The following is a 57,671-nucleotide window of genomic DNA, read 5'->3' on the forward strand; positions in this document are numbered from 1 at the left end:
ACAAACCGGGTATTGAGATATATTGTTGTACTAACTAAATTTTTCAATACACCAGAATATTAAAGAGAAATCAGAAATGCGAGGTACGGGAAATGGATACACGCCTATTATTATCTTGTCTGAAAGTAAAAAAAATATATGGAAGACTGCCTGAGAAAATTAATAACCTGGAACAGGATTCCCGTAAAGTCAATACAGGTGACTTATTTATATGTACACCTGGTTTCACCGTGGACGGGCATGACTTTTACGAAGAAGCGTTAAGTAACGGTGCATCCATTATCGTTTCGGAAAGACACCTCGAAATGGACCTGAATTCATCTGCGTTAATCGTTGTAAATGACACTAAAAAAGCAATGGCACTGCTTGCCAACAAATTCTACGACTACCCCTCTTCTAAAATGACAGCCTATGGGGTAACCGGCACAAATGGTAAAACCTCGGTTACTACATTAATGCATGCAATGCTACGAAAAGAGGGAAAAACTGCTGCACTGTCCGGTACTAATGGAATTAAAATAAATGATGAAATGTTTCCCAGTGATAACACCACATGTGATATTCTGACAAACCAGCGGGAATTAAAAAAAGCCGTTACCAGTGGGGTTGAAAACATGGTGATGGAAGTTTCTTCCCATGGTATTGAACAGGGCAGGCTGCATGGAATAGATTTTGATGTAGTCACTTTTACAAATCTTTCCCATGAGCACTTGGATTATCACCATACAATGGAAAAGTATGGATATACCAAAGGACTCCTCTTTGCGCAACTTGGAAATAACCTTCAGAATGCAAAAATTGTAGTGCTTAATCGTGATGATCCATGGTATTCAGCCTATAAAGGCATGACTGCATACGAAGTTATTTCATATGGAATTAAAGAAGATGCAAACTTTTTCGCAGAGAATATACTATACAACGAGGATGGAACCCATTACACGCTTCACTCGCCTGAAGGTACATATCAGGTTGAAACGAGCTTGCTCGGTGAATTTAATGTTTATAATTCACTGGCGGCGATAGCCTCTTTATATGCTGATGGCTATTCCGTTTCTGAGCTTGTTACAATTCTTAAAACAGTGGCATTCGTACCCGGCCGTATGGAAAAGGTAGAAATTAATGCACCTGCAACTGTCTATCTTGATTATGCACATACACCGGACGCCATAGAGAAATCGATTCAGTCTGTTCTTCCCTTTAAAAAAAGGAAAATTATTTTTGTTGCTGGGACTGGTGGTGACCGGGATAAGGGAAAACGGCCGTTCATGGCAGAGAAAGCCTCTAAAGCGGATTACGTTATTTTGACAATTAATGACCCGAGATACGAAGATACAGAAGAAATTCTCAGAGCAATGGAAAAAGGAATGCAGCATAATAGCTATGTTCTTATTGCGGATCGAAGAGAAGCAATAAGTCACGCCATTGAATTGGCCGAGCCTGATGATATCGTAATAGTAGCGGGAAAAGGGCCAGAAGATTATCAGATTATTGGCGGAGAAAAACTTCCGCACAATGATATTGAAATAATAAAAGAATCGTCTGCAAAAAAATATGCTGGATTTGTTTCCAATACGGACTAATTCCATTCCTTATTGGATATTTTCCGGATAACTTTCGACGGACAGACACAAAATCCTCACCTCCTTCATACAGATGTTATAAGGGCATTAGCCCTTGCAGCATTTTGAAGGAGGTGTATATATTTGTCGGGTATTTTAAGTGTTCTCGCTTTATTGATTAAAGAGGCGCTTTTTTTTGTCTCCTACGTTAAAAACCACGCCTTCCCTCAGCCACTCCCACCGGAAGATGAAGCGAAATATATTGAAGCCATGCAGGAGGGTGACAAAACAGCCCGAGATAAACTGATCGAACATAATTTAAGGCTTGTTGCGCACATAGTGAAAAAGTTTGAGAATACAGGAGAGGATATGGAGGACCTCATCTCTATCGGGACAATTGGTCTTATTAAAGGAATTGAGAGCTTTTCCACTTCCAAAGGTACTAAACTAGCTACTTATGCAGCCCGGTGTATTGAGAATGAAATTCTGATGCATCTACGGGCGTTGAAGAAGGTAAAAAAAGATGTCTCACTGCATGATCCACTCGGCCAGGATAAAGAGGGGAATGAGATAAGTCTGATTGATATCCTAGAAGCCGAAAATGAAAATATAATTGAATATATTCAACTGAACATGGAAATTGACAAAATGAAACATTACCTCTCGATTCTTGACAGCAGGGAAAAAGAAGTGATTATTTGCCGATACGGGCTTAACAATCAAAATGAAATGACACAACGAGAAATTGCCAAGAAACTGAATATCTCTCGCAGTTATGTTTCTCGTATTGAAAAGCGGGCGTTAATGAAAGTCTTTCACGAATACTACCGGCAGGAACGAAGAGGATAACAAAAATTGATCCCAACATAAAAAAGCGCGGTGAATATCTTCACACGCGCTCATTTTCGTTAATTTTAGCTTTTAGCCGATGTGAGCGGTATAAGAACCAACCGGCAGACAGCACTGCACCCAATGACATCAGCACCAGGAAATTCCCGTCTGAAGACTGGCGTACATACAAGTATATGATTGATCCTAGATAAAGGTAGGATGCAAGAATTAATAGTGTACCAACAAAACGTCGATAGTCTTTTAGTTTAAGTTCTAGATGCTGTTCTTTCAAATTCATTGTTCTTCCCCCCATATACTGCATCATAACATATCAAAGTGCTGTATATGAACGGAAAATGATGGTTAATTAAATTTCCTGGATTATTTTCATAATTAAATCTGCTGCATTTTTGGACGCCTTGTCCAAAAAAGCCTCGAAAGAGATAGACGATTCTTTCCCTGCAATATCCGACAATGCCCGAATAATCACAAAGGGTTTATTATACTGATAGCATACCTGTGCAATCGCCGCTGCCTCCATTTCGGCAGCAATCATGGTCGGAAACTTTCCTCGCACAAAATCCACACGTGCGGGATCAGCCATAAAGGAATCACCTGTTGCTATGATGCCCTCCTGATAGTTCAGGTTCAATGCCTTGATTGCATGTGCAGCTTTAGCAACTAATTCAGTGTCAGCTGCGTACATAGCCGGCATTGACGGTACCTGGCCATATGCGTACTCAAACGCAGTTACATCCACATCATGGTGGACAACCTGGGTGGAGATAACCACATCTCCTACTTCCAGCTCGTTAGAAAACCCACCGGCTGATCCAGTATTGATTATATGTGTAGGTGCAAACCGTTCATGAAGTATGGTTGCAGCTAATGCCGCATTTACTTTGCCGATACCAGACTTCAGAAGTACGACGTTTCGTCCGTGCAGTGTCCCCTGAATCAGCAGACAGTTTGCTACCTCTTCTTCTGAAGTATCTCTCATCTCGTTACGGAGCAAAGCAATTTCCTCATCCATCGCCCCGATAATTCCTATGGTCATCGTATGGTCCCTCCATCTGTTGTCAGTGCCTTATTCGAAACGCCATTCTTGGTCATTCTCTTTCAGTACTTCTACCTTACTAGGTTTCCATCCCTGATTTTCTACCCATGTCATATAGACACGGTAATATTCCGTATTGTCTGCATTGGAAACGGTACTTATAACACTATTATCTCCATTTCGCTGAATCCACCACATAATAAGGCTTTCTTCATCAAGACCTGTAGCCACAGCAGATGCTTTCCGCATTTCAAGTCTGTCTTGTGAGCCCTCATCAAAATTTGTTGTGTGAGGTTCACTCTGTTCTGTCCCCACTGGCTGCCAATCTTTCGTATAAGCTTCAGTTACATTATCGTCGGATGGTTCTACCTGTTCCGTTCCGGATTGGGCATCAGATTCATTGTCTTGCGTATTATTTTCTTCCGTATCGGATTCACCAGTGGAGTCATCTTGCGCATTGTTTTCATCGGTCTCTTCTTCATCAGTGTTACCAGCCTCGTCATCACCAGAATTACCAGCTTGTCCATCCTGACCAGTAGTCTGGCCAGCTTTTTCGTCGGTCGGCTGTTCGGCTGATTCATCTCCGCCGAATACCATTACACCGATAAGCACTACCAGCAGAATACTTCCAAGAATCAGTAAAACAGATAGAGACTTGGTATTTTTTCTTCGTTTTTCAAATTTATCTACCCGTGAATTATTGGTAAAATCAGACACTATCGTTCCCTCCTATACTATACTCTCTTATAGTATCATATTTTTACTTTAAATTAATATGTCTACCTGAGAATAGCCAAATCATCCTAGAATTAAGAGCGTACATGCCGATTCTTATGTATGAATAGCAAAAAAGTAATATGATCCTTTCACAGAACGGCTTGCCACAGGGCGCGACGTGCGGTGGACTGTGGTGATAAAGGCTTTAAGATAAACATGATGGAAGTAGTTGTTGAAATCACCGCATTAATACATAAAAAAACGGAATGACAGCGCATCCCGTTTTACATAGGTCTAATTAACATTTACTATTTTAACTTTTATTTCGCCGCCTGGGGTAACGACCATTACTTCTTCACCAATCTGATGGCCCATAAGACTTTTGGCCATCGGCGAGTCATTTGAAATCTTTCCTTCAAATGGATCGGCCTCTGCACTTCCCACGATTGTATAGGTCTCTTCTTCCCCATCAGGAAGTTCCTGGAAAGTAACAGATTTACCAAGCGACACAACGTCTGGATTTTCATTATCATTTTCAATGATTACAGCATTGCGAATCATCTTCTCCACTTGAGAAATGCGCGATTCCACAAATGCCTGTTCATCTTTGGCTGCGTCATACTCGGAATTCTCGGATAAATCCCCAAATCCGCGGGCAACCTTAATGCGTTCAACTACTTCCTGACGCCGCTCTGTTTTCAAATAATGTAATTCATTTTCTAATTTCTCTTTCCCCTCTTGAGTCATATAATAACTTTTCTCTGTTGCCATCAAAAACACTCCTTTGAATATTAGAAAGCCTGGCATTTATCAATAATTGCAGTAAAGAGATACTCTTCTGCTTAGGGTACTTTCTGTCGCCAGATTTTTAGTGGTGAATATCTTCGTGTTATTGTTGCTTTATAGAAACTACTATGGCAGATTTTATTTAAATTTACAATACTTTTTAATACTTTCAGTTATTATTTATCTCTGCCTGTCTAAAATGGTATGACCTAACATAAAGTCCTATGCAAGATAATGCTGTCAATCTGACTCCGTAGTTTGATTTCTCCTGTTTTTAGCCAGAATATTCTCGATTTTAGTGGCCATGATGTCGATTGCCACGTGATTCTGTCCACCTTCAGGGATAATTATATCCGCATATCTTTTTGTTGGTTCGACAAATTGAAGATGCATAGGGCGCACATTATTGACATACTGGTCAATTACAGAATCAAGCGTCCTACCACGTTCCTTGATATCACGCATAAGACGGCGGATAATCCGGATGTCTGCATCTGTGTCGACAAATACCTTAATATCCATTAAATCAACTAGTCGCGGATCCTCAAGAATCAGTATACCTTCCACAATAATAACTTCCTTGGGCTCCACAGGGATAACTTCCTTGGACCGGGTATGAATCTTATAATCATAAACAGGTTTTTCTATTGGTTTATTATCAATTAAATCTTGTATATGACTGATCAGTAAATCATTATCAAATGCGAGTGGATGATCATAATTGGTATTAAGTCTCTCTTCAAATGGTAAATGGCTCTGATCCTTATAATAATAATCCTGTTCTATTACTAGTATTGTTTTATCTTTAAATCGCTGGCAAATAGAATGGGTTACGGTTGTTTTACCACTTCCGCTACCGCCGGCAACTCCTATTACTACGGGTTTTTGACGCATGAAAACAGGGTCCTCCTTTTAATTTGATTTGCTGCTGATTGCTACTCCATCACCGATTGGAATAATGGTGGTGAAGAAATCAGGTTGTTGAATTAGCCAGTCGTTGTAATCACGGATCTTTCCGGCTATTTTTTTAAGCCGTTTGTTATCTGTTTCGGGTTCAGCTACAAATCCCTTGAACAGTACGTTATCCGATACAATAAAACCATTCTCAGTGAGTAATGGCCTGGACAACTCAAAGAAATGTTTATACTGCCCTTTGGCTGCGTCAATGAACACCATATCAAAAAGTTTGTCCGACGGTAAATCATTAAGCTTTTCCATAGCATCTCCAAAAATAACTTGGATATCAGCTTTGTCGCCATACTTCTTAATGTTGTCGATTGCCTGATTGTAACGATGCTTATCTCGCTCGATTGTAACGATTTCTGCATAGTGATGGGCCTCGCTCATACGTAACGCTGAATAACCAATAGCGGTACCTATTTCAAGGATACGGGCAGGCTTTTTTAACCGTATAAGCTGCATGAGGAAGTTCATGCTCAGAGGATCCATAATTGGAATGTTTTCCTCTTTGGCAACCTCTTCCATGTCCCTTACCCACTGATCAACTGGAGGGAGATTATTTTTCAGGTAATTCACTAATGCTTCGTCCATTTTTCCATCCTCATTTGCATAATTTATTTCCTTAGACTATCTCTATACTAACTACCTGCTAAAAAAACGGGAAATGTGGCCAGCAGCCACACTTCCGTTTTTAGTTAATTTATATATTTCTGTTTTAAAGTTTGGTGTTCCTGATGTGTTTCTGCGAAATGAATATTCCCTTCACTGTCATGTAAAAAATACTTAAACGCTGTTTCCTGAGGATTCACAGCTGCCTGAAGGGATATTTCAGCAAAATTGGAAATCGGTCCTATTGGAAGTTTATCAACAAAATAGGTATTGTAGGGTGATTCTACTTCCAGGTCTTTATAAAGTACACGATCTTTGTGTTCCCCAAGAGCATAAAGAACAGTTGGATCCGTCTGCAGCCGCATCCCTGCTTCCATACGATTATAGAATACACTAGCAATTTTCCGGCGTTGCTTCTCTGAACTTGCTTCCTTTTCGACAAGTGAGGCCATTGTCAGGGCTTCATGGACGGACAAATCTCGCGCGGAAATCTCATTCAGATATGGTGTAACCACAGTAACTGTTTTTTCTAGCATTTTTTCGACTACTGCTTTTACACCAGGTTTATTATCGTAGAAATTATAGGTTGCAGCGAATAAATATCCTTCCAATGGTGTTCGGATATCGGGATTGAGTATTACATTCGATAAAACATTCGGATACGAATTAATCAATAACTCGATATATTCCGGATTGTTTACCACCTCTAGAAATTCCTTTTTGCTAAATGGAAGCTTATTTGCATATATCTCAGCAATTTCCTCAATGGTTTTACCTTCTGGAATAGTAATCGTGTAAACTGGTTCTTCGAGTACTTTACCGTTTTTAAGAGCATTTATTATCTCATCTATTGCCATGGATGGTGATAATTTATATTCGCCTGCCTGGAAATTCGATTCATTCTTAAATTTTATGTAAAAGCGAAACACACGAGCATCTTTAATAATCCCGTTTTCTTCAAGGGTACTAGCGATTGCCGATGTAGATGACCCCATCGGAATTTCAACTTTCACTTCTTTATCACTGTCAGGATTTACTGGCTCCAGGGCTGATTTAACATACATATATCCTGATATGCCACCAACAACTAATATGAGAACCAGTGAAACAATGATAACAGCGACAATTCTTCTCACTGTTTTTGCATCTTCACTTCGTTTCACAAGATTGTTCATATAGTCACCTGACTTTTTCTTTTTCGACATTCAATATCCCCCTCACCCGCTATATTATACTAAAAAAAGCTATAATTATCCATAGCAAAAGGGATAGAAAAAGGAAAAGCCGATATCTATACGATATCAGCCTCCTTATATTCAGATTTATTTGTCGCTTTCCTCATCTACCAGTGTGTTCAGCATCTCCTCAACCATTTCCCACTCTTCATCTGATTCAATAGGAAACAATGCCAGATCATCATCTTCCTGTTCCTTTTCCTCATAACGGAAGGCATAAACTTCTACCTCTTCATCTTCCTTCTGTTCTGCGGGAACTACAGCAATATAAGATTGTTCATTTTGATCTACATCGAATGTAAACAGTACCTCAAACAGATGCTCTTCTCCATTTTCATCTGGTATAATAATTCGTTCTTTCTCTTCCAAGGGCATAACTACACTCCTTTATTTGGTCTGATCAAGATATCCCTGTAGAATCATGACAGCTGCCATTTTATCAATTACTTTTTTTCTTTTTTTCCTGCTCATATCTGCCTCAAGCAGCACACGTTCTGCAGCGATAGTCGTTAACCGTTCATCCCAAAGAACAACCGGTATATTATGGGTCTTTTCTACATGTTCGGCATATCTTTCAGATGCCTGGCCACGCTCACCAATCGTTCCGTTCATGTTTTTGGGTAGACCCATAACTGCCTTTTCAACTTCGTGCTCTTTCAGTATTATACCCAGTTCTTTGTCTGCAGATTCAATATCCCGTTCATCCCATTTAATTGTGGTTAGACCCTGTGCAGTCCAGCCCAATGCATCACTTATTGCGACACCGATTGTTTTCGATCCGACATCAAGTCCAGCAATTTTCATTTACTTACTCTTCTGCTGTTCTTCCAGGTAAAATTTGACCAGCTCTTCAATAACCTCGTCGCGCTCTATTTTACGGATCAGATTCCGGGCTTCATTATATCTAGGTATATATGCAGGGTCACCAGATAACAAATAACCCACAATTTGATTGATCGGATTATAGCCTTTTTCCTTCAGTGCGCCGTGCACAGTCAGCAGGATTTCCTTTATATCCTGCTCATAAGGCTCTTCCGAAAAATTAAATTTCATCGTTTTGTCGATAGAACTCATAGTGACACCTCATTCCATGATTTACCTTCATTCCCTATTCTAACATGTTTGCCCTTAATATTATATCTTTTTGTGTAAGATAGAATACAGGATTTTTAATTGTTTTCACTTTCCTTAACATATTGCTCAGCATAGCCAAGTGCCTCATTTATTTTATCAGGGTTTTTACCGCCGGCCTGGGCCATGTCTGGACGGCCTCCACCGCCACCCCCACAAATCTGGGCAGCCTGTTTAATTAAATTTCCTGCATGGTAACCCCTTTGGACAAGGTCTTTGGAGACGCCTGCTGCAAGTTGAACTTTTCCATCATTTTCAGCTGCAAGAAGAATAATCCCGGAATCCAGCTTCTGTTTCAGATCGTCTACCATGTTCCGTAACTGGTTCATATCTTTAACACTTACTTTTTCGGACAGCAGTTTTACCCCGTCTAAATCCTTCACTTTTTCGATAATTGATGAAGCTTCTGCGTTCGAGAGTTTTGCATTCAAGGATTCGTTTACTTTTTCCAGATCTTTAATATCCTGATATAGTCCTTCAATCCGTTCGGGTACGCGTTCTTCATTTGTTTTCAATAATTGGACCGCTGTTTGCAATGTGTTGAGGCGCTTATTAACATGTTCGTATGCATGCCTGCTGGTTACTGCCTCAATTCTTCTGGTGCCGGCACCTATTCCTGATTCGGAAGCTATTTTGAAGAGGCCGATTTCAGCAGTATTCTGAACGTGGCATCCACCACAAAGCTCAATGCTGTAATCACCAATCTGTACCACTCGGACAATATCTCCGTACTTCTCCCCGAATAATGCCATTGCTCCCATCTCTTTTGCTTCGTCAATTTTCTTGTGATCAATCTGAAGTGCAATTGAATCCCAGATTTTTTCATTTACTTTCTGTTCAATATCCTGAAGTTGCTCCGCTTTAACCGACTCAAAATGAGAGAAGTCGAATCGCAGCCTGTCTGGAGTCACGAGTGAACCAGCTTGGTTAACATGATCACCTAGCACATCCTTCAACGCCTGGTGAAGCAGATGGGTTGCTGTGTGGTTTTTAATAATTGAAGTACGGAATGCACTGTCAACTATTGCTTTCACACTGTCGCCCACGTGGAGATTCCCCTCTTTGATTGTTGCAAAGTGGATATGCTGCCCTTTAGGAGCCTTCTGTACATTTCCTATATAGGCTGAAACGTTATCACTGTACACCCAACCATTATCCGCAACCTGTCCTCCACTTTCAGCATAGAATGGTGTTTCTTTGAGGAACAGAATTACCTCATCACCTGGTTCAGCCTTATTTATTTTCATGTTATCTTTAATAATTGCAACTATCTCAGTCTGGGTTTCCAAATATTGATATCCTGTAAATTCACTTTCCGCTTCAATATCCGCGAGAACTCCATCCTGGACCTGCATGGAGTCCACCTTCTGCCGTGCATTCCGGGCCCTTTCACGCTGCTTGGACATCTCTTCCTGATAACCTTCCTCATCGATCGTGAAGCCTTGCTCGGCAACGTATTCCTCAGTTAATTCCTTAGGGAACCCATACGTGTCATAGAGTCTGAACACTTCGACTCCTGGGAAAACATCACTGCCTTTACTCTTTTCTTTTTCCATGATGGAAGTAAGGATATCCAGCCCATCATTAAGTGTCTCATGGAATCGTTCTTCTTCCACTTTTACGACATTTTTAATATAGTCCTGTTTCTCTACTACCTCAGCGTAAAAGTCTTTCATAATTTCCCCGACAGTTGGCACTAACTTGTACATAAACGGCTCATCTATGCCTATTTGCTTGGCAAACCGAACCGCCCGGCGAAGCAGTCTTCTCAGTACATATCCCCTGCCTTCATTGGACGGCAATGCATTATCACCTACTGCAAAGGTCACTGTACGGATATGATCGGCAATTACTTTAAATGCAGTATCGTCTTCTTTCGTTTTACCATATGCTCTATCCGTCATCTCTTCTGTCTTGCGGATAAGCGGCATGAATAAATCCGTCTCAAAGTTAGTCGGCGTATCCTGAATCACACAGACCATACGCTCAAGGCCCATTCCGGTATCAATATTCTTTTTCGGTAATGGGGAGTACGTATCATCCGGATTATGGTTAAACTGGGAGAATACCAAATTCCATATTTCAAGATAACGTTCATTTTCGCCACCCGGATAGAGTTCCGGATCATTTGGATCATTGCCGTATTTCTCTCCACGGTCATAAAATATTTCCGTGTTCGGACCACTTGGACCTTCGCCAATATCCCAAAAGTTTTCCTCCAGCCGGATAATCCGTTCTTCCGGTATACCAATTTCTTTCAACCAGATATCGTACGCTTCATCATCCTCAGGGTGAACTGTGACAGAAAGCAGCTCAGGATCAAAACCTATCCATTTGTCGCTGGTTAAAAACTCCCACGCCCAGATGATCGATTCTTTCTTAAAATAATCACCGATTGAAAAATTACCAAGCATTTCAAAAAACGTGTGGTGTCGTGCTGTAAACCCGACGTTCTCAATGTCGTTGGTCCGGATTGACTTTTGGGCGTTAACCAGCCGTGGATTCTCTGGAATAACACGTCCGTCAAAATACTTTTTCAGTGTTGCTACCCCACTGTTAATCCAAAGCAGTGTTGGGTCTTCTTTTGGAACCAGTGAAGCACTTGGTTCAACGCGGTGCTCTTTTTCTTTAAAAAAATCAAGAAACATTTGCCGTACCTGTGCTGATGTTAATTGTTTCATCTGAATACCTCCATATCTTTTGGCAATAAATTCTTTCTTAAACCAAAGCCCGTTTTGGACTATGCCCATTAACCTCTCAGTTGATATAAACTACTACTTAACAGTCAGCCTAGCTTCGCTCCGGAAATACATTACGCTTTCCGCGGGCAACGCTCCAAATTCCTCGGAAGAAGACCACTTCCTGCGGGATTTTCAGCTGTTGCTTTTCCCGCAGGAGTCTCCATGTATTTCCCCTCGCTGGATTAAGGCCGATTCGTATTGTATTTACATGTACTCTTAACCTTATCAAATAGTGAACGCATTTTTAGAGCAGGCAGAATACGAAGATTCCTGGGGAACTGTGCCCCTTCACAGGAGCATGCCGCCGATGGGCGCAAAGCCCGTTTTTGGTCGGCCTTCCTTCAGACCCCGCAACGGCGATCTTTCCGCGAGTAAGCCATGCCCCCGGCAAAGGAAACAATGTGAAAGCTTTAGCTTGAACAGATGTTGACCTTGCACCCGGCGTGGTAAAAGCGAAGTATTCTGCCAGAGCGAAGCTACGAGTTACTTCGCATTTTATAGATTTTGTGTCCAAAGCATCTTTCTTTTAATAAAACAGCCTTAAACTAAAAAAATCTCCTCTCTGCAATTATGCAGGGACGAGATATTCGCGGTACCACCCTAATTATGAACAAATAAAGTTCATCACTTTCACATGGTAACGGTATGAAACCGACGGGGATTAGCCGTACTCCAGTTTAGCTTTCCATGCCTCATCGTTAGGATTTCTTTCAGCCAAGGGAAATCCCTCTCTTAAAACAGAGCGTCATGTACTTGGAACCTTCAACGTATTCATATATATCCTTGGTATATGATATTATAGAAAACTAAAATGCAAATGTCAATTATAGCGTCTAGCTGTTAGTATATGTGAAGTAATCACTTTTAAAACAGTCAATAGCGGAACAGCAATAACCATGCCGATTACACCGAATAACTGCCCCCCCAGAAGCAGTGCAAATATGATAGCAACAGGGTGGATGTTAATACTTTTGCCAACAATATACGGAGACAAGAGATTACTCTCGATCAGCTGAATGACAAATACGCTTATTAACACGACAATGATCAACTTGGTGGAAACGGTGGCCGTAATGGCAACTGCAGGAACAGCTCCGATAATTGGACCAAAGTATGGTATCAGGTTAGTAACCCCCATAATAATGGCCAGAAGGAGTGCATAGTTAATATCGAGGTAGCGGAACACCGCAAACGCTGCCACACTGATAAAAAGACAGACAATCAGCTGCCCACGGATATACCTGCCAAGGCTTTCATCGATTGCATGGCAGATTTCACTAGTCTGATTTTGATATTTAAATGGAATCCATTTTTTAATATAACCTTTTATCTTTTCGTAGTCCTTAATAAAATAAAAGACAAGGACAGGTATGACAGTTATAAACACAATCATATCAAAAATCCCGGTTAATCCCCGTACCAGGTCAGTTAATAGGTTCTCTATATACGTCTCTATCTCTTGTATAAGTTCATCCATACGGTCATGGACATTTTCCGGTAAAAAAGCGGTATATTCATAGAGGCTGTATACAAAATCACGATACATTTCTATCAAGTGTGGAAGTTGTACTTTAAGATCGCTCAACTGGTGAATAATCATCGGAAAAATCCGGTGAAGCAAGTATCCAAGTCCACCGAAGAACAGTACATATATAATAATAATTGCAAGACCTTTTGGTATGTTGTGTTTGTGCATTTTTAAAATGATAGGATAAAGAAAATAAGCGATCAGAAGTGCAACCAGAAAAGGAGCCAGCAGGTTCCATAAAAAGGAAAAAAAAGCCCCGTATACAGGGAGCAGCTTGACAAGCAGATAAATAAATATAAATAAAGCAATTCCTGAAACTGTCCAGTAAAGGAAATTCATTGGCTTCCAGTTTTTAAATAACAAAATGTTCACATCCAGGAAGGATAATAGCCGACTCCATACGAAAAACTACCATCGGATCTTTCTTTCATCCTTGGTAAATAAATCATCAAGTGAACTTAATGAACCATCTGCCTCTACCTGATGAATTGTCAGTTCACTTCCAAGAACGGAGAATTCGATAAAGCAATTCCAGCAGTAGAATTGCTGGGAACCGATTTTCCCTACGTCTTTACTGTTGCAGTTTGGGCACACAAACATAGCCAAAGCTCCTTTTAAGGCTTTTTCTCTATGCTTGCCCAGTTACAGATTATTTATACATTTATTTACATAAAATCGTATGGTGTTATTTCATCTTCCTCAGTGTCCGGAAGTGTATTCTTCGGGTTACTTTCTCCGAGTCGTTCCTTTAGCTGTTCTTGCAGAGAAGTATAGCGCCGATTTGTATCATGAGTGCGAACCCCACGGAGAAAGGCCTGTCGCTCCCCGCAGATTATTAACGAACTTTTACTTCGCGTTATGGCCGTGTATAGCAAATTTTTCCTAAGCATCCGGTTATAAGCGGATACAACCGGTAGAACGACGATAGGAAATTCACTGCCTTGTGACTTATGTATGGATATACAAAATGCATGCATGATGTTTATATAGTCTTTCCGTTCGAGAACAACTTCCTTGCCTTCAAAGTCAATAACCAGCTGTTCAACATTATCTATGTTCTCGTTTTCTCTGAATATCGCAACAACTTCCCCAATATCACCATTAAACACACCATCTTCCGGTTGGTTAACAAGCTGCAATACCCTGTCCCCGACCCGGTATACAACATCATTGAATTTTACTTCCCGTTTCGTATTTTTTTTGGGATTTACAATAGATTGAAGTTGTTTGTTAATGAGGGTGATCCCAGCCTGGGAACGATACATTGGCGCAAGAACTTGAATATCTTTCAAATCTATTCCTTTGTCCTTCGCTTTATGAAAGACCTTGGATATCACGTCTATCATCTGATGCTCTGAACAAGGAATAAAACTGAAGTCCTTGTCGTTTACCAGCGAATCAGCACCACACTGATCATGCTTGATTAGGTGGGCAAGCTGTATGATTTTGGAGCCCTCTTTCTGACGGTATACTTCATTAAGGCTTACATATGGAAGCAGCCCGCTTCCAAGCAAGTCAGCTAAAACCTGGCCGGGACCTACTGACGGCAACTGATCCTCATCCCCGACAAGCAATACTTGCATATCGTCTGGAATAGCTTTAAACAAATTGTTCGCCAGCCAAATATCAACCATGGAAAACTCATCAACAATCAGGAATTTACCAGATAGTTGTTCATTCTCACCTTTATTAAATCCTTCTTTTCCATCCCAGCCCAGTAAACGGTGAATCGTGACTGCGGGGATACCAGTTGACTCATTCAACCGCTTAGCAGCTCTACCGGTCGGCGCAGTCAAAATAAATGGAAATTCTGTTTCAGCATCATAATCTTTAGGATCAGATGAAAGATTATGGATTGCGGCATAGGCTTTTAGAATACCTTTCACTACAGTTGTTTTACCTGTCCCCGGTCCTCCAGTGACAATCATAAGTTTAGATTCGAGTGCATTATTAATCGCGTCAAACTGTTCTTTTCCATAACTAAGTACTTCACTTTCTTCAATGTCCCCGATTATCTTCAACAAATCTGCCATCGTGGTATCATAGGAAACCGGCTTGTCGAGGATTCGCCTGATATTGGAAGCCAGTCCGTCCTCCGCATAGTACAAGGAAGGCAGATAAATATTACCTTCTTTCATAATCACCATTTTTTCCTTATTAAGTTCCTCAAGCCGCTGAGCGATAGTTTCATCGGCTATGGACAGTTCTAGGTTATAAAGCAAATCGATAACCTGACTGATGCATTCACTCATTGGCAAATAAACATGCCCGTTTTGGATGTTTTTTTGCAGGATATAAATGCAACCCGCTCCAATTCTGTTTGGATGGGTCATCGATAAGCCATTCTGCCTTGCTATCTGGTCCGCAGTCTGGAAACCGAACCCTTCTATATCAAACACATATTGGTACGGATCATTTTCAAGAACAGATATCGCCTCATCTTTATATTCCGCATATATCTTTTGGGCCATCCGGAGTCCAATTCCATAATTGGACAGGAAAACGACGATATGCTCAAATCCCTGATGTTCCTTTAATGTCTCGGCAAATTGCTCTGCCTTATCCTTTTTTAACCCTGGGATGTCTTCAAGTACTTTGGGATTATTAATGATTTTTGAAATAGCGGATTCGCCAAGCTTTTCAATAATACGAGTTGCGGTTTTTTTACCGACCCCATAAAAAAGATCACTCGAAAGGTAGGCAATTAAACCTTCTTTCGTTTCAGGTACATACGTTTGATACGTATTTACCTTATATTGAAGCCCGAACTTCGAATGCCGCTCAAACTCGCCAAAAAAACGGTACACTGTTGATTCTTGCAGATTCGAAAAGTAACCTTTAATTACCGCTTCCTTCTCTTTGAAATCCTCATTAGTGTCATGCACTTTAATTTTTGCAATCGAAAAGTGTTCTCGTTCATTCTGGAAAATAACATGCAGAATTTCCCCGTTAATATATCCCTGTTCATTAATGGACTGTTTTTCCGGTTCCATGCTCAACCCTGCCTATCCTATAGGTCGGTATTATTTAATAATGCCTCCACCTGATTTTTTGCATTTTCTGCCAGCGTGTGTTCCGGCTGAATTTCCAGTGCGGTATTAAAATGACTTAAAGCTCCAACAAGATCTTCATCATAAAGTGCGATAACACCCAGGTTATAATGGGCATCACTATGTTTCTCATCGAGTTTCAAAACATTTTCAAATACAGACCGGGCATCCTTTAAATGGTCACTCTGTGCCAGTGTAAGACCATATTGAAAGAGCATTTCTGCATCCTCAGAATCCAGTTCTGTTGCTCGCAATAAATAGGGCAAAGCGAGTTTATAGTGTTCCTGCTTATAGAACGTCATACCAAGCATATAGTAGACGTCCGCTTCAAGAAGACCAAGATCAATTGCTTTTTGAAAACTTTCCTGTGCCTTTGGATAAAGTGACTGCTCATAGTACATGTTTCCTAGCCCGTAATATGCCGTGGCAGCAAATTCGTCAAGTTCGATTGCCTTTTCGAAAAAACGCTGTGCCCGTGTATAATCATTCACGTGAAGCAGCAGATTTCCAAAGTTGATAAAACCCACTGGATCTTCCGGACTTTCTTCAATTATTTCGCTAAATAAGGCAGCTGCTTCCTCATATTTCTGCTCATTCATCAAATTAATCGCTTCTTTGTTCTTATCCATAGTCCTCGCCTCACTTTCGTCGTTTTGCAGTGAAAAGAGGACAATAATATGTCCTCCTGTCTGCATCTACCCTACATAATCCAGATATTTCTCGTCCTTAATCACTTCATCGATTGTACCGCCACCAAGACATACTTCCCCGTCGTAGAAGACGACTGCCTGGCCAGGTGTGATTGCCCGCTGTGGTTCGTTGAAAATAACATGAATATTTCCATCATCCAGTTTCTCGACCGTTACAGCACTGTCTTTCTGACGATATCTGAATTTTGCAGTGCATGCAAAGTTATTTTCCGGTATATCATTAATCCAATTGACATCCGTCGCAATTAGACTATCTGAGTATAATTTTTCATTCTCGAACCCTTGCTCCACATACAAAATATTGTCTTTCAAATTCTTTCCCACAACAAACCATGGATCGCCAGCACCACCAATACCAAGTCCTTGGCGTTGTCCAATCGTGTAATACATCAATCCTTCATGCTGCCCTTTTTCCACTCCCGAGAGAGTTTTCATAACGCCAGGCTGTGCTGGCAGATACTCACTCAGAAACTCTTTGAAATTACGTTCACCGATAAAACAGATTCCTGTGCTGTCCTTTTTGGTTGCCGTTACAAGATCATGCTTGCGGGCAATTTCCCGTACTTCTTTTTTCTCTAAATGACCCAACGGGAACATTACTTTTTCCAGTACATCACTTGTCAACTGATTCAAAAAGTAGGTTTGGTCCTTATTGTCATCAACACCGCGAAGCATTTCATAACGGCCATTGTTATTCCGTACTTGCGCGTAATGTCCAGTTGCCAGATAATCGGCCCCCAGTGACATTGCGTGTTCAAGAAAAGCTTTGAACTTGATTTCCTTATTGCACATTACATCAGGATTCGGTGTCCTTCCTGCTTTATATTCATCCAGGAAATAAGTAAAGACCTTGTCCCAGTATTGCTTTTCAAAGTTCACTGCAAAGTACGGGATATCAAGTTGATTACAGACTCGGACGACATCATCATAATCCTCGGTCGCCGTACAAACTCCATTTTCATCGGTATCGTCCCAGTTTTTCATGAAAATACCCACTACATCATACCCTTGTTCTTTCAGAAGCAATGCTGCTACAGAGGAATCAACTCCCCCGCTCATCCCGACAACCACCCGTGTATCTTTTTTTGCCTTCATTTTTTCACCCCTTATGCGGTCAATCGTTTTACTATTTTTACAATCCTTCTTGCTGCTTCTTTCACGTTCTCTTCATTATTGAAAATACCAAAACTGAAACGTATCGAATTCGTAGTTCTGGCATCACTCTCTCCAAACATAGCGGCCAGCACATGGGACGGTTCCACTGACCCTGCGGTACACGCACTTCCGCTCGAGGCGGCAATCCCATCCAAATCAAAGTTTGTCAATAACTGCTCCACATTGGTCCCTGGAAAACTTATATTTACAATGGATGCTATCGTGTCACCAAGATCACCATTTACCTGAAAGGAAACTTCCCCATTTTCAAGTTCGTTTATAAACATATCTTTATATTTCTTGTATTTATCAACTCGCTCGGCCTTGTGTTCCCCGGCAAGCTCGACTGCCTTTTGAAACCCTGCAGCCCCAGCAACATTTTCTGTCCCTGCCCGGCGCTTACGTTCCTGTTCCCCACCAAATTGCTGGGCGTTAATTTTCACATTAGTGGAGGCGAACAAAAACCCAATCCCTTTTGGTCCATTTATTTTATGGGATGAAACGGTCAGCAAGTCAACTCCAAGCTCCTGAACATCAATATCCAATAACCCATAAGCTTGAACAGCGTCTGTATGCAAATATGCCTGATGCTCGTTCAATAACTGTCCAATTTCCCTGATAGGCTGGATTACTCCAGTTTCATTATTTACGTACATAATTGATACCAGGATCGTCTCATCAGTCAGCGCTTTATCCAGATCATTAACAGATACCTTCCCGGTTTCATCAACCGGCAGATAGGTTACACGGAAGCCTTGCCGTTCAAGATATTCTGCTGTGTGAAGTGTCGCATGATGTTCCTGCACAGTCGTGATAATATGCGTGCCTTTATCCTGATTGGCTATGGCTGTCCCAATCAGCGCAAGATTATCGGCCTCAGTTCCTCCACTTGTGAAAATAATTTCCTTTTCGTTAGCATTAATACTGGTGGCCATCATTCTTCTTGACTCATCAAGAAGCTGACGGGCTTTCCTGCCAAACGAATGAACACTTGACGGATTGCCGAAGACTGATTCGGACACACTGTTTATCGTACTGATCACCCTGCTGTCCATTGGAGTAGTTGCCGCATGGTCCAGATAAATTGCTTCCATAATAAATAATCCTTCCTTTATAAAACTGACTGCTGTTTATATATAAAACATATACGAGTCCTGCTGTTCGTCATCCTCATGATCTTTAAGGTCCTCAAGTGTGGTGGTATCAAGAACATCTTTGACAGCATCCCTGATTCTTATCCACAAGGCCTGCTTTGCGGGTTCTTCGTCCTCTATACCTTCAACGGGGGTAATTGGCCCCTCAAGTACCCGAATAATGTCCCCTGCGGTAATTTCACCCGGATTTTTCGCGAGAATATAGCCACCATAGGCTCCCCGTACGCTCTTGATAAGCCCGGCATTGCGAAGTGGCGATGCCAGCTGTTCCAGATAATGCTCTGACAGGTTCTTCTCCCGAGCGATTGCTTTCAGGGGTGTTGGTCCTTCCCCATGTTTTCTTGCAAGTTCTATCATTATTGTTAGTCCATAGCGTCCTTTTGTGGAAATCTTCATATTTACACCTCTGTAGTTTCATTAAATATCAGTTAACCAGTATAACAACTATTTTTATTATTTTCTTCTATGTAATACATGCTATTATATCATGGATAGGATCCTTCTTGCATATTCCCGGAATCGGAATTAAGCTTGACATACAACCTACTATTTTACACAAAGGACGATTAAAATGAAACAGAGACCTCTTGCATTACGTATGCGGCCTGACCATATTAATGACATTATTGGCCAGGAACACCTTGTAGGAGAGGGGAAAATTGTACGACGGATGGTTCAGGCTGAACGTTTAGCCTCCATGATTCTTTACGGGCCACCAGGGACAGGCAAGACTTCGATGGCAGTTGCCGTGGCTAAAAGTTTAAATATCCCGGTCAAAATTCTGAATGCGGTAGTTGATAAGAAAAAAGATATGGAAATTGTAGTCGAAGAAGCAAAAATGACTGGCCATATGGTGCTTGTTTTAGACGAGGTTCACCGGCTGGATAAAGCTAAGCAGGATTTCCTTTTACCTCACCTGGAAAGCAACATTATTACGATGATCGGCTGTACTACCAGTAATCCTTATCATTCTATCAACCCGGCAATCAGAAGTAGATGCCACTTATTTGAACTTCACCCCCTAACGCTTGAAGATATTAAAGAAGCAGTGATACGGGCAGTAGAAGATACTGATAATGGCCTGGGTGAACAGTCCGTAAAATTAAGTGATGATGCGTTGAATCACTTGGCATTTGCCGCAAACGGGGACATGCGGTCAGCGCTGAACGGATTGGAACTGGCTGTTTCTTCTACCCCACCGGACCAGGACGGCAATGTGTTCATATCACTTAAAACTGCTGAAGAGTGTATGCAGAAGAAAAGTTTTTCGCACGATAAGGACGGGGACGCACATTATGATGTGATTTCCGCTTTTCAAAAATCCATCCGCGGTAGTGATGTAAATGCCGCTCTGCACTATCTTGGCAGGTTGATTGAAGCGGGAGACTTGGACAGCATTGCCCGTCGTATGATTGTGTGTGCGTATGAAGACATAGGTCTTGCCAATCCGCAGGCGGGACCGAGAGCAATCGCCGCCGTTCAGGCAGCTGAGCGCATTGGATTTCCAGAAGCACGAATCCCTTTGTCTGTGGCAATCATCGAGCTTTGTCTGTCACCAAAGTCCAATACTGCATATAAAGCGCTTGATGAAGCATTATCCGATATACGCAAAGGAAAGAGCGGTGAAGTGCCGGTACACTTGAAAGATTCCCACTATGCAGGAGCACAGAAACTTGGCCGTGGTGTCGATTACAAATACCCGCACAACTATGAAAACGGCTGGGTTAATCAGCAGTATCTACCGGAACCCTTAAAGAACAAAAATTACTATCAACCTAAAGATTCAGGTAAATTTGAACAAGCTCTTAAACAAGTTTATAAAAAAATCCAGTCAGACAAAAAATAAATACTAGATAATAGAGGTATAATTCCTTTTTCAAGCGGTCACAATAGACAGTAAAGATATGATATTATCATTTGCTGTTTATTGAAAAAGGAGTTGAACAAATTGGTTAAAGTCAGACAAGATGCCTGGTCACATGAGGATGACCTGTTGCTTGCAGAAACGGTGCTGCGTCATATAAGAGAAGGAAGCACTCAACTAAACGCATTTGAAGAGGTGGGTGATAAACTCAACCGTACCTCAGCAGCATGCGGTTTTCGCTGGAATGCGGAAGTCAGAAACAAATACGAGAATGCTATTGATCTTGCAAAACGCCAGCGTAAGGAACGGAAACGTGCCCGTGCTGGAAAACCTGTACGAGCGGCTCAAACTATTTTACCTGCTACCCAAACCCAATCAGAGACGAGCAGTGAAACTTACACTGAAGCCGCATTGCAGACAACGGTGGAAGCCCCAGCTATGACACTGGATGGTGTGATCCGCTTTTTAAAAGAATTTAAAAAAGACTACTATGCTTCCAATCAATCAAAAGCTTCTCTGGAACATGTCCAAAAAGAAAACGAGGAATTGAAAGAACAAATCAATGATTTGGAAAAGAAATTAGCAGAAACAGAGAAACAATATGCACAGGTACAGGAAGACTATCAAGTATTCATGCAAATAATGGACCGCGCAAGAAAAATGACAGTCCTGGACGACCAGGGCTCACTGAAGCCACCTACTTTCCGAATGGATAAAAACGGAAACTTGCAGCAAGTAGCACAAAGTTCATCACAATAATAAAAACCCGGGGAAATCCGGGTTTTTTTATTGTTAATATTAAGAATGCTATTCTCTTAAAAACTTGCTGCTTTCTACTGAACGAAAATAATTCGTAGTAGATAAAAAATGCGAAGTAGTGAAAAATCAATGCTTAACTCGGACTCACGATTAATAAGTGCGTCTTCGTCGCTACGGAAATACACTACGCTTTCCACGGGCGGCTGTTGAGCCTCCGTGGAGCTAACGCTCTCCGGGGTCTCATCGAGGCCTCTGCTCCCGTAGGAGTCTCCGTGTATTTCCTCCGCTGGGATAAGGCTGATTTGTACTGTATTTACATTGACCTCTTAAACTTTTCATATAGTGAACATATATTAGCATAGGAAGAATACGGAGACTCCAGTGGGAACAGCACGAGTCGAAGACCCTGCAAGAAGCGTTTTTTGCCTCTGAGGAGGCTGAGGCCGTGCCCACGGCAAAGGAAACACTGTGAAAGCTTTAGCTTGAACAGATGTTGACCTTGCACCCGGAGCGGTGAAAGCGAAGTATTCTGCCGGAGCGAAGCTTCGCCGTTACTTCGCAGTTTATAGAAAAAGCAATATACTATTCGAAAAGGGCATTAGAAAACTTGGCTTATCGCCAAGCTTTAATGGCGAAAGCCTTAGTTGCACTTATGCAGTAAGAAAGTATTTATACTTTCTTACCTGCTAAAGAAAAAAAGCTGCGATAGAATCGCAGCTTTCTTATTATGTATTTCTATCAATCCCAATTGTGCCGTCTTTTTAAGTTTTGATCCCGCTTTTGGCAGGTGGGTGCTCTGTTCCATGCATGTTGTGCTTCCCCGGCGGGGCATGCACGCAGCACGGAAACGTATCGAGCTCCCATTGTTATTGTTGTTCGGTCAAAACACTTTTACAAGACGCACACATCAGGATTGATAGTGTGATTATTAAGTTTGTAAATTCATCTTATCATAACCAGTTATGTCCTTCAATAATTAACGATATGAAAAGTTGGTTACAGATGTTACGGTTCTGCAACAATTTTCCTTTTCATTCATATTTTATCCTGTATCCGAATAGACAATTCTTCCAGTTGCTCTTCACCTACGCTATCTGGTGCATCGGTAAGCAGGTCAGAGGCTGAAGCTGTCTTCGGAAACAGAATAGTATCTCTTAAGTTTGAACGTCCTGCAAGCAGCATTATAATCCGGTCTAGTCCAAGTGCAATACCGCCATGTGGTGGGGCACCGTATTCTAGTGCATCAAGCAGAAATCCAAACTGTTCCTCAGCCTCTTCTTTGCTGAAACCAAGTACCTCAAACATTTTTTCCTGCTGGTCCTTTTTATAAATACGCAAAGAGCCTCCACCAAGTTCAAATCCATTCAGCACAAGGTCATATGCATTCGCGTGTACACTGCCCGGGTCGGTACCCAGTTTATCCAGGTCCTCTTCAACAGGCATTGTGAATGGGTGGTGTGCTGCAAAATATCTCCCAAGGTCTTCGTCATACTCAAACAGTGGCCAGTCGGTAATCCAAAGGAAGTTAAATTTACTCTGATCAATTAGGTTAAGTTCTTTTCCAAGTTTAAGTCGCAATGCTCCTAGACTGTCATGCACAACTGATGCTTTGTCAGAACCGAACAGTAGCAGATCCCCATCTGTTGCTTCTGCCTGCTGAAGAATTGCCGATTTTTCTTCATCAGAAAGAAACTTGGCAATCGGTCCTTTCAGGTCGCTCTCCTCTACTTTTAGCCATGGTAACCCTTTTGCGCCATATACCTTTACAAAGTCGGTCAGTTTGTCGAGGTCTTTCCGTGAGTAATTGGCAGCCTCACCTTTTACATTGAGTAGATTTACGATTCCTCCTGATTCGAGTGCTCCCTTAAACACTTTAAATTCCGAGTCTGCAAGAACCTCCGACATGTCAATAAGCTCCATTCCAAACCTGGTATCGGGTTTGTCGGATCCGTAACGGCCCATTGCCTCATGATACGACATACGCTGAAATGGCAGGGCAACATCCATATCTTTTACTTCCTTCATGACATGTTTCATCATCTGTTCAGTCATTTCCATTATTTCATCACTGTTGAGGAATGATGTCTCAATATCAATCTGTGTGAACTCCGGCTGACGATCTGCCCGCAGATCCTCATCACGGAAACAGCGTGCAATCTGATAATATTTCTCGAAGCCGCCCATCATAATCAGCTGTTTAAATAGTTGTGGGGACTGAGGAAGAGCATAGAACTCACCATGATGAACCCGGCTTGGAACCAGATAGTCCCTTGCTCCCTCAGGCGTGCTTTTTGTCAGAATCGGAGTTTCCATCTCCAGAAACCCATCGTCATTTAAAAAGTTGCGTACAGCCTGTGTTGTCTTGTGCCGTAATTTAAAAGTCTCCTGCAATGTATTTCTTCGAAGGTCGATGTATCGGTACTTCAATCTTAAGTCCTCTGCGACATCAGTCTCATCCTGAATGAGAAATGGTGGTGTCTTGGACTTGTTTAGAATAGTGATTCCGGTTGCCATAACTTCAATTCTACCGGTATCCATCACAGGATTCACCGTGGATTCATCCCGGACAACAACCGTTCCATTTATTTCCACTACATATTCAGTACGCACATTTTCCGCTATGTTTAGGGCCTCCTCGGAATTAGCGGGATTGAATACGACCTGTACTATTCCGGACTTATCGCGCAGATCAATAAAGATTAGCCCACCGAGGTCACGTCTTTTCTGTACCCATCCCTTCAGTAAAACTGTCTGGTCAATGTTTTCTTCTCGTAATGTTCCTGCCAATATACGACTGCTCATTGTTTTTCTCCTCCTGAAAACGTATCCTGTAAATGCTCGATTAATTGCGTTAAAGGTACTTCGTTCTGATTTCCGGTACTCATTTCCCTGACATTGATAACCTCTCTGCTCAGTTCATCTTCACCGAATATAAGAACATACTTTGCCTGATACCGGTCTGCTGCTTTAAATTGCGCCTTCATTTTACGGTCCAGGTAATCCTTATCTGCCTGAATTCCATTCTTCCGCAGCTCGTGTACCAGCTGAACAGCTTTTTTGCTTGCTTCTTCACCAACTGCCACAAGGAAACAATCTAGATTGCTGTTTGTGTCTATTTCTCTGTGTTCTGCTTCAAGCGCCATAAGGAGCCGCTCCATCCCCATACCAAAGCCGATTCCTGGAGTGCTTGGCCCGTCAAGTTCCTCAATCAGACCATTGTAACGTCCTCCGCCTGCCAACGTGGTAATGGCTCCGAATCCTTCTGCTTCACTCATGATTTCAAAGGCTGTATGGTTATAATAATCAAGACCCCGGACAAGATTTTTATCCACCGTATAGTCAATCCCCATCATGGTCAAATAATTCTTCACATCTTCAAAGTATTTCTCTGACTCATTATTAAGGTAATCCAGAATCGATGGGGCTGTTTTCATTGCGGGATGATCTCGATCTTTTTTACAATCCAGTACGCGAAGCGGATTCTGTCGCAACCGTGTCTGACAATCCCCGCAAAGTTCATCTCGGTGCGGCTCGAAGTGATTTACCAGTGCTTGTCTGTGATTATCCCTACTCTCCTTATCTCCCAGAGAATTGATAACCAGTTTTAATGAACGTAGTCCCAACTCGCTGTAGACAGTCATTGCAAGATCTATGACTTCAGCATCAACCGCAGGGTTAGAACTTCCAAGCACTTCGATACCAAATTGATTCAGCTGTCGCATTCGTCCTTTCTGTGGCCTCTCATAACGGAACATTGGAGCAAAATAATACAGTTTAACCGGCTGGTTGGGATTGCCGAATAACTTATGTTCTACAAAAGAGCGTGCAACCGAAGCGGTCCCTTCCGGCCTAAGTGTCAAACTCCTGCCGCCGCGATCCTCAAATGTATACATTTCTTTCTGAACAATATCGGTGGAATCCCCAACACCCCGCTGGAATAGTTCCGTGTGTTCAAATAACGGTGTACGAATCTCTTTAAAATGATACCTTTCACAAACATCTTTGATTTTATCTTCAACAAACTGCCACTTCTCAATAGTGCCAGGCAACAGATCTGCTGTGCCTCTTGGTGCTTTTATACTCACGGTATTACCCCCTCAAAAAAGTTTAATAAATAGAAAAAACCCCCACCCCTTATAAAAGAAGGGACGAGAGTTTACCCGCGTTGCCACCCTGATTGGTGCGTATTGCACCCGCTCTACACAGTTAACGCCTGCAAAACGACTATACCTACAACGTTTGTCGGTTCGATATAGCACCTCGGGAATGTCTTTCATCAGGGCATGTGTGAAAATGCTTGCAGCCGATGGCATTTTCTCTCTTTTCACATACTTACTAACTACTTTTTCCTTCACTGGTTTTCCGTTTCTATCGTGCATTTAATCAGTTTATGAATGACTATTATCTTAATGTTTCCGTATATCATTGTCAAGTACGAGTTATCTTTTTCTTTAACTTTTTTACTTCACCAAGTGAAATACCTAATTCCTCGGCAATTTCCATATGACTGGACCCCGATTCAACCTCCATAAACCGATGAAGGTTAACGCCGAAAATATCCTTATTGACAGAAGTATTCCAATGCTTTTCATTTGTGCGCATAAAATCCCTCCCTATTGAAAACTAGTTTTGCCTAAATAAAGACTTTTTATTAAAATAGAGTGTAACCGAAAAAGTTTAAGGAGGAACTTCATGCATATTAGAAAAACAGCAGTACTGGTATTCAGTATGTTTCTATTGATGTTTTCGATACCTGTCAGCGCAGACCAAGCAATTGTTATAACCGATAACCTAAATGTAAGAACAGGTCCAGGAACCAACTTTGATAAAATAGATCAGATACATACTGGAGAAATGTATGAGATTGTTCAGCAAAAAGATAACTGGATTGAAATTGAACTTGGTAATAACACAGGCTGGGTTACCACTGAGTTTGTCGATATAAAAACCTCTTCAACGAATTCAGAGACAGATACAGACAGTAGCAGATCAACTGATTCACCCAAAACGGTTACCATTCAGCATGATAATACCCATTTACGAAAGGAGCCTTCCACCACATCTGAAATCATAGGGTTCGCCGAAAAAGGAAGTGAATTTGACGTACTCACGGAAAATGGTGACTGGTATGAAATTAAAAATGATAACTTAACAGGGTTTATTTACAAATCTTTTCTCGAGAAAAGTGATAATCCAGCAAGCGGACTTCAAAATAAAACGATAGTAATCGATGCAGGTCACGGTGGACGGGATGTTGGGGCGATTGGTGCTAGTGGGACATTTGAAAAAGATTTCACCTTTAAAACAATGCAGCAGTTAAAACAGGAGCTAACTTCGCTAGGGGCCAAAGTAATTCTTACCAGGAAGGACGATGAGTTTATATCTCTTGCGAGCAGAACAAGCCTCACTAACATACAGGACACGGATGCCTTTATCAGCATTCATTACAATAGTGTTCCTTCCATGCCAGGCGTTACCGGAATAGGCGCTTATTACTACCATGAACAGAACCAGAAACTTGCTCAATATATCATTGAGGACATTGCCAAAATAACCGGAGCACGAAACAGGGGCATTAAATTCGGTGATTTCCATGTAATCAGGCAAAACTTCAAACATTCAATTCTTTTAGAACTCGGATTCATATCGAACTATGAGAAAGAACAGCTACTTTTGACTAATGCCTACCAGAAACAGCTGGTCAAAGGAATAGTAAATGGTCTCAATAAATATTTTTACGAACAATAGAATGTTAACGCCCCATGCAATCCCCTAATAAGGTTTGTTGGCCAAAAAAATGGAACAGCTGTTATGCTGTTCCATTTTCTATCTATCTTTACTGTCTATTATAATGGTGACAGGCCCTTCGTTAGTAAGCTGCACATCCATCATTGCGCCAAATTCGCCTGTTTCCACATGAATACCATGCTGCTCTTCTATCTTCCTGTTGAAATAGTTGTACAATTTGTCAGCCTTGTCCGGCTTGGCGGCTTTCACAAAATTGGGACGTCTACCCTTTCGTGTGTCTGCATAAAGGGTGAACTGGGAAATAGATAGTATTTCTCCCTCTACATCCTTTAAGGAAAGATTCATTTTACCTGCCTCATCTTCAAAAATACGAAGGTGGACAAGCTTATTGATCAAGTAGTCCGCATCTTCTTCAGTATCCTCATGGGCAGCTCCCAGCAACACAACAAACCCATAATCAATTTTACCGATTACTTCTTCATTTACTGTTACTTTTGCATCTTTGGCACGCTGAATGACTGCTTTCATTATGAATACTCCTAACTATTGAATCGTTCGTGTTACTGTATATACGTCTCTAATTTGCTTAATCCGTTCTACAATTTTACGAAGATGACTGGTGTTCTGGATAAGGATTGTAATATGAATAACTGCCATCTTATTACGATCGGAACGCCCATTTACCTGCGTAATATTTGTTTTCGTTTCGTTTACTGCCTGGAGTACTTCATTTAATAATCCACGGCGGTCATATCCAGAAATCTCAAGGTCGACATGATATTGCTTTTTATCTGTCTGAGCATTTTCCCATTCCACATGCAAATGACGTTCCCTTGCCTCTTCTGTTTGGACATTTGGACAGTCTGCACGATGAACAGATACACCTCTTCCCTTCGTAATATAACCTAAAATCTTATCCCCAGGAACTGGGTTACAACATTTGGACAGGCGCACAAGCAGATTATCGACACCTTCCACTTGAACACCGGAGTCGCGCTTGTGTGTTTTCTTATCTGCTGTCTCACTCTTAACTTCCTCAAGCGTTTCTTCCAAATTCTGTTCTTTCTGTCTGGTTTCACGTATTTTATCAGTAAGACGTGTGGCTATGAGTGCAGCAGTTATTCCCTGATACCCTACAGCTGCATACATATCCTCTTCATTCATAAAATTGAACCGCTCGTATACACGTTTGAGGTTATCCTGTGTTAATACCTCTTTAGGTTCAATACCCAATGAACGGATTTCACGGTCAACCGCCTCTTTACCCTTACTGATATTTTCTTCTCTACGCTGCTTTTTAAAGAACTGTTTAATTTTACTTTTCGCCTGTGAGGTCTGAGTGATTTTAAGCCAATCCTGTGATGGTCCATACGAGTGCTTGGATGTCATTACTTCAATAATGTCACCATTTTTAAGTTCGTAATCAAGCGGCTCCATTTTGCCGTTAACCTTTGCACCAATTGTCTGATTGCCGACTTCCGTATGAATTCGGTATGCAAAATCAAGTGGTACTGATCCTGATGGCAGTTCGATTACATCTCCTTTAGGAGTAAACACATACACCATATCACTGAACAGGTCTACTTTCAGTGATTCCATAAATTCCTCTGCATCATGGGTTTCATTTTGCCATTCAAGAATTTCTCTGAACCATGTCAGTTTTTCCTCGAATGATTTCTTATCTTGGTTAACCCGGCGTCCTTCTTTATATGCCCAGTGTGCAGCGATACCATATTCGGCTATCTCATGCATTTCTTTTGTACGGATTTGCACCTCAAGAGGATCTCCTTTAGGCCCTATCACCGTGGTGTGAAGGGACTGATAAAGGTTGGGTTTAGGCATTGCGATATAATCCTTGAACCTTCCAGGCATCGGTTTCCAACATGTATGAATGATACCCAATACAGCATAGCAATCTTTTATACTATTAACGAGGATTCTTACTGCAAGTAAGTCATAAATTTCGTTAAATTGTTTGTTTTGCTTAACCATTTTGCGATATATACTATATAAGTGCTTTGGACGCCCTGAAATGTCTGCTTGAATGCTTACATCGGATAACTGGTCTTTTACTTCTCCCATTACTTCTTCGATATACGATTCGCGCTGTTCACGCTTTTGTTTCATCAGCTGAACAATCCGGTAATACTGCTGTGGATTGAGATACCGCAGTGCAGTATCCTCAAGCTCCCATTTTATGGTGGAAATCCCAAGTCTGTGAGCTAGCGGGGCAAAAATTTCCAGCGTCTCATTGGAAATTCTTCGTTGCTTTTCAGGAGGAAGGTGCTTTAGTGTCCGCATATTATGCAGACGGTCAGCAAGCTTAATCAGAATAACTCTGATATCCTTGGCCATTGCAACAAACATTTTCCGGTGATTTTCGGCTTGGATTGCCTCTTTGGATTTGTACTTGATTTTCCCCAGCTTAGTAACACCATCTACCAACATCGCAACCTCATGGTTGAAGTATTCTTCAAGCTGTTCCAATGTTACATCCGTATCCTCTACTACGTCATGTAAAAAACCACCAGCAATCGTTTCAGGGTCCATTTCAAGATCAACCAGAATACCGGCTACCTGAACGGGATGAACAATATAAGACTCGCCGGATTTCCGATACTGATCTTTATGTGCATTTTCAGCAAAGTCGTATGCACGACGAAGAAATCCCGTGTCTTCTTCTGTTAGATACCGGCGAGCTTTTTCAATAACATCTTCTATTGTCAGAATTTCTTCTTTTGCCATATAATCACCTGAATTCAATGTAGAGAATACTTTCTAATAGTATTGAAAATTTTAATATAAATGTAAAGGGAAAGCAACTGAATAATAAGTTTTACCCTGTACGGTTAATAGACAGTATATGTTACTGGTAAAATATGTGATAAGAAGAGGTCTGACGCGGACATCGTACCGGTCAGACCTGATTAATATATTTAATACTTCATTAAGGTAAGGACATCATATCCATCGAGCTTTTCAAGTCCGTTCAAATAGGAAAGCTCGATAAGGAATGCGCACCCTACGACAACACCGCCAAGTTCTTCAACCAATTTGATTGTTGCTTCAATTGTACCACCAGTGGCAAGCAGATCATCCGTAATAAGTACCCGTTGACCAGGCTTAACGGCATCTTTATGAATGGTAAGTACATTTTCACCGTATTCAAGACCGTAATCAACTTTTATTACTTCCCTTGGCAGCTTCCCTTCTTTTCTTACAGGTGCAAAGCCACTTTCAAGCGCATAGGAAACCGGACATCCAATTATAAATCCGCGGGCTTCCGGGCCAACAACCAGATCGATATCTTTTTCGCGCGCAAATTCAACTATTTCATCGACCGCTGCTTTAAAAGCTTTTCCATTATCCATTAATGGAGTAATGTCCTTAAACTGAATGCCTTCTTTTGGCCAATTATCAACAATCTTAATATATTTTTTATAATCCATAAGTAGCTTCCTCCCTGGGTTTAACCCCATCTGTAATGCAGGTCATTATCCACTGCTTTAATTCATCATATGTGGAGTAATAAAGCAACTTCTCTATTTCTGCATGCTTTAAGTACTTTTGATATAATTCCGACTCAGCTAAATCCCTCTTAGCCGGTTTCGAATTCAATTCCATAATACCATTATTTATCTTAACAAATTCCAAGTCAGAAAACACGTTTGACATAAACAGCACCCGGTCTTTGGTCCATCCTTTTGCATCCATTATCATTGGAAGCTCCCGCTGAAGATCTATCTGCTTTCTTTTCGCTGTAAATGCATATAGCCATTTAAAATCCTCACGTGATGGAAAAGCTTTCATATAAATGCTGTCACGAAGCTGAAAACATGCGTGAACATTCATAGGTTGCGTTCTTCTCAAGATGTCCTTAAGCGTCTGGAGGTCTGTCGGCAGCTCGTATAAATATATAGAATTCACCTTTTGCAACATGGATAAATCCGAATCATATGTAATACTTTCCACCTTTTCAGGTAAGAAACTATTATCAATCGGTAAGTTCTCATATACTGAGAGATGTGTCTTCTTATTATGAACATATGGTGTTATATCGAAACGTTTCTTTCCCCGATGGTCAAAGACTTGTCGCTCATCGATTCTCATATCCCGGATGATAATCTGGGCTTTTCTGATGCCGTTCCACTCATTGATGCCTAATTCTCCGACAACGGATAGCTTAGTCTTCGGTGATATATGATGATATAAATCACCAAGACCGAATCCAATCCCCTCAAGAGCTCTCTGTGCATCCCTGAACTGGAGTTTTAAATGATTTTTCCGGGTTCCAATCTGTCTGATGTCAGCAGGAAGATGGTTGATATGAAATACAGGTTTAGGGTTAGCCATGCCGAACGGCGCCAGCTGTTTAACTTCATTTACCAGCTCTTCATTTATTTCAGGTATAGCAATTGTCCGGCTGATCTCTGTCTCCTGTGAAAAATCTTCCTCCGATAACTCCGCATGGATTATGCTGTTAAGCTCATCTTGGAGTCGTGTTAAATTTTCGACCGGAAGTGTCATTCCCGCAGCCTGTGCATGTCCTCCAAAATGGGTAAAAACATCTCTTATTTTCATACAACTGGTAAATAAATCAAAAGCAGGAATACTTCTTGCAGATCCCTTTACTTCTCCCGTATCCGGCAATTCAGTCAGTACGATAGCCGGCCGGTCATACTTACGGACAAGGTTGGATGCAACAATTCCCAGAACACCCTGATTCCATCCTTCCTTTGCAACAACAATAACACCCTGAGCATCTTTGTCTGCAACCATCTGATCGGCTTCTTTCACAATATTGCTGACAATCTTTTGTCGCTCCTGATTAATCGACTGCACTGTATCAGCAATTTGTTCGGCTTCAAAAGGATCTTCAGTGAGAAGAAGCTGAACTGCCAAATCAGCGTCCTGCAGCCTGCCCACAGCATTAATCCTCGGTCCGATCAGAAAACCGACATCCTCTTCACTTACTTCCTCATTCAGGTTGCAAACTTTTTTTAAAGCTATTAACCCTGGTCGCGTTGTGGAGGATAACGCTTTTAGTCCGAAATATGCCAGTATACGGTTCTCATCTCTAAGGGGCACCAAATCAGCTATCGTACCAATTGCCACAAGATCCAATAGCTGTTCAGGGAAATATCCAAGTAGATGCTGTGCAAACTTAAATGCAACTCCGACACCTGCCAGTTCACTGAAACCATAGTCCTGTGAACACTTCGGATGGATAATGGCAAACGCTGCCGGGAGTTCTTCCTGCGGCTCATGGTGATCTGTAATAATCAGATCGATTCCCAGTTGTTTCGCGACAGCTGCTTCATGAACAGCGGAAATTCCGTTATCCACCGTAATAATCAGAGAATATCCGTTTTGGTAGGCCTCTTTGAATGCCGTCTCATTTGGTCCGTATCCTTCGGTAAAGCGGTTAGGTATATAAAATTCACAGTCAGCACCAAGTTCCTTCAGCGCCTTCAGCATCACCGTTGTGGAACTGACCCCATCCGCGTCATAGTCGCCAAATATAAGAATCTTTTCTTGATTAGCAATTGCTCTATGTACACGTTCGGTTGCTTTTGTTATATCCGAAAAATTTTCCGGGTTATGTAAATTTGATAAATCAGGCTTTAAAAAGGCCTTTGCTTCCTCACTCGAATTAATTCCACGCTGAATTAACAACTCCTTTATCAACGGAGAAACGTTATTCAAGTCCCAGCCTGGTGTTTCTGTTTGCACTTCAGAAAAATTCCATTTTGTCTTGCTTTGCAGCATAATTTCACCCCTGACTAATCTATTATACTAGACTAAGCCAGGGGTCGCAATCAGGTTTTCGTTATTCCTTTGAACCTCCGCCTTCCTCTTTGGTCTGTTTTGGGGACGTTGGATTCACTGGACTCTCTTTACTGAGTGGTTGATTTTTTTCCAGTTTTTCTTTCAGGTGCTTATTTTCTGACCGCAGGGATTTTCTCTCACGCTGCAAATTAATAACTTTCACGATCCCCGCAGCAGCAGTGATAATACCACCCATTAAAACCGAAAAAAGAATTACAAGTATTAGTGGTGCCTGACCACTTCCAAATAAGTAGTCAACTTGAACGGGTTCGACATTAATAACTGCAAAAATCGCAACCACAATAATAAATATTATTGAAAGAATGACATAGGACTGACCTTTCAAAACAATTCCTCCTTCTATTTAGCCTTGTTAGCTAAAATACCCTGTTGCAGGTAAGTTTAACCATTAGAAAACTTGACATACACTCAATTACACTAGTTTCCTAGTTTTAAATAGGTTGTTTTTCTTGTTTTTCGACACAATATCTATAAACTGCGACATAACCGCGAAGCTTCGCTCCGGTAGAATACTTCGCTTTCCGTGGGCACGGCCTCAGCCTCCTCAGAAGCAAAAAAACGCTTCTTGCGGGGTCTTCGTCTCGTGCTGTTCCCACTGGAGTCTCCGTTTCTACCTAATATGCGTTTAAGACTAAGAGGCCAATGTAAATACGGTACGAATCAGCCTTAATCCAGCGAGGGAAATACATGGAGACTCCTGCGGGAAAAGCAACAGCTGAAAATCCCGCAGGAAGTGGTTTTCTTCCGAGGAAGTTGAAGCGTTGCCCGGCGGCAAAGGAAACACCGTGAAAGCTTTAGCTTGAACAGATGTTGGACTTGCACCCGGAGCGGTGAAAGCGGAATGTATTTCCAGAGCGAAGCTACGAGTTATGTCGCAGTTTACATCAACTTCGTCATTAATAATCAACAGATTACGAAATGAGAAAGGATAAACGAATCCCCTATCGCAATTTTATGCGATAAGGGATTGTATCAAGTACTTAAACCTGTGGTCCCTCTGTTCGTTTTTTCTTGGCAAAAACAACAGGCTTTTCTTTAATATTTTTTCCGCGCCATACCAGCCATAGCTGGGAGGCAAGGAATAGTGATGAATACGTACCAGCAAGCAACCCGACGGCCAGTGCGATTGCGAAACTTGTGATTGACTCAGCACCAAGGAACAGGAATGCGAGCACTGCAATCATTGTAGTTACAGTGGTGTTGATACTCCGGGTGAGTGTCTGGACAAGACTCCTGTTTACGATTACAGCAAGTTCCTTGAACGACTTGACCCGCTTTTTCTTACGCAAATTCTCCCTGATCCGGTCAAACGTGACAATAGTATCATTAATCGAGTAACCAATAATGGTTAAAACAGCTGCCACAATTGTTACATCAAACTCAAGTCGTGTGAAACTGAAAATAGCTAGAATGAAGAAAGCATCATGGACCAGCGCAATAATTGCCGTTATTCCAAAGAACAATTCAAACCGGATTGTTACATAAATAATCATACCCACAGATGCTATTGCAAGTGCATAAAGGGCATTCTTAACCAGTTCCTCACCAACAATTGGCGACACAATACTCACACTCGTGGCCGCGTCAAAGTTTTCCTGGAAATAATTCTGCACCTCGGCAATTTTATCTTCGTTGATTACACGCTCATAACGAACAACCGCCACATTATTTTCGGCGCCTGAAATGACTGGGGTTGCCTCAAGTCCAAGTTCAGCCAGACCATCTTGAACTTCATCTGCATTAAGGCTTTCTTCAGCTTGAATCTGGATACGTGAACCACTTGTAAAGTCAATTCCCGGGTTCAATTGGAAAAGACCTAGCGAGATTGCTCCCAGGATAACCATAATGGCTGAAGCAAGGAAATATTTCTTCCTATGCTGCACCACATTTACTTCACGGTTGAAAATAGTGGCCTCACGTTCGGTTGTATCCTTAATATCTTTAATTTCCTTCTTTTTAACCCCGAATAATTCCGGACGGTTTTTAAGAAACTTGCTACGTATCCACAAGCTGAGCAGCAATCGTGAACCATAAACGGCAGTCAAAAAGCTGACCACAATACTTACAATCAGCATTGTAGCGAAGCCTTTTATCGAGCTTGTTCCGAACATGAACAATACTGCAGCTGCAAGTATAGTGGTAATGTTCGCATCCACTATCGCCCGCAGTGAGTTACTTGTCCCTGCTTTAAATGACGCAAATAACGACTTACCTTCCCGTATTTCTTCTTTGATACGTTCAAATGTAATAATATTGGCATCAACAGCCATACCTACACCAAGAATTAAAGCTGCAATACCAGGTAAAGTGAGAACGCCGTTCATCAGTTCAAATACCAGTAAGATCAAATAAATATAAATGCTCAGATTTATAACTGCAATCAAACCTGGAAAACGATAAAATGCGAGTATAAATAGAAAGATGATACTTATACCTATGATTCCTGCAAACACCGTTTTATCCAGCGCCTGCTCACCAAACTGCGCACCTACTGTATTGGAATACAACTCTGTCATATTAACCGGTAATGACCCAGCATTGATGATATCTGCAAGCCTCTGAGCCGATTCAGGAGTGAAATCTCCTGTGATCATGACATTTGTCGTATTTAGTGTTTCATCGACAGAAGGTGCTGATATATATTTCGGGTCCTTTTTACCGTATTCTGCGGCAAAAGAATCACCTTTCTCAAAATCCATCCAAATAACGAGCAGGTTATCCGGATAAGGTGTTTCCGGATTGAAATTATCCTTCAGATTGCTGGTAATATCAGCAAACTCAGAGGCATTCTTCAGCTGTAAAGTAACAATCGGCTGATTGGTATTAGGATCAAAATCCTGTTGGGCACTATTCCTAACGATATCATTTCCATTAAGCAGTTCTTCGTCTTGAACGTTACGGAATGAAAGTCTTGCTGAGGTGGACAACAGTTCTCTTGCTTCTTCCTGGTCCTTAATACCGGCAAGTTGAACACGAATCCGGTTTTCACCTTCAATGTCAATGTTCGCTTCACTGATACCAAGGCGGTTTACCCGCTCATTAAGAATCCGTACTGTGGATTCCAGGGTTTCCTGGTCCACTTTGGCTTCATCTTCTATTGGCTCTACTTTATAGAGAATTTCAAATCCTCCCTGAAGATCTAGACCCAGATTAATATCTTTTGTAATGCCTGTTATGGTTGTCCCAATTGTCCCAGCAAACACAAGAACAATCAGAAAAAAGGCAATAATCCTGCCTCTGTTTTTCATCTGTCAGTTGCCTCCTCTTATGTACACTATGTAATAATTATTCTGCTTCTTCCTGACTTCCGCTGGTCAACGCAGCTATAGAAGCCATCAAATCATCGTCCTGATACGCATTTACGGTCAGGTAGCTCATATATAGACTTGACGATAGGTGAAAGATATCTTGAACCACTTCATATAAACGTTTGGGAGGATTGCCCTTCCATACTTTTTGCTCCAGACACTTCCAGATGTCAGCAGGCGTGGCCTTGTTATACCCCAGCAGTTGAAACTCACTTGCTTTACTTTCAAGAGCATGTCGTAATACTGGTTTCCATTCATTAACAGTTTTGATTACTTCCAAGTATGTTACCTCCCATCCCATATTGGACCGGATAATAATGCTTGTCATGCTTGGCCCACTTCTTTGCATATATATCATTGTATATGAAAACTTATTTTTTGAGAAGGTAGGTCGGCAATATTGACCAAACAAACATTTTTGCAAGGTACGCTAATCCTGATTCTCGCTGGTATGACTACTCGCCTTTTGGGATTCATCAATCGGCTTGTTGTTGCCAGGCTGATGGGTGAAGAAGGCGTCGGATTGTATATGATGGCATTGCCAACCCTGTTTCTCGTGATCACCATTACACAGCTCGGTTTGCCTGTTGCAATATCTAAACGGGTATCCGAAGCTGAGGCCCGGAACGATAAACAGAAAATCAAACGGATTCTGGTTGTATCCCTGCTTATCACTTGTACACTAAGTATTTTTTTTACAATAGGTATGGTTATAGCTGCTCCCTTTATTGCAAGTACTCTACTTACTGATGAACGGACAATGTACCCATTGATTGCAATTAGCCCGATTGTCCCTATAATTGCTGTTTCCTCTGTGCTCAGAGGATATTTTCAGGGACGGCAGAATATGAAGCCACAAAGTTATGCACTCGTAATTGAGCAGGTTGTACGTATTACTTGTGTTGCATTCTTCGTAAAACTTCTGCTGCCGCTCGGTATTGAATATGCAGCAGCAGGGGCAATGTTCAGTGTAATCCTTGGTGAATTTGCATCATTGCTATTTCTAATCTATCAGTTCAGACGCCGTAAGATTGTTAGTATCCGCCATCGTTTTTTCACGTATGTAAAATCGAGCCGAGATACAGTAAGGGAACTGTTCTCTATTGCTCTCCCGAGTACTGGAAGCCGTTTGATCGGTTCATTTTCTTATTTTCTCGAACCGATTATTGTGGCACAGAGTCTACTGATAGCGGGCTTATCGAGTTCAATGGCCACGAGGCAATACGGAGAGCTAACCGGATATGTCCTGCCGTTGCTATTCTTACCGACATTTATAACAAATTCACTGTCCATCGCGCTGGTGCCATCAGTCTCGGAAGCGGAGGCCAACAAAAATAGGCAGCTTATCCACTACAGAATCCATCAATCAATCCGTATTTCGTTCGCATCAGGGGCAATTGCAACTATTGTTCTTTCCCTGTTTGCCGTACCAATCCTGACCTATATGTATGGAACAGGTAATGCAAGTAAATTTTTGGTTTTAATGGCACCTTTTTTCATTTTACTTTATATTCAGGCACCATTACAAGCAGCACTCCAGGCGCTTGACTTGGCAAGACCAGCAATGTGGAACAGCCTTATCGGGGCCGCTGTCAAATTCACCGTTCTATTTCTACTAGCATCCAACCCTGATTTTGGGATTATGGGGGTAGCCATTGCAATGGCAGTCGGTGTCGTTCTTGTAACCTTCCTTCATCTGGAAAGCCTTCGAAAAGAAATCGGCTTTTCGATTCCTTTCAGGGATATCACAAAAATGGCGCTATTAATCTTTCTGACTTGGTTTGTGGGAACTTTTCTTAAGAACCTCTACAATGGTCTTGAATCGAACCTGTTTCTGTTCATGCTGGTTCTTCTGCTCCTTTCATGTATCTATATTGTATTGCTGTTCGTACTGCGTTTTATCACCAAAGAGGAACTCAGGCAAATTCCTTACCTACAAAAATGGATACATTAGAAAACATCGACATTCGTCTGGCCGTAACGGATGTCGATGTTTTTTTTAATACTTTTTTAGATAATATATAGCAGTATTAAAAGAGATTGGGACATAACTAAAACTTGCCTTACTAAAGACGAACGAATTAGCCTGAGAGTCTTGGAATGTTACCCCTCTATAGGTAGACTTATTGTGGAGTTGATATAAAATGCGAAGTAACTCGTAGCTTCGCTCCGGAAATACATTCCGCTTTCACCACTCCGGGTGCAAGTGCGACATCTGCTCATAAATTCGCAGTGTCTCCTTTGCCGCCGGGCGGCTGTTGAGCCTCCTCGTGCTTTGCACTCCGGGGTCTCAACGAGGCCTTTCCTCCCGCAGGAGTCTTCGTACATTTCCTCAGCTGGATTGAGGCTGATTCGTACTGTATTTACATTGACCTCTTAATCTTATCAAATAGTGAACGCATATTAGCGCAGGCAGAATGCGTAGACTCCTGGGGGAACAGCACGAGCCCGAAGACCCCGCAGCGGCGGTGTTTCCGCGAAGAGGCTGAAGCCGTGCCCCCGGCAAAGGAAACACTGTGAAAGCTTTAGCTTGAACAGATGTTGACCTTGCACCCGGAGTGGTGAAAGCGAAGTATTCTGACGTAGCGGTAGGTACGGCTGTTACTTCGCATTTTATAAATTATACGAAGTTTTGCTAATATAAAATACGAACTAGCTTAATAGTTCGTATTTTATGTGACCTATAAACTTTTTGTCTCAACCTCTTTTACAACCCCTGGGACATATAAGGAATCAAATATCTAACATAGATGTAAATGGTTGAAACAACTAGTGAGAACAGGACAAAAGGTATACCATAAAGCATAAATCGGATAAATGAAAGCTTCTGTTTTGCCCCTTCTGCAAGCCCTGCAACAACCACATTGGCTGATGCTCCGACCAGTGTTGCATTCCCACCGAGGCAAGCCCCTAGAGCCAATGACCACCAGATTGGATCCAAATATATCATTCCATAGCTTTTAAATTCCTGAATTACCGGTATCATAGCTGCAACAAACGGTATATTATCCACAATACCTGAAAATAATCCTGATATCCATAATATTAACAGCGCTGTTTTAGAAAAGTCTCCCTCGGTTGAAAGGACAATTGCCCGGGCCAACTCATCGATTATGCCCACCGCGTCCAGACCACCCACCAACGTAAAAAGACCGATAAAGAAGAACAAGGTTACCCACTCTACTTTTGCAAAGACCTGTTCTGTCTCCAGTTCTTTCTCAGTCAGCAGCAAAAGAAGGATTGCGCCACTCAAGGCGATGACTGTCAACTCGATATGCAGGAATGAATGCAACAAAAACCCTGTTAGCGTCAGACTAAGGACAGCTATTGACTGATAAAGCATCGGGGTTTTCACAAGAAAAGCCGAAGCGTCGGTTGCAAGCAGTTCCTCTACATTTCCCTGACTCGCTGTGAGGGTGTTACGAAAAAGAAAAACAAGCACAAAAAGCATAATGACAAAGAGAAGCAGTGCTAGCGGTGCAAGATGAACAAGAAAAGATAAAAAATTCAAATGATCTACAGCCTGTCCAATCATAATGTTTGGTGGGTCTCCAATCAGTGTTGCAGTGCCCCCTATGTTGGAACTGAAAATAATTGTCAGTAGATACGGAAACGATGGCAAATTAAGCTGGCTGGTTATTTTAAGGATTATTGGTACAAAGATTAGAACTGTTGTCACATTATCCAATAAAGCAGACCCAATCGCTGTAAGAATACTTATTCCAATAAATAAGGGGATTGGTGAACCGCGGACTTTCTGTGCAAACCGGATTGCGATAAAGGTAAACAATCCTGTCTTCTCCGTAATGGAAATAAGCAGCATCATGGAAAATAAAAGAGCAATCGTATTCCAGTCGATATATTGAAAGAACATATCGTTTGCACTGTAAATACCCGTCAGTAGCAACAAAACGCCACCAGAAAGCGCGATAACTGCCCTGTTGATTTTTTCCGTCATAATAAATATGTAACTGATCACAAAAATAACCGTTGCTAAAATTACATCCATTTTCAGCATCCTCTTCATAGAAACTTTACAATCTTGGCCTGAAATTAAGATTTTTAGTTTATGGCGCTGGGGAAGCATATACAATGTGTTCCTTATTCTTACTGCCCCATCCCAAAATAAAAAAATTCCCTTTATACAAATATATGCCGGGACAGGCAAAATATTTTCAGTCTATTTTTAATTACGATGAATAGAATGTCAGTACATGGACAATCACCGAAAGGAGGAACAGTTTCATGCGCAGACAACAATTTATCGCACTAATGTATGGCTGGATTGTAATTTTAGGACTGATTCTTTTAACAAGTATAATTCTTGCATTCTTGCTCCGGTTTACAGGTATGGACGAAGCGACGCTTTCGTGGGTAACACTGGCTGCAGGTATTATCTCGTTATTTACTGGCGGAATTGTTGCCGGAGTGAAAGGAAAGCAAAAGGGATGGATTATTGGGTCAGTCACGGGGCTCGGATTTACCCTATTCACGTTCCTTGTACAGTATCTTGGCTATCAGCAAGGGTTTTCACTAGAACAGTCTCTGCATCATGCAGGATTTGTACTGGCATCCCTCGTTGGTGGAGTTATAGGGGTGAATGTGTCCGTATCCGAGGAAAAGAAATAGTGGTAACATTGAATTTCGCTAATGTCATAGTTACGGCTAGGCAACTAAGAAGAAAACAAAGAAAAGCCAGTACATTTGATTGAACAAATTGTACTGGCTTCTTTCTTTGCATTTATGTAATAGAATACTTGGTCACACCACATAAGTATGGCGAAACTCCAGCTGTATACGAAATACAGTTAAACTATTACTGGCTTTTAACTTCTCTGATTGCTGAGCGATCGTATGTTAGTTTTTGACCGTCGCCAGACTGAATGATTACAGTGTCTTCGTCCAGTGCATGAACCACACCATGGAACCCACCAATTGTAACCACTGCATCCCCTTTTTTCAGATCAGACTGCATCTGTTTAACCTGCTTCTGCCGCTTCTGTTGTGGACGGATAAGCAGAAAATAGAAGATGACAAACATCAGAATAATAGGTGCTAAAGATACAAGCATATCCATTGATAATAACCCCCTTTCTTAAAAGTTCTTTGCATCCGGCCTGTTAAAGCCGTATTGTTCAAAGAATTCCTCTTTAAAGTCGCCAAGTCGATCCTCGCTAATCGCTGTTCGTACTTGCTCCATCAATTTTAACAGAAAATATAAATTATGATAAGTAGTAAGTCTGAAACCGAATGTTTCATTACACTTTATCAGATGCCGGATATATGCTCTGGAGTAATTTCTGCAGACGTGACAGTCACAGTGCTCATCAATCGGACTAAAATCACGGGCATACTTGGCATTTCGGACAACGAGTCTTCCGTTAGATGTCATGCATGTCCCATTACGAGCAATACGTGTAGGCAATACACAGTCAAACATATCAATTCCCCGGATAGCTCCGTCTATCAGTGAATCAGGGGATCCTACTCCCATTAGGTAGCGCGGTTTATCCGCCGGCAACAATGGAGTGGTGAATTCAAGTACATTATTCATCACATCCTTGGGTTCACCAACTGAAAGTCCTCCAATTGCGTATCCCGGGAAATCAAGTGATACAAGATCCTGGACACTTTGTCTGCGAAGATCTTCATACTCGCCGCCCTGAATAATTCCAAAAAGCCCTTGATCCTCAGGTCGCTGGTGTGCCTCAATACAGCGTTCAGCCCAACGTGAAGTGCGTTCCACGGAGGATTTCATATATTCGTGAGAAGCTGGATACGGCGGACATTCATCAAATGCCATCATAATGTCTGACCCAAGTGCATTCTGTATTTCCATTGCTTTTTCTGGTGAAAGAAACAGTTTTTCTCCACTGATGTGATTGCGGAAATGAACCCCTTCTTCCTTTATATCACGCATATCACTTAAACTGAACACCTGAAATCCACCAGAATCAGTCAGAATGGCACCGTCCCAGTTCATGAACTTATGCAGACCGCCTGCTTCTTTGATTATATCCTCTCCCGGCCGCAACCATAGGTGGTATGTGTTGGAAAGGATAATATTTGCATTCATCTGCTTTAATTCTTCCGGACTCATCGTCTTTACGGTAGCAAGTGTACCCACTGGCATAAAAGTCGGAGTGTCAAATGAGCCATGTGGTGTATGGACTCGGCCGAGACGAGCCCCAGTCTGACTGCACGTCTTAAAATGTTCATACGTTACTGCTGTCATAGTATTCGTTCCTTTTTTTATAGAATTAACATCGCATCGCCAAAGCTGAAGAATCGGTATCGTTCTTTTACAGCCTCATGATACGCGTGTAAGATGCTTTCCCGGTCTGCAAGCGCACTGACCAGCATTATTAAGGTTGATTTAGGTAAATGAAAATTGGTGATCAGTCCGTTGATTGCCTTGAAGTCGTATGGCGGATAAATGAAAATATCCGTCCAGCCGCTCGATTCCACAAATTTACCACCATGGTCCCGTGCAATAGTTTCCAGCGTGCGAGTTGATGTCGTTCCGACCGAAATAATCCTTCCGCCACTTTCCCTGACCTCAGTAAGCGTTTCGGCAGTTTCCTTTGTCATATGGTAAAATTCAGCATGCATTTCATGCTCATCAATATTATCAGCGCTTACAGGCCGAAATGTTCCAAGCCCAACATGAAGCGTGATAAACGCGATGGTCACACCCATATCTTTCAGCTCATCAAGAAGTTCAGTAGTAAAATGCAACCCGGCTGTCGGCGCGGCAGCTGAACCTTCTTCTCTTGCAAATACTGTCTGATACCTGTCCTTTTCCGGCAGCTGTTCTTTTATATAAGGAGGAAGCGGCATTTCACCCAGCTCATCAAGTATTTCATATAAAATTCCTTCATAAGATAGTTTCATAATCCTTCCACCGTGGTCCTTCAAATCGGTACATGTAGCCCGAATCTTACCACCACCAAATTCAATGGTAGTACCAATCTTCACTTTCTTAGCTGGTTTGGCAAGTACTTCCCATGTGTCTTCCTCCTGCTGATGAAGCAAAAGAATTTCTACTTTTGCCCCTGTATCTTCTTTCACACCATAAAGCCTGGCCGGCAATACTTTTGTATCGTTAAGCACCAGGCAGTCGCCCTCTCTCAGATAATCCTTTATATCCGCAAAATGACGGTGTGCAATTTTGTTTTTCTGCCTATCCAGCACCAGCAACCGTGAAGCTGTCCGGTCCTTAAGTGGTGTCTGGGCAATTAGTTCTTCGGGTAAATCAAAATCAAAGTCTTCAATATTCATAGTGCTCTCCTTACTATTTTACCTGAATTTTCCTATTATAAAGAAAATCAGCGTTAGGACAATACTGACCACAATTGAGGTCATTATTGGAAAATGAAACGAAAAGTTACCCTTTTTGAAGCTGATATCACCTGGAAGTCGTCCAAAAAACGTCCAGATTACACCTATAATTAGAAACACTATTCCCAAAAGGATAAATAATTTTCCTGCATTCATTATGCATCATTCCCTATAATCCCAAAATGCTGATATGCTTTTGGAGTGACAATCCGGCCCCTTGGTGTTCGCTGAATAAAGCCTATCTGCAAAAGAAATGGCTCGTATACATCCTCTATCGTCTGAGATTCCTCACCAATTGTCGCTGCAATTGTATCCAGACCCACAGGGCCACCCTTAAATCCATCGATAATACCTTTCAGCAGCTTATGATCCACATGATCCAGCCCTACATCATCCACTTGAAGCATCTTTAGCGCCTGTTCAGTTGTTCCAAGACTAATTTCCTCTTCCCCTTTAACCTGGGAAATATCCCTGATTCGCTTTAACAGGCGGTTGGCAATCCGGGGTGTACCGCGTGATCGGCGGGCGACTTCGGCAGCTGCGTCCGGGGATATCGATGTTTCAAATATTTCGGCAGTGCGTTCCACAATCGAACAAAGGTCTTTCGGTTCGTAATATTCCAGTCTGCTGAGTACGCCAAAACGGTCCCTCAGTGGAGCTGAAAGTAAACCAGCCCTGGTTGTGGCCCCCACCAATGTGAATGGCGGTAAATCTATACGGACCGACCGGGCACTTGGACCTGTTCCAATCACGATATCAAGGAAAAAGTCTTCCATTGCCGGATATAAGACTTCTTCAACCGACCGCGGCAGCCGGTGCACCTCATCAATAAACAGCACATCTCCAGGTTCAAGCGACGAAAGAATTGCCGCCAGATCCCCTGCTCGTTCAATTGCAGGGCCTGATGTTGATCTAAACTGCACACCCATCTCGTTTGCTATTATGGCAGCAAGTGTTGTTTTACCGAGTCCGGGGGGACCATATAACAACACATGATCGAGCGGTTCTTCTCGCATTCTGGCAGCCTTTATGAAGATGCTTAAATTCTCCTTCACCTTCTGCTGTCCGATATACTGGTTCAGACTAGTTGGACGGAGACTTAATTCGACGGCAGAGTCCTCTTGCTGCAGTTCGCCTGTAACCATACGCTCTTCCATCATTATCCCCCCTAATTAGTTTTTCATAAGTAATGCCAGCGCTTTACGGATGATCTGATCCGTATCACTTCCGACCTCATTCTGCAGTTGTGGAATAACCGTTTTTATTTCACGGTCGGTATATCCCAGTGACTTCAATGCTTCCTGCGCCTCTTTCAGCCCTTTTGATACTTGGGAAGTTTGCTCTGCGTCAAGCTGTGTTGCCTCACTGACAGAAACCATTGTAGTAAGTTTGCCTTTGAGGTCAAGAATAATTTGACGGGCTGTTTTCTTTCCTACGCCTGGAAAACCTGTCAAAAATTTATCATCTTCACGTTCAACCGCTTCCACAAAACTCCCTACATCAACGGTGCCTAGTACCGCTAATGCGCCTTTAGGTCCAATACCTGAAACAGAAATAAGTTTCGTGAACAAAAATTTTTCATCATCATTTTTAAATCCGTACAGCACCTGGGTGTCTTCCCGGACATAATGATAGGTTCTGATTTTTATCTCGTTATGAAGTTCAGCTTGGAATACAAACGGGTTTGGACAAATAACTTCATAACCTACCCCGTTTGCCTCGACAACTATTGCGTCATCCTGAATAGCTGAAAGAATTCCTCGTATGTATGAAATCATCGTTTTCTCCTTCACATTTCTTCACTTATTTTACCATAACTATACATTTAAGAAAGCAAGAAAACTTCTATTCATGCGAATAGAAGTTTTGTCAAACCGTTTACTCTGCTTCTTCAAGATTATGATGGATATCCTGAACATCTTCGTTATCTTCAAGGGTATCAATAAGTTTCATCATCTTCTCCATATCGTCCTCTGAAGGTGAACTATACGTCTGCGGAATCATGGTTACTTCTGCCTGTTCGAGATCATATCCACTTACACGAAGATGGTCACGTACATCGTTGAAGCTTTCCGGTGCAGTATAAATCTCATATCCATCATCTTCAGTCACGATATCATCAGCACCTGCTTCGATTGCTTCTAGGGTAATATCATCCTCGTCGATTTTACCGTCTTCATTTGCGATGGCTATATAACCTTTCCGGTCAAACATAAAGGATACACTGCCATTTTCCCCAAGATTTCCGCCATGTTTCTTGAATGCATGCCTTATTTCTGCAGCGGTTCTGTTTCGGTTATCCGTAAGAATATTAACGATAACTGCCACTCCACCTGGTCCATATCCTTCATAGGTAATCTCTTCAAAGCTTGCTCCATCAAGTGTACCCGTAGCTTTTTTTATAGCACGGTCTATATTATCATTCGGCATGTTGTCTGCCTTCGCTTTATCAATCGCAAGCCTTAGGGATGCGTTTGTATCAGGGTCTCCTCCACCCTGTTTAGCCGCATTGTAAACTTCTTTTGCGTGGTACATGAACACTTTACCCTTTTTGGCATCCTGTGCATTTTTTCTTTTCTGTATATTTTTCCATTTAGAATGGCCAGCCATAGGACATTCTCCTCTCTGGGAATTTCCTTTTTTACTATATCAAAAAAACTGTTATCTATAAAGGGAAAGTTCGCCAGACCACGATAGGTAAAAAGAAAGAGCCCTTGAATTCACAAAGACTCTTAATTACTCTCTCCCGAAGAACTCTCTGAGAAATTCATGCATCTCACTGTGTTCATCCGGAGATGCATCATGGTTACTCATATGATCCCAGTATATATCTTCAGTAAATACCACAACTTCTTTATTCGGCATCATGCTTTCCACCTCGCGTTTAACAATATCTTTCATGTTGGCCGCTACATTCTCGTCAAGCATAACTCCGACAACAATCCGGTCATCAAGAATGCCCACTTGCGCCTGGACTATTTCCCTGCGCTGTTTCAAATGGTTGGCAATCGACACGGAAACTTCATTGGTATATATATCCGATTGTGCATCCTCATCCCCGGTGTTCATTTCATTCATATTGGTCTGTGGGTATCCACCCCGTTCACCAAGACTCTCCTCTTTAATTCCAAGCCTTTCCTGCTCTTCTTGGTTATCCTCGTAATTAATTGGTTGAATATTATCACCTGTATTATCTTGGCCTGCTTCTGGATTGCCACCTCCGCAACCTGCAAGAATCATTCCAAGCACTAGAAGCAAACCTGCTTTTTTTATCATATGAAAAACCTCCCTTATCCTTAGATTGGTTAGGGGAGGCTATTTTATACTATCAGTATTTATTCGTTACTATGGAAAAAAGTATAGGGAAAGTTCGCACTTGTTAATACGAGGACCGGTGAAACTGATTAACCGGTTGCCGTTTATGCTCGGTACGTTTGTGCATTTTTTCGATAATCTCCTTATCTTTTTCAGGTACTTCTTCACCTTTCAGATAAGCATCGATTGTATCGTAAGTGGTGCCCATCTCTTTCTCATCTGTCTGGCCTTCCCATAAACCTGCGCTTGGTTTTTTGTTGACAATCTCATCTGGAACACCAAGGTAACTTGCCATTTCACGAACTTCTCCTTTTGTGAACTCGACAATTGGCAGGATATCCACTCCGCCATCACCATACTTTGTGAAATAACCCGTGTACCATTCGGCTGAATTATCGGTCCCTACCACAAGATAATTATAATTGGCAGCTATAGCATACAAGGTGCTCATACGAAGGCGAGCCCGCAAATTAGCTCCTGCCAATTGATCATTCTCTTCTTCGAAATCGCCTTTTCCCTTAAGCTGTTCCTTTATCTCGCTGTACATAACATTATGTGTCTCTGACAAATCAATCGTTAGCGAGTTAATTCCACAACTGTCTATTGCCTTTTGACCATGTTCCATATCCTCTGGGTTACTATTCAGCGGCATCATAACACCCAGAGAGTTTTCAGGAAATGCCCGTTTAATCAGATGGGCGACAACGGAGGAATCGAGTCCTCCACTCACTCCTACCATCAAGCCATTTACACCGGCGTCGTTTACTTGCTGTCTCAACCATTGCACAATTTCATCTACATGTTTTTCCATGTTCTCCCGCTCCTTTTCCTGAAAAAATCCCTATTATGATTTTAGCACTTTCTTGGCAGACTTTGAAAATGTTTTACGCCGTTCCCAGTTCCGCTCCATTTTGTAAAGATATTCTTCGGGTGTCTTATTCGCCTCTCCATACAGAAAGTGCAACCATTCGCGCATAATATCACTCGGTACCAGAATGACAGCCAGCCAGGCCTTAAGATACTTCCTATGAACCATATGGTACGCCAGCAACCGTTCAAGATCCCAGTCTATATACGGTAAAAATCTCTGACCAAGCTGCATATAATCATATAGCGGCGGGGCGTTATTCAACAGATCAAAATCGATTAGATAAACCTTTTTCTCACCCCGGATAAAATTATGGGAGGCTACATCCCCATGTATCCATCTGCCAATATGTTTCGCTTCCTCTTCTACTCGTACCCAGGGAAACCGGGAAATAAACCTAAGCGTACTCTCCGATGTTTGTACTATATCCTTAAACAAGGTTTCGAAACCATGTTTCACAAACACCACATCTGTTTTTTTAAAGGATTCCAGCCGGTCATACCAGCGTAAGTAAAATTTCTCTTTCCTTCCTGGGGTAGGAATTTTAATCCCCAGGGCCTCATTATGGAACATTCTTAGGGTGTCAACTGCTGACACTCGATCCCGCTCATCGTTGTAATTCAGTTTATTACCGGACTGATAGCGGGAAACCGTCCAGTACCTACCTTCAGTTAATAAATATTTCTGTCCGTTTGGAAAGCGGCAAAACGGCACTGCCATTGAGCTATTAAACTGTTCAAAAAAATCCCATTGCTGCAGCATTCGTGATTTGTTTCGGTGTTTTTTCAGGATCAGTGACTCACCAGATTCGGTTTCCAGGTAATAAACATTCCGATTTATAGGAGATAGCTGTTGAAGTCCCAGCTTCCCTTCGCTGGACAAAAAAGAAGAGAGACGATGATAGTTCATCTCGTCTCCTTGCTTGGGATTAATCACCACTCGATTCATCCTCTTCTGTATTAAAATCATCTCCACTATATCCAGGATATCCAGGTGGTGCAGGATATGGTACATCCTGGCCAGAAGGATAGCGGAAATTCGGATGGAAGTGCGGCGGCATATTCGGATTATATCCGGTAAATGGCTGGTTTTGCGGTCCATAGCCACCCATCTGCGGGGAATACATTGGTTTCTTCGGCATTTCCATACTTGAGGACGACTCACTTGATTCCATGTACCCTGCACCCGCATACTGCTGTGGCTGATACATCATTGGTTTAGGACCACCACATCCGCAATCCTTCTTAGCAGGACCCATTGGGTGTCCGTGATGCATGCCTTGCTGGTAACCGGGGTGCATGCCATGATGCTGATAACCTTGATGTTGATAGCCATGATGCATAGGCGGTGGACAACATGGTTTATGGCAGTGCGGACACATAGGAACCATTGGCTTGTGCATGTGATGCATTGGCTTTGCTTCATGCTTAGGTGCTGGCGGAAGATTTATCGTTGTATATTGGTTCATCTCCTGTTCAAAAAGTGCTTGCTTTGAGAACTGCGGCATCGGCATCTTCGGCTGGATCTGTTTTGGTTTGACGGTATCATCTTCTTTCATGACCGGCTGTGGCTTTGGCGAGGTATCCTTGTAAGGATGCTGTGTCGGCTTCTGTGTTGGCTTTTGAGCTGGTTGTTGGATTGGTTGTTGGACTGGTTTTTGAGTTTCCTTTGGTTTAACACTCTCTTTTTTGACCGGTTTCGATGTACTTGGAATTTTGATTTTCATTCCAGGCATGATCATATCTGGGCTTGATAATTGTGGATTTGCCTCTTTTAGCTGGTCAAAATCTACATTATATTGCTTTGCGATTTCCCATAAGGTGTCACCTTTTTGGACAATGTGTATTCTCAAATCAGACCATTCTCCTTTCTTTTCGATTCAATACTGGGCAAAACACTCACTATCAACATATGCAGCAGATGGGAAATGTTGAAATAAAATTTATGTGGACAATCCAACAATCTTACATTGCAGTTTGGTTTGTAATTAGGAGATGTTTTTACAACTAGTGGGAAGAGCCTAAATATAACGCTTGGGATTTTAGAATATATCGTAATGAAGTTCCGGCAGTAAAGCGAATTGGAACCTCATTCCGTTAATAGGCTGTGAAGTGATACGGAACGAGGATATGCGGAACCTGATTCCACTATATGTACAATTTCAATCGACTTTGACTGGGAAACACTTGAATAGCGGAATGAGGTTCCGCCAAAAGCGGTTAACTCAATTTCAGCTGACAGTTAATCGGACAGTATTTCAGGGAGCTTCGGCGTTGGAATTTTCCTAAAGGCAAATGCTAGAAAGCTTGTTCCATTTCATTACTCAATTTTACAAAATTACAAGGATTAGGAAACAATAAAATTTCAAACTAAAAAGACTGCCGCATGTGCGACAGCCTCTGATCTCAAAGTTTCATTTGATAGACGGGATATGTACCCAGTACCGTAACATTACAGCCAAGTGCTTCCAGCTCTGCCTTCACACCTGGGAATAAAACGGCATCATACGGCTGGTTCACGTCCACAATAAAAAAGTAATTTCCAAGCCCCGTTTTCATCGGCCTGGATTCGATTTTAGAGAGGTTCATTTTACGCCATGAAAATGCAGATAAAACCTGATGTAACGCGCCAGCATAATCACTTGGCAATGTAATCAGCAGGGTTGTCTTTTCTCCGTCTTGCTCATGCTTAATCCGTACATCTTCCCTCTGTTTTGCCAAGACGGCAAACCTGGTGTGATTATTCGGGTAATCATGAATATTTTCCTGATAAATCTTCAACCCATATTCAGCTGCGGCCAGCTTATTGCCGATTGCTGCGATTTTCTTGCCAGTTTTGCTAACAACTTCCGCCGCTTTCCCAGTGGAAGACGTAAAGTTGATTGCAGCTTCAGGCAAATGTTTATGAAGGTACTGATGACATTGTGCAATTGCATGGCTGTGTGAGTGAACTTCGGCAAGCTCTGACAGAGATCCATTAAAATCAGGCGAAACAAGCAAATGCTGTTCGATTGGCACCACAATTTCTGCTATAATTGGCAACCTTACCTGATGAACTAGATAATCAACTGTTAACTGAACCGTTCCTTCGATTGCATTTTCAAGTGGAACAACACCTATTTCAATTTCTTCATTGTTTACTGCATCGATACATTCAGGAATTGTATTAAACGCTAGTTTATCTTCACCGTTAAAAGCGGTATCAACCGCTAATTTTGTAAAAGTTCCTCGTGGCCCCAAATATCCTATCTTTACCATTTTTTCTTTCTCCTCCCCTGCTGGCAGTTATTCGATAAATTCAAATTCAAAATCCATGATGCGAATGGTATCTCCATCTTTGGCACCACGTTTTCGCAATTCCTCGTCCACTCCCATACCTCTTATCTGACGGGCAAAGCGTTGTACTGCTTCATCTCTGTTAAAATCAGTCATTTTGAATAATTTTTCGATTTTCACACCTGAGAGCACAAAGGCACCGTCCGGATCACGTGTGATGGCGAATGGTATCTCCTCTTTTTTATACCGGTATACAACCTGTTCCTCTGTCTCAACAACTTCTGTGGAATGTTTAGGGATTTTTTCCAAGCTATCAGCAATTTCATATAAAATATCCCGCAACCCTTCCTTTGTTAAGGCAGAAATAGCGTGGATAGGATAGTCTTTGTTGAGCTTCTGTTTAAATTCTTGAAGATTTTCTTCAGCACCCGGCATGTCCATTTTATTGGCTGCGATTATCTGTGGCCGATTCATCAGTGTTTCATCATACGCCTTTAGTTCTTCATTTATTTTAATAAAATCGTCGTATGGATCTCTTCCTTCAGTGCTAGCTATATCTATTACATGCAGGATTACCCGGGTTCTCTCAACATGACGCAGGAATTGGTGTCCCAGCCCAACCCCTTCATGTGCTCCTTCAATTAAACCAGGGAGATCCGCCATTACAAAACTCCGCTGGTCCCCTGTATCCACTACACCCAGATTCGGAGCAAGCGTTGTAAAATGATAATCCGCAATCTTAGGTTTGGCTGCACTAACAACAGACAGTAGGGTTGACTTCCCGACACTCGGGAAACCTACAAGGCCGACATCTGCCAGCAATTTCAGTTCTACCTTGATATTGCGTTCCTGGCCTGGTTCCCCGTTTTCTGCAAACTCCGGTGCCGGATTTCTTGGTGTGGCAAACCGGGAATTTCCTCGGCCACCTCGGCCACCTTGAGCGATAACTGCTTCCTGCTCATGCGTAGTTAAGTCCGCAATCGTTTCTCCGGTCTCTTCATCGTATACCGTGGTTCCAGGAGGCACAGCAACCACCAGCGGATCCGCATTTTTTCCATGCTGATTCTTACTCATCCCATTTTCACCGCGTTTAGCTTTAAAATGACGGTTATAGCGGAAATCCATCAATGTATTAAGACCTTCATCTACTTTAAATACCACATCCCCGCCGTTACCGCCATCGCCACCGGCCGGACCACCTTTTGGAACATATTTTTCCCGGCGGTATGCAACAAGTCCATTGCCACCATCGCCAGCTTTTACATATACATTAACCTGATCCACAAACATAGTTGTCACCTCATTGATTTGGAACCTTTAATGAACAAACTAGTGCTTCCTCATTCCATGAAGCAATAATGTCCAGTCCCATATTTTCTATATTACTAATAAGTCTCGTTTCACTCGGAAAATTACCAGTTATGTTAAAATTCAAATCTACCACAGACGAGGAATCCGTATCATTCATTTCAAGAGTAATATCATACAGCACGGCTTCATCCGCTGCGTTCTCAATCTCTCCTATAAACTGCCGGCATTGCTCCAGCATACGCTCCTCAACCCTGGACAGCTCACTGTTTTCTGTGTATATATGGTACGTCATCCGAAAATTCGTATGTAGGGAATTAAACCGAATCAAATACAGGGCGAATTTCGGAATGTCCAAATTTGCTAGTTTACGTTCCTCATGCAAATCCTGTACATATTCCCGGATTTTCATGTTTGCTTTATCAGTTTTACCCATACTCACATAGCCCTGAATAATCTGCAACTGATTCAGCAAATCATGCCGGTAATGCCTAAGTATACTGATAATCTCATTCTCATCCACATTATCCCTCCCCAATAATACCAAAAAGTATAGCAGAAATAGAGTAATATTACATCCACAAAGTAAAAGCATCCATGTTGATAAAAAAGATATCTCCCTGGATACCTCGCTATACGGCAATTTATGATAACTGGGAGGTTGAAATCAGCAATGTTTTCGGAAAGTGTTTATCGAAATTACAGATCTATGCCCGACCGTGATTCCTAAGTGGTGCTATAGCCAAACTTATCAGCACTAAAAAAAGCTTCAGTCGAAAAATTCGACTGAAGCTTTTTCACAGTAATTTATGCCTCTTGAGCAACCTCATAGACACTTACTTTTTTACGGTCACGACCATAGCGTTCGAACTTAACAACACCATCAACTTTAGCGAATAGTGTGTCGTCACCACCGCGGCCAACATTTTCACCAGGGTAGATTTTTGTTCCACGCTGACGGAACAGAATGGAGCCACCTGTTACGAACTGACCATCTGCACGCTTAGCACCTAGACGTTTGGATTCAGAATCACGACCGTTTTTAGTACTACCAGCACCTTTTTTCTGTGAGAAAAACTGCAAATCAAGACGTAGCATTTACCTGCACCTCCTTAATTAGTCTGTATAGAAATAAATTCACTATATTCCTGTTCAATAGTTTTCAATGAAACCAACATACCTTCAAACAGAAGTTGAATCTTGTCCATAGTAATCTGATCTATGTCATCCGGTATGAATACCCGAAGATATCCACCCTGACTCCCCTGTTCAACTTCCAGTTCGGATTCGCATAACTCCATAACTGCATTTACTGCACCGAATGAAACCGCTGATACTCCCGCACACACCAGATCGTAACCATAAGGTCCACTCTCTGCATGCCCGGACAGTTCAAAATTGCTTATCAGGTTTCCCTTCCGATACACAGTTACCTTAATCATATGCCGTATCCTTTATTATGCATTGATTTTTTCAATGACAAGTTTAGTATAAGGCTGACGATGACCCTGTTTGCGATGGTAGTTTTTCTTTGGCTTGTATTTGAAAACAGTTACCTTTTTCTGGCGACCGTTCTTCTCAACTTTAGCCGTTACTGTTGCACCATCAACATATGGTGCGCCAACTTTCACGTCATCTCCACCTACGAAAAGTACTTTTTCAAAAGTAACAGATTCATTTGCATCTGCTGCAACTTTTTCAACGTAGATTTCTTGACCTTCTTCTACTTTTACCTGCTTACCGCCTGTTTCGATAATTGCGTACATACTCTGCACCTCCCTAATTAACTCAGACTCGCCATACAGGTATCCTCTAAAGGAGTTTAATAACCTGTTCTGTGCGGTTGTAGCACTGGTGCTACGATGAATAACGTATTAATGCTATCATGTCACAGGAACGTTTGTCAAGCTGCGGTAAAAATTCCTGATTATTTCTAGGACACGGATTCGGCGATTTCACCAATTGACTGCTGGTGTTGTCGTTTATGGAAATAGCTATGGAGACAATCCATCTCATCAATAGGAAGCCTTGTCCTGTCAGGGTACGTTACAAAAATGGAATGTTTTTTTGTACGATAGAACCGGGTGAAGACTTCAATCAGTTTATTGTCATATGAAACTTCAATCGACCGGATTCCCTTCAGGTCGGTATTTCCGTAATACCGCTGCAGCAGAAAACGAAGAAAAACATAGTACCGCTGCTTCCAGTCCGTCCTGTTCTCAATCAGCAAAAATAAAAACAGCATAAACGAACTCATTGTAAACTGGATAACAAAAAACTGTACAACCAAAACAATAAAACATGTACAGAGTGAGAATAGTATAACATAATTATACGCCTTACGATATGGGAGAATGGCAGATAAAATAAGGAAAACAATTTTTCCACCATCGAGTGGCCAGACCGGCAGCAAATTAAAAAGTAGAATTACGGTATTATAAAAAAATATAAGTTCGATAATGGAAGATGGCAGCATCTGTTCAACAGGAAGCAGCCAAAGCCCCATATAAACGAATAAATGCTGAAACGGACCAGCAATGGTGACAAGCAGCTCCTCGTGCAAAGGGCTTGTCCCGTACTCATCCGTATCCATCACCCCGCCAAACACCCATAGCATAATTCCACGGATTCGCCATTGAAATGCTGCTGCCATCATGTAATGACCTAATTCATGAAAAAATACAATCCCCAGGATAATCATCAGTTCCACAAATGTACCAGTCAGAAATGAAACGATGATGAAAATCAGGAGTATCGGATGAATACGGATTGCAGGTAACTTCTTAAGGAGTCTCATCGACTTTAATCACCTGAACAGGATCAATATACGTATCATCCTTCTCGATGGCAAAATAAACCGTTTCGTTTTCAGCTGCAGGCACAAAACCGCCCAGCTTCTGATTCCTGTCCACAAACTGATAGAGATGGACATCGATACTGCTTAGATTTCCATAAATCGTTTTACTGTCATCAGTGTGCTGAACAATGACGGTTTTACCTGTCTCTGGATCATTACCTGCGAATATAACCGCTCCTTCCCGTAATGCGGAAACCTCGGAAGCCTCATCAGGTGCAATCATAATGCCTGTTCCGTTAGCCTGAAAGGATTGCGATACACTTCCAGATACTGGAAGCACGAGCGGTTGTGAATCCCCTTTTGTGTCCTTATCGCCTGGCGTTAGAGCAAGAGGCGCACCAAAAGTATCCTGATACCACTGATTGACACTTGCAAACGGGAATTCCTCCGTTAGTGCATTACTCGTCCAATTTTTTGGCTCGGTAAGCAATTCCGAATCCACTTGAAATAGCAAAGCTACTCCAAAGAAAAGCATCACTGATAACATGCCCTTCAGAATAAACCCGGAAATCCGTGAATTCATTCTTTCTGAGGAAAAATCAGATTCAGAGAACATGGGATAATACCCATGTTTTTCTTCCTCCTGTGGAAACCGTGGGATAAGCTGTTTAGCCTTTGTGTCTTTCGAATGCAGGCCACGCAACTTTTTTCGCTGGTTAATCGACTTTCTAACTCGGTTGATTCCGTTGCTCATATTCTTCTCACAACCCTCACCATAATTTGTACAAGTTTATGTGTGAGTTGGAGAAGTTATGATTAATGGACTAAGTAAAAAGCATACATTGACCATTTTGGGTGCAATGTATGCTTCAACTTTAAATATATTATAGACTCAGGCACGCATGCCAAAAAATTTCTTAACTTTTTTTAGCATTCCTTTTTCATCTTCGAGCGATTGCAACGGGACAGTTTCACCCAAAATCCTTCTGGCAATATTGCGGTACGCAATCGAGGCTTTGGAATTGGGCTGAAATGCTACTGGTTCTCCATGATTGGAAGCTTTAATGACTTCTTCATCATCTATTACAATCCCAATCAAATCAATGGAAAGTATCTGAACAATATCATCAATATCGAGCATGTCTCCACTTTTCATCATGTGATTGCGAATTCGGTTGATTACAAGTTTGGGGGATTCAATTTCTTCTTTTTCCAGTAATCCAACAATTCTATCTGCATCCCTCACACTGGATTTTTCAGGCGTGGTCACCACGATGGCACGGTCAGCGCCGGCAATCGCATTCTGAAACCCCTGTTCAATTCCAGCTGGACAGTCAATTATGATATAGTCGTACTCCTGCTTAAGTTCAGCAATGATCTTTTTCATACCCTCTGTACTAACGGCTGTTTTGTCACTTGTTTGAGCTGCGGGTAAAAGAGACAGGTACTCAAAGCGCTTATCCTTAATCAGTGCCTGTTTCAGTTTACAGCGTTCTTCGATAACATCAACTATGTCATAAATAATCCGGTTTTCCAGCCCCATTACAACATCAAGATTTCTCAAACCAATATCCGTATCAATCAGGCAGACCTTCTTTTCCATGAGGGCAAGGGCTGTTCCAAGATTTGCAGTAGTAGTAGTTTTACCAACCCCTCCTTTTCCAGAGGTTATCACGATTGCTTCACCCATTGTACATTCTCCTTTCAAACCCGCTTATATCTTTACGTTTATGTGAAAGAACCTGAAGTCGGTCAATAACAATTTTGTCCTGTGCTTCATCAATTAGACCACATTCCATATAAACACCATCTGATTCATAATCGGGAGCCCGGCTAATGTAATCGGCGATTCTTAGTTGGCTCGGTTTCATATATGCGGCAGCTATTACAGCATTCCGGTCACCTTTTGATCCAGCATGTGCAATCCCCCGCAGACTTCCCATTACAAAAATGTTGCCGGTAGAAACAACCCGGCCGCCAGGATTAACATCCCCGATAAGCAGCAGATCTCCGGT

Annotated in this window: 57 protein-coding genes, 1 other RNA gene and 3 other annotated features (1 of these 61 cut by a window edge); of the genes, 7 read left to right on the forward strand and 51 right to left on the reverse strand. The window is 41.9% G+C overall.

From position 1 onward, the window contains the following. Nucleotides 1–92: 92 nt before the first annotated feature. Complete coding sequence (locus ACFO3D_RS11815) at nucleotides 93–1,580, forward strand: UDP-N-acetylmuramoyl-L-alanyl-D-glutamate--2,6-diaminopimelate ligase (protein WP_390296196.1); 1,488 nt, start codon at nucleotides 93–95, stop codon at nucleotides 1,578–1,580. 123 nt (nucleotides 1,581–1,703) lie between these two features. Next, nucleotides 1,704–2,408: an RNA polymerase sporulation sigma factor SigK gene (gene sigK, locus ACFO3D_RS11820; RefSeq protein WP_390296198.1), complete on the forward strand. Its 705-nt coding sequence runs from the start codon at nucleotides 1,704–1,706 to the stop codon at nucleotides 2,406–2,408. Between the two features lie 40 nt (nucleotides 2,409–2,448). On the opposite strand, the gene ACFO3D_RS11825 is transcribed toward sigK, so the two are convergent. The 18 genes from ACFO3D_RS11825 to cymR all read right to left on the reverse strand — a co-directional run bounded on the left by ACFO3D_RS11825 (nucleotide 2,449) and on the right by cymR (nucleotide 19,619). After that, nucleotides 2,449–2,703 carry a YrhC family protein gene (locus ACFO3D_RS11825; protein WP_390296200.1) on the reverse strand — a complete coding sequence of 85 codons (255 nt, stop codon included), beginning with the start codon at nucleotides 2,701–2,703 and terminating at the stop codon, nucleotides 2,449–2,451. Between the two features lie 54 nt (nucleotides 2,704–2,757). Continuing rightward, nucleotides 2,758–3,447: a 5'-methylthioadenosine/S-adenosylhomocysteine nucleosidase gene (mtnN, locus tag ACFO3D_RS11830; RefSeq protein WP_390296202.1), complete on the reverse strand. Its 690-nt coding sequence runs from the start codon at nucleotides 3,445–3,447 to the stop codon at nucleotides 2,758–2,760. A 30-nt stretch (nucleotides 3,448–3,477) separates the two neighbouring features. Further along, a complete protein-coding gene (locus ACFO3D_RS11835) occupies nucleotides 3,478–4,164 on the reverse strand; it encodes a YrrS family protein (protein WP_390296204.1) in 687 nt (228 codons plus the stop codon). Nucleotides 4,165–4,458: 294 nt separating this feature from the next. Then, the gene (greA, locus tag ACFO3D_RS11840) at nucleotides 4,459–4,935 is read right to left on the reverse strand and encodes a transcription elongation factor GreA (RefSeq protein ID WP_390296206.1); all 477 of its coding nucleotides are present in this window, start codon (nucleotides 4,933–4,935) and stop codon (nucleotides 4,459–4,461) included. Nucleotides 4,936–5,190: 255 nt separating this feature from the next. Further along, on the reverse strand, nucleotides 5,191–5,844 hold the full coding sequence (udk, locus tag ACFO3D_RS11845; RefSeq protein WP_390296208.1) for a uridine kinase: 654 nt from the start codon (nucleotides 5,842–5,844) through the stop codon (nucleotides 5,191–5,193). A gap of 18 nt (nucleotides 5,845–5,862) precedes the next feature. Next, a complete protein-coding gene (locus ACFO3D_RS11850; RefSeq protein ID WP_390296210.1) occupies nucleotides 5,863–6,501 on the reverse strand; it encodes an O-methyltransferase in 639 nt (212 codons plus the stop codon). A 104-nt stretch (nucleotides 6,502–6,605) separates the two neighbouring features. Beyond that, nucleotides 6,606–7,724 carry an endolytic transglycosylase MltG gene (mltG, locus tag ACFO3D_RS11855; RefSeq protein ID WP_390296212.1) on the reverse strand — a complete coding sequence of 373 codons (1,119 nt, stop codon included), beginning with the start codon at nucleotides 7,722–7,724 and terminating at the stop codon, nucleotides 6,606–6,608. 117 nt (nucleotides 7,725–7,841) lie between these two features. Further along, a complete protein-coding gene (locus ACFO3D_RS11860) occupies nucleotides 7,842–8,129 on the reverse strand; it encodes a DUF1292 domain-containing protein (RefSeq protein WP_390296214.1) in 288 nt (95 codons plus the stop codon). Between the two features lie 12 nt (nucleotides 8,130–8,141). Next, on the reverse strand, nucleotides 8,142–8,558 hold the full coding sequence (ruvX, locus tag ACFO3D_RS11865; protein WP_390296216.1) for a Holliday junction resolvase RuvX: 417 nt from the start codon (nucleotides 8,556–8,558) through the stop codon (nucleotides 8,142–8,144). Further along, nucleotides 8,559–8,828: an IreB family regulatory phosphoprotein gene (locus tag ACFO3D_RS11870; protein ID WP_390296218.1), complete on the reverse strand. Its 270-nt coding sequence runs from the start codon at nucleotides 8,826–8,828 to the stop codon at nucleotides 8,559–8,561. 95 nt (nucleotides 8,829–8,923) lie between these two features. Continuing rightward, complete coding sequence (gene alaS / locus ACFO3D_RS11875) at nucleotides 8,924–11,566, reverse strand: alanine--tRNA ligase (protein WP_390296220.1); 2,643 nt, start codon at nucleotides 11,564–11,566, stop codon at nucleotides 8,924–8,926. Between the two features lie 631 nt (nucleotides 11,567–12,197). Beyond that, nucleotides 12,198–12,401 (reverse strand) — a binding site (T-box leader). A 45-nt stretch (nucleotides 12,402–12,446) separates the two neighbouring features. Beyond that, nucleotides 12,447–13,517 carry an AI-2E family transporter gene (locus ACFO3D_RS11880; protein ID WP_390296222.1) on the reverse strand — a complete coding sequence of 357 codons (1,071 nt, stop codon included), beginning with the start codon at nucleotides 13,515–13,517 and terminating at the stop codon, nucleotides 12,447–12,449. Nucleotides 13,518–13,562: 45 nt separating this feature from the next. Further along, the gene (locus ACFO3D_RS11885) at nucleotides 13,563–13,754 is read right to left on the reverse strand and encodes a hypothetical protein (RefSeq protein WP_390296224.1); all 192 of its coding nucleotides are present in this window, start codon (nucleotides 13,752–13,754) and stop codon (nucleotides 13,563–13,565) included. A gap of 65 nt (nucleotides 13,755–13,819) precedes the next feature. After that, a complete protein-coding gene (gene recD2 / locus ACFO3D_RS11890) occupies nucleotides 13,820–16,147 on the reverse strand; it encodes an SF1B family DNA helicase RecD2 (RefSeq protein ID WP_390296226.1) in 2,328 nt (775 codons plus the stop codon). 17 nt (nucleotides 16,148–16,164) lie between these two features. Continuing rightward, entirely contained in the window at nucleotides 16,165–16,833 is a 669-nt protein-coding gene (locus ACFO3D_RS11895) for a tetratricopeptide repeat protein (RefSeq protein WP_390296228.1), read from the reverse strand. 66 nt (nucleotides 16,834–16,899) lie between these two features. After that, the gene (gene mnmA / locus ACFO3D_RS11900) at nucleotides 16,900–18,009 is read right to left on the reverse strand and encodes a tRNA 2-thiouridine(34) synthase MnmA (RefSeq protein ID WP_390296230.1); all 1,110 of its coding nucleotides are present in this window, start codon (nucleotides 18,007–18,009) and stop codon (nucleotides 16,900–16,902) included. An 11-nt stretch (nucleotides 18,010–18,020) separates the two neighbouring features. Beyond that, nucleotides 18,021–19,163 (reverse strand): cysteine desulfurase family protein, encoded by a 1,143-nt coding sequence (locus ACFO3D_RS11905; RefSeq protein WP_390296232.1) that lies wholly within the window; start codon nucleotides 19,161–19,163, stop codon nucleotides 18,021–18,023. 36 nt (nucleotides 19,164–19,199) lie between these two features. Beyond that, nucleotides 19,200–19,619, reverse strand: coding sequence for a cysteine metabolism transcriptional regulator CymR (gene cymR / locus ACFO3D_RS11910; RefSeq protein WP_390296234.1), 420 nt, complete (start codon nucleotides 19,617–19,619; stop codon nucleotides 19,200–19,202). A gap of 175 nt (nucleotides 19,620–19,794) precedes the next feature. Between cymR and ACFO3D_RS11915 the strand changes: the two genes are divergently transcribed. Beyond that, a complete protein-coding gene (locus ACFO3D_RS11915; RefSeq protein WP_390296236.1) occupies nucleotides 19,795–21,069 on the forward strand; it encodes a replication-associated recombination protein A in 1,275 nt (424 codons plus the stop codon). 102 nt (nucleotides 21,070–21,171) lie between these two features. Continuing rightward, on the forward strand, nucleotides 21,172–21,846 hold the full coding sequence (locus tag ACFO3D_RS11920) for an RsfA family transcriptional regulator (protein ID WP_390296238.1): 675 nt from the start codon (nucleotides 21,172–21,174) through the stop codon (nucleotides 21,844–21,846). 737 nt (nucleotides 21,847–22,583) lie between these two features. On the opposite strand, the gene ssrS is transcribed toward ACFO3D_RS11920, so the two are convergent. The 4 genes from ssrS to ACFO3D_RS11940 all read right to left on the reverse strand — a co-directional run bounded on the left by ssrS (nucleotide 22,584) and on the right by ACFO3D_RS11940 (nucleotide 26,448). Further along, nucleotides 22,584–22,763, reverse strand: a non-coding RNA gene (ssrS, locus tag ACFO3D_RS11925) — 6S RNA. 118 nt (nucleotides 22,764–22,881) lie between these two features. Further along, nucleotides 22,882–24,648, reverse strand: a complete 1,767-nt coding sequence (gene aspS, locus ACFO3D_RS11930) for an aspartate--tRNA ligase (RefSeq protein ID WP_390296240.1) — start codon at nucleotides 24,646–24,648, stop codon at nucleotides 22,882–22,884. After that, nucleotides 24,645–25,931, reverse strand: a complete 1,287-nt coding sequence (hisS, locus tag ACFO3D_RS11935; protein ID WP_390296242.1) for a histidine--tRNA ligase — start codon at nucleotides 25,929–25,931, stop codon at nucleotides 24,645–24,647. The genes aspS and hisS overlap by 4 nt, the downstream gene beginning before the upstream one ends. A gap of 56 nt (nucleotides 25,932–25,987) precedes the next feature. After that, nucleotides 25,988–26,210 (reverse strand) — a binding site (T-box leader). Between the two features lie 64 nt (nucleotides 26,211–26,274). Next, nucleotides 26,275–26,448 carry a hypothetical protein gene (locus tag ACFO3D_RS11940; protein ID WP_390296244.1) on the reverse strand — a complete coding sequence of 58 codons (174 nt, stop codon included), beginning with the start codon at nucleotides 26,446–26,448 and terminating at the stop codon, nucleotides 26,275–26,277. 90 nt (nucleotides 26,449–26,538) lie between these two features. Here ACFO3D_RS11940 and ACFO3D_RS11945 point away from each other — a divergent pair, with 90 nt between their 5' ends. Beyond that, a complete protein-coding gene (locus tag ACFO3D_RS11945) occupies nucleotides 26,539–27,594 on the forward strand; it encodes an N-acetylmuramoyl-L-alanine amidase (RefSeq protein ID WP_390296246.1) in 1,056 nt (351 codons plus the stop codon). A 78-nt stretch (nucleotides 27,595–27,672) separates the two neighbouring features. Here the strand turns inward: ACFO3D_RS11945 and dtd are convergent, their stop codons facing one another. The 7 genes from dtd to ACFO3D_RS11980 all read right to left on the reverse strand — a co-directional run bounded on the left by dtd (nucleotide 27,673) and on the right by ACFO3D_RS11980 (nucleotide 37,080). Then, nucleotides 27,673–28,122: a D-aminoacyl-tRNA deacylase gene (gene dtd / locus ACFO3D_RS11950; RefSeq protein WP_390296248.1), complete on the reverse strand. Its 450-nt coding sequence runs from the start codon at nucleotides 28,120–28,122 to the stop codon at nucleotides 27,673–27,675. 15 nt (nucleotides 28,123–28,137) lie between these two features. Continuing rightward, complete coding sequence (locus tag ACFO3D_RS11955) at nucleotides 28,138–30,339, reverse strand: RelA/SpoT family protein (RefSeq protein ID WP_390296250.1); 2,202 nt, start codon at nucleotides 30,337–30,339, stop codon at nucleotides 28,138–28,140. 191 nt (nucleotides 30,340–30,530) lie between these two features. Continuing rightward, nucleotides 30,531–31,043: an adenine phosphoribosyltransferase gene (locus ACFO3D_RS11960; RefSeq protein WP_390296252.1), complete on the reverse strand. Its 513-nt coding sequence runs from the start codon at nucleotides 31,041–31,043 to the stop codon at nucleotides 30,531–30,533. After that, complete coding sequence (gene recJ / locus ACFO3D_RS11965; RefSeq protein WP_390296254.1) at nucleotides 31,033–33,363, reverse strand: single-stranded-DNA-specific exonuclease RecJ; 2,331 nt, start codon at nucleotides 33,361–33,363, stop codon at nucleotides 31,033–31,035. Before recJ ends, ACFO3D_RS11960 begins: the two co-directional genes overlap by 11 nt. Nucleotides 33,364–33,424: 61 nt before the next feature. Beyond that, nucleotides 33,425–33,769 carry a LapA family protein gene (locus ACFO3D_RS11970; RefSeq protein ID WP_390296256.1) on the reverse strand — a complete coding sequence of 115 codons (345 nt, stop codon included), beginning with the start codon at nucleotides 33,767–33,769 and terminating at the stop codon, nucleotides 33,425–33,427. Nucleotides 33,770–34,424: 655 nt separating this feature from the next. Next, a complete protein-coding gene (gene secDF / locus ACFO3D_RS11975; RefSeq protein WP_390296258.1) occupies nucleotides 34,425–36,692 on the reverse strand; it encodes a protein translocase subunit SecDF in 2,268 nt (755 codons plus the stop codon). Nucleotides 36,693–36,729: 37 nt separating this feature from the next. Continuing rightward, nucleotides 36,730–37,080, reverse strand: coding sequence for a post-transcriptional regulator (locus tag ACFO3D_RS11980; protein ID WP_390296260.1), 351 nt, complete (start codon nucleotides 37,078–37,080; stop codon nucleotides 36,730–36,732). Nucleotides 37,081–37,152: 72 nt separating this feature from the next. Between ACFO3D_RS11980 and spoVB the strand changes: the two genes are divergently transcribed. Beyond that, the gene (spoVB, locus tag ACFO3D_RS11985; RefSeq protein ID WP_390296262.1) at nucleotides 37,153–38,706 is read left to right on the forward strand and encodes a stage V sporulation protein B; all 1,554 of its coding nucleotides are present in this window, start codon (nucleotides 37,153–37,155) and stop codon (nucleotides 38,704–38,706) included. A gap of 753 nt (nucleotides 38,707–39,459) precedes the next feature. On the opposite strand, the gene ACFO3D_RS11990 is transcribed toward spoVB, so the two are convergent. Then, nucleotides 39,460–40,761: an ArsB/NhaD family transporter gene (locus ACFO3D_RS11990; RefSeq protein WP_390296264.1), complete on the reverse strand. Its 1,302-nt coding sequence runs from the start codon at nucleotides 40,759–40,761 to the stop codon at nucleotides 39,460–39,462. 236 nt (nucleotides 40,762–40,997) lie between these two features. Between ACFO3D_RS11990 and ACFO3D_RS11995 the strand changes: the two genes are divergently transcribed. Then, entirely contained in the window at nucleotides 40,998–41,381 is a 384-nt protein-coding gene (locus tag ACFO3D_RS11995) for a TIGR04086 family membrane protein (protein WP_390296266.1), read from the forward strand. 187 nt (nucleotides 41,382–41,568) lie between these two features. On the opposite strand, the gene yajC is transcribed toward ACFO3D_RS11995, so the two are convergent. The 21 genes from yajC to minC form a co-directional block, all read right to left on the reverse strand. Beyond that, nucleotides 41,569–41,829 carry a preprotein translocase subunit YajC gene (yajC, locus tag ACFO3D_RS12000; RefSeq protein ID WP_390296268.1) on the reverse strand — a complete coding sequence of 87 codons (261 nt, stop codon included), beginning with the start codon at nucleotides 41,827–41,829 and terminating at the stop codon, nucleotides 41,569–41,571. Nucleotides 41,830–41,847: 18 nt separating this feature from the next. Beyond that, nucleotides 41,848–42,987 carry a tRNA guanosine(34) transglycosylase Tgt gene (tgt, locus tag ACFO3D_RS12005; RefSeq protein ID WP_390296270.1) on the reverse strand — a complete coding sequence of 380 codons (1,140 nt, stop codon included), beginning with the start codon at nucleotides 42,985–42,987 and terminating at the stop codon, nucleotides 41,848–41,850. A gap of 17 nt (nucleotides 42,988–43,004) precedes the next feature. Further along, nucleotides 43,005–44,033 carry a tRNA preQ1(34) S-adenosylmethionine ribosyltransferase-isomerase QueA gene (gene queA / locus ACFO3D_RS12010; protein WP_390296272.1) on the reverse strand — a complete coding sequence of 343 codons (1,029 nt, stop codon included), beginning with the start codon at nucleotides 44,031–44,033 and terminating at the stop codon, nucleotides 43,005–43,007. Nucleotides 44,034–44,051: 18 nt separating this feature from the next. Next, nucleotides 44,052–44,249, reverse strand: a complete 198-nt coding sequence (locus ACFO3D_RS12015) for a DUF2905 domain-containing protein (protein WP_390296274.1) — start codon at nucleotides 44,247–44,249, stop codon at nucleotides 44,052–44,054. After that, nucleotides 44,249–45,250: a Holliday junction branch migration DNA helicase RuvB gene (gene ruvB / locus ACFO3D_RS12020; protein ID WP_390296276.1), complete on the reverse strand. Its 1,002-nt coding sequence runs from the start codon at nucleotides 45,248–45,250 to the stop codon at nucleotides 44,249–44,251. Before ruvB ends, ACFO3D_RS12015 begins: the two co-directional genes overlap by 1 nt. 15 nt (nucleotides 45,251–45,265) lie before the next feature. Then, complete coding sequence (gene ruvA / locus ACFO3D_RS12025; RefSeq protein WP_390296278.1) at nucleotides 45,266–45,871, reverse strand: Holliday junction branch migration protein RuvA; 606 nt, start codon at nucleotides 45,869–45,871, stop codon at nucleotides 45,266–45,268. A gap of 100 nt (nucleotides 45,872–45,971) precedes the next feature. Then, the gene (locus tag ACFO3D_RS12030) at nucleotides 45,972–46,703 is read right to left on the reverse strand and encodes a YebC/PmpR family DNA-binding transcriptional regulator (protein ID WP_390296280.1); all 732 of its coding nucleotides are present in this window, start codon (nucleotides 46,701–46,703) and stop codon (nucleotides 45,972–45,974) included. A gap of 126 nt (nucleotides 46,704–46,829) precedes the next feature. Continuing rightward, on the reverse strand, nucleotides 46,830–47,369 hold the full coding sequence (locus tag ACFO3D_RS12035; RefSeq protein ID WP_390296282.1) for a YhcN/YlaJ family sporulation lipoprotein: 540 nt from the start codon (nucleotides 47,367–47,369) through the stop codon (nucleotides 46,830–46,832). 103 nt (nucleotides 47,370–47,472) lie between these two features. Continuing rightward, nucleotides 47,473–48,219, reverse strand: a complete 747-nt coding sequence (gene nadE / locus ACFO3D_RS12040) for an NAD(+) synthase (RefSeq protein ID WP_390296284.1) — start codon at nucleotides 48,217–48,219, stop codon at nucleotides 47,473–47,475. Nucleotides 48,220–48,252: 33 nt separating this feature from the next. Beyond that, complete coding sequence (locus ACFO3D_RS12045) at nucleotides 48,253–49,212, reverse strand: phosphotransferase (RefSeq protein ID WP_390296286.1); 960 nt, start codon at nucleotides 49,210–49,212, stop codon at nucleotides 48,253–48,255. Next, nucleotides 49,205–50,128, reverse strand: a complete 924-nt coding sequence (gene safA / locus ACFO3D_RS12050; RefSeq protein ID WP_390296288.1) for a SafA/ExsA family spore coat assembly protein — start codon at nucleotides 50,126–50,128, stop codon at nucleotides 49,205–49,207. Before safA ends, ACFO3D_RS12045 begins: the two co-directional genes overlap by 8 nt. A 553-nt stretch (nucleotides 50,129–50,681) precedes the next feature. After that, nucleotides 50,682–51,533 carry a prephenate dehydratase gene (pheA, locus tag ACFO3D_RS12055; protein ID WP_390296290.1) on the reverse strand — a complete coding sequence of 284 codons (852 nt, stop codon included), beginning with the start codon at nucleotides 51,531–51,533 and terminating at the stop codon, nucleotides 50,682–50,684. A gap of 27 nt (nucleotides 51,534–51,560) precedes the next feature. Then, a complete protein-coding gene (obgE, locus tag ACFO3D_RS12060; RefSeq protein ID WP_390296292.1) occupies nucleotides 51,561–52,841 on the reverse strand; it encodes a GTPase ObgE in 1,281 nt (426 codons plus the stop codon). A 10-nt stretch (nucleotides 52,842–52,851) separates the two neighbouring features. Next, a complete protein-coding gene (locus ACFO3D_RS12065; RefSeq protein ID WP_390296294.1) occupies nucleotides 52,852–53,382 on the reverse strand; it encodes a Spo0B domain-containing protein in 531 nt (176 codons plus the stop codon). Nucleotides 53,383–53,666: 284 nt separating this feature from the next. Beyond that, nucleotides 53,667–53,957, reverse strand: coding sequence for a 50S ribosomal protein L27 (gene rpmA / locus ACFO3D_RS12070; protein WP_390296296.1), 291 nt, complete (start codon nucleotides 53,955–53,957; stop codon nucleotides 53,667–53,669). A gap of 14 nt (nucleotides 53,958–53,971) precedes the next feature. After that, nucleotides 53,972–54,301 (reverse strand): ribosomal-processing cysteine protease Prp, encoded by a 330-nt coding sequence (locus tag ACFO3D_RS12075; protein WP_390296298.1) that lies wholly within the window; start codon nucleotides 54,299–54,301, stop codon nucleotides 53,972–53,974. Nucleotides 54,302–54,316: 15 nt separating this feature from the next. Continuing rightward, on the reverse strand, nucleotides 54,317–54,625 hold the full coding sequence (gene rplU, locus ACFO3D_RS12080; RefSeq protein WP_390296300.1) for a 50S ribosomal protein L21: 309 nt from the start codon (nucleotides 54,623–54,625) through the stop codon (nucleotides 54,317–54,319). Nucleotides 54,626–54,639: 14 nt separating this feature from the next. Next, nucleotides 54,640–54,714, reverse strand: a sequence feature (ribosomal protein L21 leader region). Nucleotides 54,715–54,792: 78 nt separating this feature from the next. Continuing rightward, on the reverse strand, nucleotides 54,793–55,656 hold the full coding sequence (locus tag ACFO3D_RS12085) for a site-2 protease family protein (RefSeq protein WP_390296302.1): 864 nt from the start codon (nucleotides 55,654–55,656) through the stop codon (nucleotides 54,793–54,795). Further along, nucleotides 55,643–56,410 carry a peptidoglycan DD-metalloendopeptidase family protein gene (locus ACFO3D_RS12090; protein WP_390296304.1) on the reverse strand — a complete coding sequence of 256 codons (768 nt, stop codon included), beginning with the start codon at nucleotides 56,408–56,410 and terminating at the stop codon, nucleotides 55,643–55,645. The genes ACFO3D_RS12085 and ACFO3D_RS12090 overlap by 14 nt, the downstream gene beginning before the upstream one ends. A gap of 138 nt (nucleotides 56,411–56,548) precedes the next feature. Next, nucleotides 56,549–57,346, reverse strand: a complete 798-nt coding sequence (minD, locus tag ACFO3D_RS12095) for a septum site-determining protein MinD (protein ID WP_390296306.1) — start codon at nucleotides 57,344–57,346, stop codon at nucleotides 56,549–56,551. After that, nucleotides 57,339–57,671, reverse strand: partial view of a septum site-determining protein MinC gene (minC, locus tag ACFO3D_RS12100; protein ID WP_390296308.1) — the end only. Its footprint extends 354 nt past the window's final position; only the last 333 of its 687 coding nucleotides appear in the window; the start codon falls outside the window, past its right edge; its stop codon occupies nucleotides 57,339–57,341. Before minC ends, minD begins: the two co-directional genes overlap by 8 nt.

It is taken from the genome of Virgibacillus kekensis, from assembly GCF_042654125.1.
Lineage (GTDB): Bacteria > Bacillota > Bacilli > Bacillales > Amphibacillaceae > Lentibacillus > Lentibacillus kekensis.

What these genes read in the sequence shown, in the direction of transcription:
- ACFO3D_RS11815 (WP_390296196.1), top strand. Translation starts at nt 93, where the DNA reads ATGGATACACGCCTATTATTATCTTGTCTGAAAGTAAAAAAAATATAT.
- ACFO3D_RS11825 (WP_390296200.1), bottom strand. Translation starts at nt 2,703, where the DNA reads ATGGGGGGAAGAACAATGAATTTGAAAGAACAGCATCTAGAACTTAAA.
- mtnN (WP_390296202.1), bottom strand. Translation starts at nt 3,447, where the DNA reads ATGACCATAGGAATTATCGGGGCGATGGATGAGGAAATTGCTTTGCTC.
- greA (WP_390296206.1), bottom strand. Translation starts at nt 4,935, where the DNA reads ATGGCAACAGAGAAAAGTTATTATATGACTCAAGAGGGGAAAGAGAAA.
- udk (WP_390296208.1), bottom strand. Translation starts at nt 5,844, where the DNA reads ATGCGTCAAAAACCCGTAGTAATAGGAGTTGCCGGCGGTAGCGGAAGT.
- ACFO3D_RS11850 (WP_390296210.1), bottom strand. Translation starts at nt 6,501, where the DNA reads ATGGACGAAGCATTAGTGAATTACCTGAAAAATAATCTCCCTCCAGTT.
- mltG (WP_390296212.1), bottom strand. Translation starts at nt 7,724, where the DNA reads ATGTCGAAAAAGAAAAAGTCAGGTGACTATATGAACAATCTTGTGAAA.
- ACFO3D_RS11860 (WP_390296214.1), bottom strand. Translation starts at nt 8,129, where the DNA reads ATGCCCTTGGAAGAGAAAGAACGAATTATTATACCAGATGAAAATGGA.
- ruvX (WP_390296216.1), bottom strand. Translation starts at nt 8,558, where the DNA reads ATGAAAATTGCTGGACTTGATGTCGGATCGAAAACAATCGGTGTCGCA.
- ACFO3D_RS11870 (WP_390296218.1), bottom strand. Translation starts at nt 8,828, where the DNA reads ATGAGTTCTATCGACAAAACGATGAAATTTAATTTTTCGGAAGAGCCT.
- alaS (WP_390296220.1), bottom strand. Translation starts at nt 11,566, where the DNA reads ATGAAACAATTAACATCAGCACAGGTACGGCAAATGTTTCTTGATTTT.
- ACFO3D_RS11885 (WP_390296224.1), bottom strand. Translation starts at nt 13,754, where the DNA reads ATGTTTGTGTGCCCAAACTGCAACAGTAAAGACGTAGGGAAAATCGGT.
- recD2 (WP_390296226.1), bottom strand. Translation starts at nt 16,147, where the DNA reads ATGGAACCGGAAAAACAGTCCATTAATGAACAGGGATATATTAACGGG.
- ACFO3D_RS11895 (WP_390296228.1), bottom strand. Translation starts at nt 16,833, where the DNA reads ATGGATAAGAACAAAGAAGCGATTAATTTGATGAATGAGCAGAAATAT.
- mnmA (WP_390296230.1), bottom strand. Translation starts at nt 18,009, where the DNA reads ATGAAGGCAAAAAAAGATACACGGGTGGTTGTCGGGATGAGCGGGGGA.
- ACFO3D_RS11905 (WP_390296232.1), bottom strand. Translation starts at nt 19,163, where the DNA reads ATGGAAGCAATTTATCTGGACCATGCGGCAACTACTCCAATGGACAGC.
- cymR (WP_390296234.1), bottom strand. Translation starts at nt 19,619, where the DNA reads ATGAAGATTTCCACAAAAGGACGCTATGGACTAACAATAATGATAGAA.
- ACFO3D_RS11915 (WP_390296236.1), top strand. Translation starts at nt 19,795, where the DNA reads ATGAAACAGAGACCTCTTGCATTACGTATGCGGCCTGACCATATTAAT.
- aspS (WP_390296240.1), bottom strand. Translation starts at nt 24,648, where the DNA reads ATGAGCAGTCGTATATTGGCAGGAACATTACGAGAAGAAAACATTGAC.
- ACFO3D_RS11940 (WP_390296244.1), bottom strand. Translation starts at nt 26,448, where the DNA reads ATGCGCACAAATGAAAAGCATTGGAATACTTCTGTCAATAAGGATATT.
- ACFO3D_RS11945 (WP_390296246.1), top strand. Translation starts at nt 26,539, where the DNA reads ATGCATATTAGAAAAACAGCAGTACTGGTATTCAGTATGTTTCTATTG.
- dtd (WP_390296248.1), bottom strand. Translation starts at nt 28,122, where the DNA reads ATGAAAGCAGTCATTCAGCGTGCCAAAGATGCAAAAGTAACAGTAAAT.
- ACFO3D_RS11955 (WP_390296250.1), bottom strand. Translation starts at nt 30,339, where the DNA reads ATGGCAAAAGAAGAAATTCTGACAATAGAAGATGTTATTGAAAAAGCT.
- ACFO3D_RS11960 (WP_390296252.1), bottom strand. Translation starts at nt 31,043, where the DNA reads ATGGATTATAAAAAATATATTAAGATTGTTGATAATTGGCCAAAAGAA.
- recJ (WP_390296254.1), bottom strand. Translation starts at nt 33,363, where the DNA reads ATGCTGCAAAGCAAGACAAAATGGAATTTTTCTGAAGTGCAAACAGAA.
- secDF (WP_390296258.1), bottom strand. Translation starts at nt 36,692, where the DNA reads ATGAAAAACAGAGGCAGGATTATTGCCTTTTTTCTGATTGTTCTTGTG.
- ACFO3D_RS11980 (WP_390296260.1), bottom strand. Translation starts at nt 37,080, where the DNA reads ATGACAAGCATTATTATCCGGTCCAATATGGGATGGGAGGTAACATAC.
- ACFO3D_RS11990 (WP_390296264.1), bottom strand. Translation starts at nt 40,761, where the DNA reads ATGGATGTAATTTTAGCAACGGTTATTTTTGTGATCAGTTACATATTT.
- ACFO3D_RS11995 (WP_390296266.1), top strand. Translation starts at nt 40,998, where the DNA reads ATGCGCAGACAACAATTTATCGCACTAATGTATGGCTGGATTGTAATT.
- yajC (WP_390296268.1), bottom strand. Translation starts at nt 41,829, where the DNA reads ATGGATATGCTTGTATCTTTAGCACCTATTATTCTGATGTTTGTCATC.
- tgt (WP_390296270.1), bottom strand. Translation starts at nt 42,987, where the DNA reads ATGACAGCAGTAACGTATGAACATTTTAAGACGTGCAGTCAGACTGGG.
- queA (WP_390296272.1), bottom strand. Translation starts at nt 44,033, where the DNA reads ATGAATATTGAAGACTTTGATTTTGATTTACCCGAAGAACTAATTGCC.
- ACFO3D_RS12015 (WP_390296274.1), bottom strand. Translation starts at nt 44,249, where the DNA reads ATGAATGCAGGAAAATTATTTATCCTTTTGGGAATAGTGTTTCTAATT.
- ruvB (WP_390296276.1), bottom strand. Translation starts at nt 45,250, where the DNA reads ATGGAAGAGCGTATGGTTACAGGCGAACTGCAGCAAGAGGACTCTGCC.
- ruvA (WP_390296278.1), bottom strand. Translation starts at nt 45,871, where the DNA reads ATGATTTCATACATACGAGGAATTCTTTCAGCTATTCAGGATGACGCA.
- ACFO3D_RS12030 (WP_390296280.1), bottom strand. Translation starts at nt 46,703, where the DNA reads ATGGCTGGCCATTCTAAATGGAAAAATATACAGAAAAGAAAAAATGCA.
- ACFO3D_RS12035 (WP_390296282.1), bottom strand. Translation starts at nt 47,369, where the DNA reads ATGATAAAAAAAGCAGGTTTGCTTCTAGTGCTTGGAATGATTCTTGCA.
- nadE (WP_390296284.1), bottom strand. Translation starts at nt 48,219, where the DNA reads ATGGAAAAACATGTAGATGAAATTGTGCAATGGTTGAGACAGCAAGTA.
- pheA (WP_390296290.1), bottom strand. Translation starts at nt 51,533, where the DNA reads ATGGTAAAGATAGGATATTTGGGGCCACGAGGAACTTTTACAAAATTA.
- obgE (WP_390296292.1), bottom strand. Translation starts at nt 52,841, where the DNA reads ATGTTTGTGGATCAGGTTAATGTATATGTAAAAGCTGGCGATGGTGGC.
- rpmA (WP_390296296.1), bottom strand. Translation starts at nt 53,957, where the DNA reads ATGCTACGTCTTGATTTGCAGTTTTTCTCACAGAAAAAAGGTGCTGGT.
- ACFO3D_RS12075 (WP_390296298.1), bottom strand. Translation starts at nt 54,301, where the DNA reads ATGATTAAGGTAACTGTGTATCGGAAGGGAAACCTGATAAGCAATTTT.
- rplU (WP_390296300.1), bottom strand. Translation starts at nt 54,625, where the DNA reads ATGTACGCAATTATCGAAACAGGCGGTAAGCAGGTAAAAGTAGAAGAA.
- ACFO3D_RS12085 (WP_390296302.1), bottom strand. Translation starts at nt 55,656, where the DNA reads ATGAGACTCCTTAAGAAGTTACCTGCAATCCGTATTCATCCGATACTC.
- ACFO3D_RS12090 (WP_390296304.1), bottom strand. Translation starts at nt 56,410, where the DNA reads ATGAGCAACGGAATCAACCGAGTTAGAAAGTCGATTAACCAGCGAAAA.
- minD (WP_390296306.1), bottom strand. Translation starts at nt 57,346, where the DNA reads ATGGGTGAAGCAATCGTGATAACCTCTGGAAAAGGAGGGGTTGGTAAA.